Source organism: bacterium (assembly GCA_035691305.1).
In the GTDB taxonomy this organism is placed as follows: domain Bacteria; phylum Sysuimicrobiota; class Sysuimicrobiia; order Sysuimicrobiales; family Segetimicrobiaceae; genus DASSJF01.
Genome location: DASSJF010000054.1, coordinates 1 through 48,893, shown reverse-complemented (window position 1 = coordinate 48,893; position 48,893 = coordinate 1). Strand labels below are relative to the sequence as shown.

Below are 48,893 nucleotides of genomic sequence, written 5' to 3'. Positions count from 1 at the left end.
GGCGGTGATCCTGCTCGGCCTGTTCGCGTTCGTCGTGCGGCGGACGTGGTTCGGCCTCGCCCTGCGCGGCGTCGCGCAGAACCGGCTCGGCGCAATTGCCGCGGGCATCGATCTCGGCCGGATCGACATGCTGGCGTTCGGAATCGGAGTGGGGCTGGCCGGAGCCGCGGGCGCCTTGCTCGCGCCGGTGTTTCTCGTCTTCCCGGAGAGCGGCGCGCTCAGCACCGTCAAGGGCTTTGAGATCATCGTGATCGGCGGGCTCGGCTCGCTGCCCGGCAGCGTCGTCGGCGGTCTGCTGCTCGGTCTGGTCGAGAGCCTCGGCTCCGTCCTGTTGTCGCCGTCGTTCCGGGACGTCTACGGGTTCGGGGCGCTCCTGCTGATTCTCGCGCTGCGGCCGACCGGGCTGTGGGGCGAACGGCTGCGCGAAGCGTGAACGCGACGCGCGGCGCCCTCGGCGCCGCGGGGCTCGTCGCGGCGGCGCTCTTGCCGCTCGTCCTCGGCTCGTACCACGTCCACGTGCTGACGGCGGCGCTCTACTACGTCGTGCTCGCCTCGTCGTGGAACCTGCTTGCCGGCTACACCGGCCTCTTTTCGCTCGCCCACCATGTCTTTGCCGGGATCGGCGCCTACGCCTCCGCGCTGCTCGTCCTGCGTACCGGTCTCCCCATTCCGCTCGGGGTGGCCGCCGGCGCCGCGCTGGCCGGCGCGGTCGGCTTTGCCCTCGGCAGCGTGACGCTGCGCCTGCGGACGCTGTATCTCGCGCTGGCGACGTGGGCCTTCGCAGAATCGACCAGGGTCGCGGTCTCGATGGAATACGGGATCACCCGCGGCGACCTCGGGCTGGCCGTGCCGAAGCTGTTTCCGGGCGCCGGGCCGGCGCCGTACTACGAGGTGTTTCTCGTCTCCGCGGTGGCGGCCGTCTGCGGCGTCGCCTGGCTGCTGCGCACCCCCACCGGCTACCGGCTCCGCGCGATCAGGGACGACGAGGGCGCGGCACGGGCCGCGGGGGTCAACACCGTGCGCTGGAAGCGCTTCGCATTCGCCGTCGCCAGCAGCGCCTCGGGCGCGGCCGGCGCACTCTACGGCCATTACATCGGACTGCTCAGCCCCGTCGCGATGAAGTTCGACGAGATGGCGCTGATCATCATCATGGTGATTCTCGGCGGCCAGCGGACGATCGCGGGGCCGGTCGTCGGGGCGGTGACGGTCGAGGTGGTCTCCGAAGCGCTGCGCGCGTACGGGCAGATCCGCATGGTGATCTTCGCGCTCGTCGTGCTGGCGGTGATGCGGATCTATCCGCCGGGCCTCGTCGGGCTGGTGCGGGCCGGGGCGGGGCGGCTGCCGTTCCGGCGCCGGGCCGCCGACCTTCGGGCGGCCGCCTGACGAGGTGAGGGAGCGGTCGCACCCGCGGAGAATAGCGATAGATCAGCAGGCTGCAGGGAGGGCACTCGATGCACCTTTCCGAGGCAGTGCGCGCCATCACCCCGTCCATGACCATCGCGATGGACGACCGGGCCCGCCGGCTCCGCCGCCAGGGCGTGGACGTTCTCAGCTTCGCCGCGGGCGAGCCGGACTTCGACACGCCGGACTCGGTCAAGCACGCCGCGATCGCGGCGATCCGTGAGGGCTTCACGAAGTACACCGGACCCGCGGGCATTCCCGAACTGCGCAGCGCGGTGGCGGCGCACCTCAAGGAGACCTACGGCGCGACCTACGCGGCCGACGAGGTCGTGATCACGGCCGGCGGCAAGCCCGCGCTCTACTTCGCGCTGCAGGCGATCTGCGAGCCGGGCGACGAGGTGCTGATCCCGATCCCGGCGTGGGTCTCCTACGCGGAGCAGGTGCGGCTGGTGGGGGCCCGGCCGGTGTTCGTGCCGACCGACGCCGCCTCGGGCTGGCAGCCGCTTCCCGACCGCGTCGCGGCGCTCGTCTCGCCCCGCACCCGCGCGATCATCCTGACGTCCCCGCACAATCCGACCGGCGCGATTTACGATCGGGAGACGCTCGAGGGCGTGGTGCGCCTCTCGGAGCGGCACGGCTTCTACCTGTTGAGCGACGAGATCTACGAGAGCATGGTCTACGACGGCGCCCATCACATCTGTGTGCCGGGCGCCTGGCCCGCCGCGCGCGACCGCATCATACTGCTGAACTCGATGTCCAAGACCTACGCGATGACGGGCTGGCGCATCGGGTTCGCGGCCGCGCCCCGGGAGATCGCCGACGGCATCATCGCGCTCCAGGGCCACCTCGCCGGCAACCCCAGCTCGATCTCGCAGAAGGCGGCGCTCCACGCGCTCGTGGCCCACGTCAACCTGGAAGAGATGGTCGCGGAATACGACCGGCGGCGCCGCTATGTCGTCGGACGGCTCAACGAGATCGCGGGCGTCCGCTGCGGCATGCCGCGCGGCGCCTTCTACGCCTTCCCCGACGTCCAGGAGTTGCTCGGCCGGGCGGGCGCTCCGGCGACGTCGCTCGCGCTCTCCGAACGGCTGCTCGACGAGGCGCACGTCGCGGTGGTGCCCGGCGAGGCGTTCGAGGCGCCGGGGTTCCTCCGTCTCTCGTACGCGACCTCGATGGACCGGATCAAGGCGGGTCTGGACCGCATCGCGAAAGCGCTGTCGCCGTACGCCGCGCGCGTCTAGGGGGGTGCCGCGATGCCGATGACCGTCTCGCCGTTTCGAACCGAGCCGCTGACCGATTTCGCCCAGCCGGCCGGGCGCCAGGCGATGGAGCAGGCCATTCGGGGCGTCGGCGCCGAGCTCGGCCGCGAGTTTCCGCTCCTTATCGACGGCCGGGAGGTCCGGTCCGGGGCGACGTTTCGCTCGATCAACCCGTCGCAGGCGGACCAGACCGTCGCCGTCGTGCAGCAGGGGACGGGCGACCACGTCGAGCAGGCGGTTCAGGCGGCGCTGCGCGCGTATGAGTCCTGGCAGCGGGTGCCGGCGGAGGAGCGGTGCGCGCTGCTGCTGCGCGCGGCCGCGATTTTGCGTCACCGGCGGCTCCGCGCCGCGGCGTGGATGTCTTTCGAGGTCGGCAAGAACTGGACCGAGGCCGACGCCGACGTGGCCGAGGCGCTCGACTTCCTCGAGTACTACGCCCGCGAGAGCCTGAGGTACGCGCACGGCCCGGCGCTGCCTCCCCTCGCCGGCGAAATGAGCGAGTACCAGTATATCCCGCTCGGCGTCGTCGCCGTAATTTCGCCGTGGAACTTCCCGCTCGCGATTCCGACCGGCATGACGATCGGTGCGATCGCGTCCGGCAATACGGTCGTGATGAAGCCGGCGAGCGACTCCGTCGCCACCGCATACCAGGTCGTCGACGCGCTGCGCGAAGCCGGGCTGCCGCCGGGCGTCCTCAACGTCATTCCCGGCTCCGGGGGCGTCGTCGGCGAGGCGCTCGCCTCGCACCCGAAGGTCCGGATGATCGCGTTCACCGGCTCGAAGGAAGTCGGGACGCATCTCTTCGAGCGGGCGGCGAAGACGCCGCCCGGCCAGATCTGGCTCAAGCGCATCATCGCCGAGATGGGCGGCAAGAACGCGATCATCGTGGACGACGAGGCGGACCTCGACGCGGCGACCGCCGGCGTCATCGCCTCCGCCTACGGCTATCAGGGCCAGAAGTGCTCGGCCGGCTCGCGGGTCGTCGCGACGCCGCGCGCCTACGGCCGTCTCACGGAGATGATCGTCGAACGCGCGCGGGCGCTGGAGATCGGCCCGGGGCCGGAGAACTTTCCCGCGGGGCCGGTCATCAACGCGGCGGCGGAGCGCAAGATCCTCGAATACGTCGAAGTCGGGCGGCGCGAAGGCCGGCTGGCGACCGGCGGCGGGCGTGCGCGAGACGGCGGCTTCTACGTCGCGCCGACCGTGTTCGTGGACGTCGCGCCGGACGCGCGCATCGCCCAGGAAGAGATCTTCGGCCCCGTCGTCGCCGCGATCCCCGCGCGGGACTTCGACGACGCGTTGCGGATCGCCAACGGGACCGCCTTCGGGCTCACGGGTTCCGTCTACACCCTCAATCCCGAGAAGCTCGCGAAGGCCCGGCGCGAATTCATGTGCGGCAACCTCTACCTGAACCGCAAGTCGACCGGCGCCATGGTCGGCACGCATCCGTTCGGCGGCTTCAACATGTCCGGCACCGACAGCAAGGCCGGCGGCCCCGACTATCTGCTCAACTTCCTGCAGCCTAAGGTCGTCGCGTACCGCTACATCTGAGGGCACGGGAGGGGATCAGAGTGCGGAGAATCTGTGCGCTCCTGGCGGCCGCCGTGCTGCTCGGCGGCCTGCTCACGATCGCGTCTGCGCAGGGCGGCCGGCGCGGCGGCACGCTGCGGGCCGGGCTCGACGCCGATCCGCCGACGATGGACCCGCATCTCTCCGGGTCGGCCGTCGACCGCCAGGTCTACCAGAACCTCTACGACAAGCTGGTCGATACCGACGCCGGCCTCGCGATCGTCCCCATGCTCGCGACCTCCTGGACGATCTCGCCGGACGGCAGGGCCGTCACGTTCAAGCTGCGGCAGGGCGTGAAGTTCCACGACGGTACGCCGTTCAACGCGGAAGCGGTGAAGTACAACTTCGAGCGGATGCTCGACCCGAAGTTCCCCTCGGTGCGCCGCAGCGAGATCCGGCCGGTCACCGGCGTGACCGCGACCGACCCGTACACGGTCGTGATCTCCCTCGAGCGGCCCTACAGCCCGCTGCTCTACGTGCTGACGGACCGCGCCGGCATGATGGTGTCGCCGGCCGCCGCCCGGGCCGCCGGGACGAACTTCGCCCAGCATCCCGTCGGGACCGGCCCGTTTGAGTGGGTGGAGCGGGTGCCGCAAGACCACATCACGCTGCGCCGGAACGCCAACTACTGGGTGAAGGGCGAGCCCTACGTCGACGAGGTCGTCTTCCGGCCGATCACGGACGACAACGCCCGCGTCGCCAACGTCAAGTCCGGCGACGTCGACATCATCAATCTGGTGCCGCTGCCCCAGGTCAAGACGCTGACGCAGGAGGCGGCGGCGCCCGGCGCGCGGTTCAAACTCATCGAGCACGGCGCGATGGCGTGGACGGCGCTCTCGCTCAACGTCACGAAGCCGCCGTTCGACAACAAGCTGCTGCGGCAGGCGTTCGCGGCGACGATCGACCGCAACGCGATCGCCAACGTCGTGCTGCAGGGCGCCGCGTATCCCGCCTACTCGCTGTTCCCGAACGGCACCGCGGCGTACGACCCGGGCTTCAAGCTGCCGCCGCGCAGCATCGCCACGGCGAAGGAGAAGCTTCAGGCGGCCGGCCGTCCGGGCGGCTTCGAGTTCGCGCTCATCATCCTGCCGGGCCAGCAGCGCGTCGCGCTTGCCCAAGCGGTCCAGGCGATGGCGGCCGACGCCGGGATCCGCGTCACGATCAAGACCGAAGAGCAGGGCACCTTCGTGAGCGACGTGACGAACCGGCAGGCGCAGTCGGGCGTCATCGAATGGAGCGGGCGGCCGGACCCGGATTTCGACATCTACCCGTTCGTGACGCAGTCGGGTTTCGGCTCGTTCAACTACGTGGGTTACACCGGCGACAAGATGCAGACGATCCTCGACGCCGCGCGGTACCTCAACGACATGAACCAGCGCCGGCGCGCGTACCGCCAGGCCATGGAGATTCTCGCGGACGACGTCCCCTACGTGCCGCTGTTCTTTCCGAAGGAGTACAAGCTGGAATCCACGCGCGTGCACGGCTTCATTCAAGTGCCGGACGGGATGATGCGGCTCAGGACGGTCTGGCTCTCGCCGTAGCCGGGCGAACGCCGGCGGCCGGCTCGGGCCCCGCGGCGGCAGATCCAACAAACCGCCACTCGAGGTAGAAGAGTGCGCCCACGGCGGCGCCGCCCAGGTGGCCGAGGGATGAGACATTGGAGAAGCCGGCCACCTGCTGTATCGCGCCTATGCCCTGCAGCGCGATCCAGAACGCGAAGAAGCCCCACGTCGGTACGGTGACCCACCGGTAGAGGCCGTAGAGGACCCATCCCACGAGGAACTTCAGCCGGACGCCCGGGAACTGGCAGGCGTAGAACGTCATCACCCCGGCGATCCCGCCGGACGCGCCGATGAGCGGTACGGTGCGGTGGGGATCGAACGTTGCGTGGACCGCACCGCCCGCCGCGGCGGCCAGGAAGATGAGCGGCAGGTAGCGGCCGACGCCGATCGTTTCCTCGACGTTGTCTCCGAACAGCAAGAGGAAGTACATGTTGCTGACCAAGTGCAAGACGCCGGCATGGAGGAAGAAGGACGTGACGAAGGTCAGGCCCCAGTACCGCTGCGCCTGCGCCGGGATGAGCCCGAACATGGCCACCCAATGCGGCAGGTTGAGGAACGACAGGCCGCTGACGCAACAGGTGAACGCCACGAGCCCCCACGTGGCCCACGGGGGCCGGTCCAGCTGCTCCCGGCCGTCCCGCACGGGCATGCCGAAAAACGCGGCGACGTACTTCCACCATGCATCGGGTGGGTCGGCTCCCGCGCCCCGCTCGGCGATGCGTCGAGACTCCTCCGTGGCCAGGATCACGCGAGCTTCTTCGGGCAAGTCCCGCGTCGCGGGGGTGTCCGCCCCGACCTGAGCCGCGGCGGCCGCCCCGGCGCCCGCCGGCAAACTCTCGTAGACCTTGGGGTCACACCAGACGAATTCGCAGAGAAGGCAGATCTCCAGTTTGGGGAGCGCGTCGAGGGTGACGACATGCATCGGCCGCCCGCACATTGGGCACGGCCGCCCGCCCGAGGCGGTTGATTCAGCCGTGAGCCACGCGCGCGTGACGAGGGCGGGATCGCGCAGCTGCTTCAGCAGGCCGACGCCGACCGCGCGGCCGCCGCAGGCCGGACAGTCCCAGAAGACGCCGTGGCCATCCTGCCGGCGCGCCAGCACGTGCCCGCAGGCCGGACAGGTGTACGTCTCCACGGCGCCTGTGATGCCCCGAAGCGGTACTGCCTAGCGCGGGGGGAACTTAGCCGACCTCGACGTCCTCCCAGAACCCGACCCAGTGGTCGACCTTCTTCATCGAGTCGCGCGGGGCTTCGTAAGACCAGGCAGCGCGCGGGCTCGATGCCGCGCCGTTGACCACGTCGTAGAACTGCACGCCGTGCGGGCACTCCAGATCGTGCGGCGTCTTCGGTGAGATCCGCAGCAGGTCCATGCGGACGGCGTCCCGCGGGAAGTACGTGTAGCCGCCGACGTCCAGCGTCTGTTCGCTCTGCGCGATGACGTCTCCGCGCCATGTCGCCTTCATGGTCGGACCTCCAGACGTTGTGAATCCACCCTTCACGTTAGCCCAACGGCGGTCCCACGCTAATCCTTCCCACGGTGGGCCGTGTGACCGGTTCCGGCCGCTTCAACCCCAGCGATCCTTTACACTGTAATAGGCGCCCACGAACGGCAGGAACCAGGCCGTGCCCGAGTAGGTCGGAAAGGGCCGCGCCTGCAGCTTCCGCCATGGATTCGCTTCGGGGTGTCCGTCCATGATCTCGGCCATGCGCGCGCCCATGAGCGACGCCATCTGCACACCGTGGCCCGAATAGCCCATCGAGTAGTACAGGCCGCCCATCTCGCCGGCGTGCGGCATGCGGTCGGCGGGGAAACCGACGTGGCCGCCCCAGACGTATTCGATCCGCGCATCGGCGAGCTGCGGAAAGATCGCCAGCATGTCGCGCCGGAGGATGCGGCCGCTCCTCCGGTCGGAGCCCGGATTGGAGAGCGCGAAGCGCGCCCGGCCGCCGAAGAGCAGCCGATTGTCCGGCGTCAGCCGGTAGTAATGGCCGATATTTTTGGTGTCGACCACCATTCGTGCGCGCGGGATGATCTCCGCCGCGCGCGCCTCGCCGAGCGGCTCCGTTGCGACGATGAAGCTGCCGACGACGACCATGCGCCGCCGGAGGGCGGGAAAGACGCCGCTCGTGTAGGCGTCCGTGGCCACCAGAACCTGTCGCGCGGACACGGGGCCGCGCGCGGTGGCGATCCGGAAGCGCCCGCCGGGTTCGCGTCCGACGCCGGTGACCTTTGTGTTTTCATGGAGCCGGGCCCCCGCTCGCTCCGCGACATCGGTCAGCCCGCGAACGTACTTGCCGGGGTGCAGTCCGGCGCTGAGCGGGTCCAGCAGCGCGCCGTGGTAGGCGTTCGAGCCGATCTCCGACCGCAACTCCGACGGGCCGATGAGGAACATCTCGTGGCCGAACTGCTCGGCCAGGAGCCTCTGGGTCGCCCGCTGGCGGTCGTGGTGCGAGGGCTTGCACGCGACACCGAGCCGGCCCGCGCGCCGGAAGTGGCAGTCGATCCCTTCCGCCCGCACCAGCGACTCGACGAAGTCGACGGCCTCGCGATACACATCGTGGTAGGCGCGGGCGGCTGCGAGGCCGTAGCGCTTCACCGCGGTGGCCGGTCCGACCGACAGCCCCGTTGTGCACATGCCGCCGTTCCGGCCGGCGGCGCCGGAGCCAAACCGCCCCTGCTCGAGCACGACCGTCGCGGCGCCCTTTCGCGCGAGCGCGATCGCGGCATTGAGGCCGGTGAGGCCGCCGCCGACAACGGCGACGTCGGCGCGGTCGGGAAGCGGCCGCCCCGCGCGGTCGGGGAACTCCGGCGCCGTGTCGATCCAGTACGGGATCTCGTTCAAGCCGGCGGACCGGCCGCCGCGGAACTCGCCGGCGCTCATGGAACTGAAGCCGGGGGGAGCCCGAGCAGGGTGGGCAGGCGGGACATGTCGGGGAGTTCTTCGTAGGGCATGAAAGCGCTGCTGCCCCGGCGGCCGCCGCGGTTGATCCAGATCCGCCGCATCCCGAACTCGTGCGTCGGCATGATGTCGTACTCGAACCCTTGGGCGACGTGCACCACCTGCGCGGGCGTCCGGCCGACCCTGCGCAGCGCGTACTCGAACGCCTCGCGCCGCGGCTTGTAGGCGCGCGCCTGCTGCGCCGTGATCACGAAGTCGAAGTCCACGCCGATTCGCTCGACGTTGCCCCGGATCAGGTCGTCGTCGGTGTTCGAAATGATCGCGAGCCGGTACTTCTCTCTGAGCCGCGTCAGCGCGCCCGGGACCTCCGGGAACGGTCCGAACGCGGGAACCGCCGCGACCAGCGCATCGCCGTCCGCGCCGCGGTACGGCATGCCGTGCAGGCGCATCGCCTGCTCCAGCGTGACGCGGAGGAGGGCTTCGTACGGACGGTACGGCTCCAGGACGGCCTGGAAGCGCATCACGCGGAAGTCGTCCAGGAACTCCGCCTCGTGCACGCCGTCGATGCGTAGGCGGTCTCCGAGGATGGCGCGGGTGACGCGGTTCAGGTCGAAGTCGACGAGCGTGCCGTAACAATCGAACGTGATGGTATCCGGCGCGGGCGCCGTTCCGCCGCCGTTCACAGTTCGAGCTCCATGAGGAGCGAGCGCCGGACAAAGCCACGGCGTGCATACAGCGCGAGCGCCCCGGCGTTGTCGAAGTCGGTCCACAGATGCAGTTCGACGACGTCGCGCGCCCGGCAGTACCCGACGGTTTCGTCCAGCAGCGCCTCGCCCAAGCCGCGGCGCCTGAACTCTTCGCCGACGACAAGATTGTTGATCAGGCCGATGTCGCGGCCGTGCCCGATGTCCGGAAAGACGTACAGGTCGATAAACCCGGCGGGGCGGCCGTCGACCTCCGCGATCCAGGCCGCGTAGCCCTGATGGGCGAGCGTCCGGCTCCAGATGGCGTGCCTGAGGTTCGACGGCGCGGGCATCAGCTGCTCCAGCAGCCGGTGCGCCGCCTCAAAATCCTGATCGACCGCACGGCGGATCTGCGCCATCGAACCGCCTCCCGCGATGGCTTAAGGGCAGGCCGCGACCGCTTCGATCTCGAGCAGGTAATCCGGCGTGGCGAGGCTCGCCACGACGAGAAAGGTGTTCGGCGGGAAGTAGTCCTTGAAATACCGCGCGCGTACCTCCGCGATCTTCTGCCGGTAGACGACGTTGGTCGTGAAGGTGGTGAGCTTGACCACCTGATCGAGCGAGGTGCCGGCGGAGGCCAGCACGGTCTTCAGGTTCTCGAAGATCTGCACCGCCTGGGCCTCGATGTCGCCGCGCCCCACGAGGTTGCCCTCGACGTCCTGGGCGATCTGGCCGGCGACGTAGACCAACCCGCCGGCTTTGGCGGCGTGCGAATACCCGGTGGTCTTGTGCATTCCGCGAACCGCAACATCCTCACGTGGCATTGTTCGTCCCTCCTCCTGTTCGGCGCAGGACCTCCGGCCCACTCGGGCCCCCTGCAATCGTCGGGGCTTCTCGCGAGGAGGCTTCGCCCCGCGCCTGCTGAATTGCCTGCGCTGATGTCTCTCGCGGATATTCTCCTCGGACGGCCGCTCGCGACCTACGAGGAACGGGCCGAACGGGTCGGGCCCGCAAACGGCATCGGCATCTTCGGCCTCGACGCCCTCAGTTCGGCCGCGTACGGCCCGGAGGCGGCGCTCACGCTGCTGATCCCGCTCGGCGCGGCGGGCCTCGTCTACATGATGCCGATCAGCATGAGCATCATCGTGCTGCTCGGGATCGTGTACTTTTCGTACCGGCAGACGATCGCCGCCTATCCGACGGGCGGCGGCTCCTACACCGTGGCGCGCGTCAATCTCGGCGCCCGCGCCGGCCTGCTGGCGGCGGCGGCGCTGCTGATCGACTACGTGCTCACGGCGGCCGTCGGCATCTCGGCCGGCGTGGGCGCGCTCGTCTCCGCGGTGCCGTCGCTGCAGCGGCACACCCTGGCCCTGTGCCTCGTGATCCTGATCGGCATCACGATCGTCAACCTGCGGGGGCTGCGGCAGGCGGGGACCGTGTTCATGCTGCCGACCTACGTGTTCATCGCGAGCCTGCTCGGCGCGATCGCGTGGGGGCTGGCGAAGGCCCTTGCCGCGGGCGGCCACCCCGTTCCCGTCGAGACCCCGCCGCCGCTCCATCCGCCGCTCGAGGCGGTGAGCGCGTGGCTGCTGCTCCAGGCGTTCGCCAACGGCTGCACCGCGATGACCGGGGTGGAGGCGGTGAGCAACGGCGTCCGCGCCTTCCGGGAGCCGGTGGTGCAGTCGGCGCAGCGCACGCTGACCGCGATCATCGCGATCCTGATGGTCATGCTCGCCGGCATCGCTTACCTCGTCCGCGCCTATCACATCGGCGCCGCCGCGCCCGGCGAGCCCGGCTACCAGAGTGTTCTGTCAATCTTGATCGCGGCGGTCGGCGGCCGGGGCGCCTTTTACTACGTCGCGATGGCGTCGATCCTCGCCGTCTTGGTGCTGTCGGCGAACACGGCGTTCGCGGACTTCCCGCGCGTCGCCCGCGCCGTGGCGCTGAACCGGTACCTGCCGCAGGCGGCGGTGCTGCGCGGCCGGCGTCTCGTGTACTCCTACGGGATCTATACACTCGCGCTGCTCTGCGGCCTGCTCCTCATCCTCTTCGGCGGCGTGACCGACCGGCTGATCCCGCTCTACGCCGTCGGGGCGTTTCTCGCGTTCACGCTCTCGCAGGCCGGCATGGTGATGCACTGGCGGAAGCAGGGCGGGCCCCGGGCGCGCGCCGGCATGTTCGTGAACGGCCTCGGGGCCGCGGCGACCGGGGTCACCGTGACCGTCGTGATGGTCGCGAAGTTCGCGGAGGGCGCCTGGGTGACGCTGCTCCTGATCCCCGGGCTCGTCGCGCTGATGCTGGCGATCCACCGCCACTACGCGCGGGTCGGCGCGGAGACGGCGACGACGTCGCCGCTCAAGATCGAGGGCCCACGTCCGCCGATCGTGATCGTTCCGATCGCGGGGTGGGACCGGGCGGCCGAGAAGGCGCTCCGGTTTGCGGCCGGCATGTCGCCGGACGTGCACGCGGTGCACGTCGACACCGGCGAAGGGCGCGAGACGCTGCAGCGGCGGTGGCCGCACCTCGTGGAAGAACCGGCACAGCGGGCCGGCGTGCGCCCGCCGAACCTGGTGGTCCTGCCGTCCCCGTACCGGTACGTGACCCTGCCCATCGTCGAGTACGTCGCCCGGGTGGAGGCGGTCCAGTCCGACCGGCAGATCGTCGTCATGATCCCGGAGCTGGTCGAGCCGCACTGGTACCACTATCCGCTGCACAACCAGCGCGCGGAACTGCTGCGGGCGCTCTTGCTGCTGCGGCGGAGCGACCGAGTCAGCGTGATGAGCGTGCCGTGGTACCTCAAGGTGTGAGCGGCGGCGGATGGACGAGCGGGTGCTCGGCGGGACGGGTCTTCGCGTGCCGGTCGTCGGCATGGGGACGTGGCGCACCTTCGACGTGCGCGGCGCCGGCCCCGAGCGGAACGCGCGGCGGGTCGTGGACGCGGCGGCCGGCGCGGGGACGCGCGTTTTCGACTCTTCGCCGATGTACGGCGAGGCCGAACGCGTCCTCGGCGCCGCGCTCGCGCCCCACCGCGCGGACGTTTTTGTGCTTACGAAGGTCTGGACGGACTCCCTCGCGGAGGGCCGGCACCAGATCGAGCGCGCGCTCGGGTACTTCGGCGGCCGCGTCGATCTGTATCAGATCCACAACTTGGTGGCGTGGCGGGAGCACCTGCCCGTGCTCGCGCGCCTGCGGGACGAGGGCAGGGTGGCCGCGATCGGCGCGACGCACTACAGTTCCAGGGCGTTCGGCGAGCTGCGGCGCGTGATGGACACGGGACGCATCGCGGCGATCCAGATTCCGTACAATCCGCTCGAGCGGGACGTGGAGCGGGAGATCCTGCCGCGCGCCGCCGACCTGGGCCTCGGCGTCGTCGTGATGCGGCCGTTTGGGGAGGGCGCGCTGATGCGTCGCCGGCCGAAGCCGACGGAACTGGCGCCGCTGCGGGAGTTCGGCGTGACCACGTGGGCGCAGGCGCTGCTGAAATGGGTCCTGAGCGACCGCCGCTGCCACGTCGCCATCCCGGCGACGTCCGACGAGGCGCACGCGGTCGAGAACGCCGCGGCCGGCTCTCCGCCGTGGCTCGGCGAGCGGGAGCGGGACCTAGTGGCCCGGCTGGCCGAGGGCGGATGAAGCGGAGCCCGCCGCGGGTGTCCTCGGCCTCCGCCGGCCCGCCATGAGCACGTAGAGCACCGGGATGAAGAAGACGCCGACCGCGGTCGCCATCGTCATACCGCCGACCACGCCGGTGCCGAGCGAGTGGCGCGAGTTGGCGCCCGCGCCGCTCGCGAACACGAGCGGCAGCGCGCCGCAGACGAACGCGAGCGAGGTCATGACGATCGGCCGGAATCGCAGCCGCGCCCCGGCGACGGCGGCATCGATGATCGGCAGGCCGTCCTTCTCGTGCCGCGCCTTCGCGAATTCGACGATCAGGATCGCGTTTTTCGCGGCGAGGCCGATCAGCATGACCAGGCCGATCTGCACGTACACGTCGCTCTGCACGTCGCGCAGAAAGAGCCCGCGCAGCAGCACGGCGAGGAGCGAGCCGAACGCGGCGATCGGCACGCCGAGGATCACGCTGAGCGGAATGCTCCAGCTCTCGTACAGCGCCGCGAGGAGCAGAAAGACCAGCACGAGCGCGAGCATGAAGATCAGCGCCTGCGCCCCCGCGGCCTGCTTTTCCTGGAACGCGAGGCCGGTCCACTCGTATCCGTATCCGGCCGGAAGAGTCGCGCCGATGCCTTCCATCGCGGTGATGGCTCGGGCGGAGCTCGCCCCGAACGGCGCCTGACCGTCGACCTCCGCCGCGTAATAGCCGTTGTAGCGCGACACGAGGTTGGGACCGGTGCCCTGCGTCACGGTGACGAGCGTGCTGAGGGGGACCATCGCGCCGGTGTTGTTGCGGACGTAGATCGCGCCGATGCCGTCCGGCGTCATCCGGTACGCGGGCTCGGCCTGGATCATCACCTTGTAGACGCGCCCGAACAGGTTGACGTTGTTGATCTGCAGTCCCCCGAGGAACGCGCTCACACTCTGAAAGACGCTGTCGACCGGCACGCCGAGCGCGCCGGCCTTGTCCCGGTTGACGTCGACGCTGTACTGCGGGACCGATGTGCTGAAGCCGGTCGAGAGCGAGGTAACCTCCGGCCGGCGTCCGGCCGCGCCGAGCACGCCCTGCGTGACCTGGGCGAGACGGTTCAGGCCGCCGTTGCCGTTGTGGTCTTCGACCACGAACTGAAAGCCGTTCGTGTTGCCGACGCCCGGCAGCGGCGGCAGCGGGAAGGCGAAGCCGATCGCCTCAGGAAACTGCGAGAACGCGATGTTCGCGCGGACCAGAATCGGAAAGAGCTGCGTGTCCCGGGTGCGCCGCTCGTCCCACGGCTTCAGCAGCACGAACATCGCGAACGTGTTCGAGTTGATCGACTGCGTTAGTACGTCGTAGCCGCCGACCGTCGCGGCCCCGGCGACGCCGGGAATCGCGAGCACCGCGCGGATCGCCTTGCGTGCCACCTCCTCCGCGCGCGCCTGCGACGCGCCGTCCGGCAGACGGAACGCCGACACAAAGAAGCCCTGGTCTTCGATCGGCACGAAGGTCGACGGTAAGATCCGCAGCAACTGGAACGCGAGGAACCCGATGAGCGCCAGGGCGCCGACCATCAGCCACCGCCGGCGGATCGCCCGCCGCACGCCGCCGATGTAGGCCTCGGTGACGCGGCGGAAGCCCGCGTCGAACCCCCCGAGCAGGCGTCCGAACAGCGTGTGGGGCGCGCCCCGGCCGCGCAGCAGCAGCGCGCACAGCGCCGGCGTCAGGGTGAGCGCCACGAACGCCGAGATGGTCACGGCCGCGGCGAGGGTCAGCGCGAACTGCCGGTAGAGCTGTCCGGTGATGCCGCCGATGAACGCGGTCGGCAGGAACACCGCGTCGAGCACGAGCGCGATCGCGATGACCGGCCCCGACACCTCGCGCATCGCCTGCTCGGCCGCGGCCACCGGCGCGCGGCCCTCTTCGATGTGGCGTCCGACCGCCTCGACGACCACGATCGCGTCGTCGACGACGAGGCCGATCGCCAGGATCAGCGCGAACATCGTCAGGATGTTGATCGTGAAACCGAGCGCGTTGAACGCGGCGAAGGCGCCGATCAGCGACACCGGAACCGTGAGCATCGGGATCAGCGACGCGCGGACGGTGCCGAGGAAGACGAACACGACCAGCAGCACGAGGAGGAACGCCAGCACCAGCGTGCGCTGCACGTCGCCGAGCGCCGCGTTGATGAAGCTCGTCGTGTCGAAGATCACGTCGTAGGTGAGGCCCGGCGGCAGGTTCTCCGCGAGGCCGGCCATCACCGCCCGCGCCCCCTGGGAGGCCTGGAGGGCGTTCGAGCCGGGGCTCTGCAGCAGGAGCACCAGCGCCGCGGGGTGCGTCTTCCAGTAGCCGTAGGTCACGTAGTCCTGGGTGCCGAGCTCCGTGCGGGCGACGTCGCGGAGCCGGACGACGCTTCCGTCCGGCAGCGTCTTCACCACGACCTGCCCGAATTCGGCGGCGTCCGTGAGCTGGCCGTTGGTGTTGACCGTGTACTGGAACTGCGTGTCGGGATTCGGAATCGGCGGCTGTCCGAGCACGCCGCCCGGCGCGACCGTGTTCTGCGCCGTGAGCGCGTTCGTGATGTCGCCGGTCGTGAGCCCGAGCGCCGCGAGCGCGTCCGGCTTGAGCCACGCCCGGATCGCGTAGCTGCGCGCGGGAAACACGAGGCTGTCGCCCACGCCGGGGACCCGTACCAGCGGGTCGACGAGGTGAATGAGGGCGTAGTTCGCGAGGAAGGACGGATCGTAGCTGTCCTGCGGCGAGTAGAGGGCGAAGCCCATCAGGAAGTTCGGCGACGCCTTGCGCACGGTGAGGCCGAAGTTGTTGACGGCGGCCGGGAGGTTGCCCGCCGCCTGGCTCACGCGGTTTTGCACCGCCACGGCGTCCGCATCCGGGTCGGTGCCGAGCCGGAACGTCACGGTGAGCGAGTACTGTCCCGAGGCGGTGCTGCGGGACTGCATGTACAGGGCGTTGCTGACGCCGTTCACGGCTTCTTCGATCGGCACCGCCACGTTCTGCGCCACGACCGCCGCACTCGCGCCGACGTAGGTCGTCTGAACGGTGACGGTCGGCGGGCTGATGTTGGGGTACTGCTCGCGGGGCAGGCCGGCGTACGAGAGCGCGCCCACCAGCACGATCAACAGCGACAGCGACATCGCGAAGATCGGGCGGTGGATGAAGAACTGGCTGATCATGGGCGGCGCGCGGTTCAGGACCCGGCGGGGAGCGGCGGCGCGGGCCGGACGGTGGGAGAGACCCTGGCGCCCGGCCGGATCTTTTGGACGCCTTCGACGATCACGCGCTCGCCCGCCTGGACGCCGCTGAGCACGACGAAGAACGGGCCGTAGGGGCCGCCGTCCGTGATCGTCCGCAGCGCGACCGAATTGTCGGATCCCACGACGTAGACGGTGCGCGTTCCCTGCACGACCTGCACCGCGCTCTGCGGCACCAGCACGGTGCGGGGGCGGTCCTGGGTACGCACGCGCACGCGCGCGTACATTCCGGCGCGGAGCAGGCGTTCGGGGTTTGGGAACGTCGCCTGGACCAGAATGGTGCCCGACTGCGGGTTGGCGGAGTTGTTGACGGCGCGGAAGACGCCGGGGTGGCCGTAGACGGTGCCGTCCGGCAGGACCAGCTGGAACGCGAGGGCGGCAGGCACGGCCTGCCCGAGTTGTCCCGTCGCGGTCCCGGCCTCCCGCGCCAGCTTCAGGAACGTGACCTCGCTGATCGACATCTGCGCGATAATCGGGTCCACAGCCGTGAGCGTCGCGAGCTGCTGGTTCACCGCGACGAGGTTGCCCTGGTCGACGGTGAGGAGGCTGATGATCCCGCCGACGGGCGCCTGGACGGTCGTGTACGCGAGGTTGAGCTGCGCCTGGGTGACCGCGGCGTCGGCCTGCTGTACGGCCGCCCGCGCCTGCTCGATGCCGGTCTGGGTCGAGAGCGCGGTGTTCTTGACCACCGCCTGCTGCGCTTCCACGTTCGCGGCGGCGGCCTTCATCGCCGTCTCGTCGTCGTCGAGCTGCTGTTGGGCGATCGCGTGCTGGGCGACGAGATATTGGTCGCGCTTCACCTGGACCTGCGTGTTGGCGAGCGTCGCCTGGAGCGCCGCGAGCTGCGCCTGGGCCTGTTTCAGCTGGACCTGCTCGCGCGCCTGATTGAGGTTCGCGCGCGCGGTGGCGAGCTGCGCCCTCGCGGACTGCAGTGCCGCCATGTACGGCCGCTGGTCGACCACGAAGACGGTCTGCCCGCGCCTGACCTCGGTGCCTTCTCTGAACAGCACCTGCTCGAGCGTGCCCGCGATCTGCGCGCGCAGCGCCACCGTCTGGACGGCCACGGTTTGCGCGACGACCTCTTCGTAGACGGGGACGGTGGCCTGGATCGCGCCGGTGACGACGACCGCGGGCGGCGGCGACGCCGCGCTCGCCGGGCTCTGCCGCTGCGCGCGCGCGCCGCACCCGGCGAGAACGCCGACCAGCACCAGCAGCCCGGCCCGGCTGATCCACCGGCCCACAGTGCCGGGCACGATCCGAAGGCGCATCTGCGCTGCCTCCCGCCGCGTAATAGCAACAGTCTACCAAGGCATCGGTGCGGGCGTTGAAAATATTTTCGGATCGCGGTCGAGACGCCCGCCCTCGACGACAAACGGGGCTGCTTGAGAGCGACGCGCGCTATCTAGCGGCGGTCGGCCGGGCGCAGTTCGACGGGTTTGCCGTGCGGCGTACGGCGGTAGGCCTCCGCCCAGGCTTCTTTGCGCGTGCGCATCGCCCGCGGATCCGTCAGACCCTTCGACGCGGCGAGCCGCTCGAGCGCCGTGAGCCAGTGGCTGTAATAACGCGAACCGTCGTCCGGTTCGCCGCGGTCGGCGGCAGCCTTCAGCTCGGCCGCCAGCGCCACGGACCACTCCGGCCACGTGAAATACCCCTGCTCGGAGAGCCTGACGGCGAGCGCGAACGCCTGCGCCTGCCATGGCTCCGCGAACACCGGGCCGCCCGCGTCCCGCGGAAGCGACGGCAGCGCGGCCGTGCGATCGGCCGGGGCGGCGATCTTGGGGCCCGGCTCAGGCGGGTTCAAGATAATCGTCCCACATGTCGAGGTAGACGGCGTCGTGCGCGGCCGCCTGGCCGCCCCACAACTCGCGCGCCGCGAAGCGGACGGAGTACAAATGCTGCGGCTTTTCGCCGAGAAAGTGCGCGTTGGTGTCCGGGAAGACGTAGACGCCGCGATCGCGTTCGACGGTGCCGGACCTGCCGCGAACGTAACGCGGCAGGCGCGTGTGTCCCGTCGGGTGGATGTTGCGCGCGCGGACCGGCTGCCCGGCCCGAAACCGCGCGGGTGCCCCTGTATCACGCCGGACATGGGGACGCCTCAGCGACGCCTCCGCGGCGCGCTGCCGCGTGAGCGCGGGTGTGACCTTCGAGGGCCCGGCGGCGGCCCGTCCGGATTCGATTTCCCCCTGCGTGGCCAGGCCGGCCTGGACGATCAGATCGACGAGCCCGGTAAACCATTTTTCGTAATAGGTCATGGCGAGGTACCGCGCCGGCGCAATCCGCTCGATCGCGTGGCGAAAGGCGTCGAGGTTCCAGGTTCGCCATGCCGACATGGCCGTGTACATGGCGCGCACCCGGCCCTCCCACGCGGCGTGAAACACCGGTTCGTGCGCTTCCCGGTCGATCCGCCCCATGCCGTGCGTCCCGCCCATATCGTGCACGCCGTTCACCGTGCCGCCTCCGTGGAGGGCGGCATGACCTTGGCCGTGCCGACCATGGCGTCGCGCGTCACGAGGGCCGCCAGCTCGTCCTCGCCGAGGCGGTCACTGCCGGCCGGCCGTTCCGGCAGAACGATGTAGCGGATCTCGGCGGTGCTGTCCCACACCCGGATCTCCACGTCGTCGGCCAGTTCCAGGCCAAACTCGCGCAGCACGCCCCGCGGGTCGATCACGGCGCGCGACCGGTAGGGGGCCGACTTGTACCATACCGGCGGGAGGCCGAGGAGCGGCCACGGGTAGCAGGAACACAGCGTGCACACGATCAGGTTGTGGACCGTGGGCGTGTTCTCGACGACGACCATGTCTTCGCCCTGCCCCGGACTGAAGCCCATCTCGGCAATAGCGGCGGGGGCGTCCGCGAGGAGCCGCTGCCGGTAGGCCGGGTCCACCCACGCGCGCGCCACCACCCGGGCGCCGTTGCGCGGACCGATCTTGCGCTCGTACGTATCGACGATCTCGTCGAGGGCCGCGGGATCGACCAGGCCTTTCTCGACCAGGAGCGACTCGAGGGCCTTCACCCGCAGCGCGAGGTCCGACGGCACAGCCTGGTGGGCGTGGCCGTGGTCGTGGTGCTCGTGATCGTGGTGATCGTGGTCCATGCGGCCTCCTGTGTGAACGCCGCCGGGCTACTCTTCGTCGGCCGGCGCCGGCCTGAAATTGTCTTCCGCGAGCGAGGGCCTGCGGTCCTCGCGGCCCTCCGAGGCGCCCGCGATCGGCTCCGCCGCGAGCCTCGAGGCCGCGCGCCAGCGCCAGATCGACAATACGGAGAGCATGCCGACGAACCCTCCGATGCCGAAGGCTCCCGAGGCGCCCAGGAACTGCGCAAGCGCGCCTGAGACCAGCGCGCCGGCCGGCGTCATCCCGCCCATGACGATCGCGTACATCGCCATCACGCGACCCCGCAGCTGGTCGGGCGCCGTGACCTGGAGGCTCGTGTTGGCCGTCGCCGTGAACGTGACCATCGCCCCGCCGGCGACGGCGAGGAGCACCGCCGCCGCGGCGAAGTGGCGCGCCTCCGCGGTCGCCATCATGGCGAGGGCGAGCACCGCCGCGCCGCTGAGCATGATCGACGGGCGCGGTCCGAGGTGGCTCACCGACGCGATCCACAGCGCGCCGACGAGCGCGCCGATCCCCTGGGCCGACATCAGAAAGCCGAAGCCGGCCGCCTCCTGATGGAGCACGTCCTTCGCCAGCACCGGCACGAGGATGTTGAAGTTCATCGCAAACACGCTCATCGTGGCGACAAGCGTCACGACCTGCAGGGCGGCGGGCGTTCGCCGAACGTAGGCGATGCCTTCCCGCAGGTGGTCGATCATGCCGCCGCTGGTGATGGGCTCGACCGGCCGGACGACCATCATCAGCAGGGCCACGATCACCGCGATGAAGCTGACTCCGTTGGCGATGAACGCCCAGCCCATCCCGAGGGTGCCGATGGCGATGCCGGCGATCGCGGGCCCGAACAGCCGGGCGCCGTTGAAGATCGTCGAGTTCATGGCCACGGCGTTCATCGTGTCCACGCCCTCGACCATCTCGAAGACGAACGACTGCCGCGTGGGGATGTCGAACGCCGAGGTGAAGCCGAGCGCGCACGCCAGCACCACGACATGCCAGTACTGGATCGTGCCGGTCAGCACCAACCCGCCGAGCACGAACGCCTGGATCATCTGGGCCGACTGCGTGACGACGAGCAGCGAGCGTTTGCTGACCCGGTCGGCGATGACGCCGCCGACGAGCGAGAAGAAGAGCACCGGCAGCCACTGCAGGGCGCCGACGACGCCGAGCAGGAGCGGCGAGTGGGTGAGGTTGAGGACCAGCCACGATTGGGCGATCCGCTGCATCCACGTGCCGATCAGCGAGATGAATTGTCCGACGAAGAACAGGCGGAAATTGCGGTGGCGGAGCGCGGCAAACACGTTGCGCCGTCCGCCGGGCGGCGGCGGATAGGCGTGGTACCGCGATGACATGAACGAACCGCCCCTCATTTCCTCCTATAATAGCACCGAGGGCCCGGATCGTTGCCCGGACCTGCGAGGAGGCGTATGACCGAGCCGTTCGAGATCGGCCTGACCTTCGACGACGTCCTGCTGGTGCCGCGTCGCTCCGCGGTGAGCACGCGCCGGCAGATCGGTACCCGCACGCCGCTCTGTCGCGGCCTCGATCTCGCCATCCCCATCGTGAGCGCCAGCATGGATACGGTGACGGAAGGCGCGATGGCGATCGCGATGGCGCGGGAAGGCGGCATCGGCATTATCCACCGATTCCTGCCGATCGAAGAGCACGTTGCCGAGGTGCGGCGGGTGAAACGCGCCGAGAGCGTCGTGATCGACGCGCCCTACACGCTGCCGCCGGACGGCACCGTGGGCCAAGCCGCGGCCTTCATGGACGAGCACGGCTCCGCCGGGATCCTTGTGATCGACCCGGAGCGGCGGCTGCTCGGTATCGTGACCGCGCGGGACGTTCTCTTCGAGGCGGGAGCCGCGGATCGGCCGATCACCACGGTGATGACACCGCGCGAGCGCCTGATCACCGCACCCGCCGGCACGCCGGTGGAAGAGGCGAAGCAGATCCTGCACCGCCACCGGATCGAGAAGCTGCCGCTCGTCGATCAAGGCGGCCGGCTCGTCGGCCTGATCACGAGCCGCGACATCCAGAGCCGCCAGCGCCACCCGCAGGCGACGAAGGACGCGCGGGGACGCCTCCAGGTCGGGGCGGCGATCGGCGTGCGCGGCGACTACCTCGAGCGCGCCGAGGCGCTCGTGGCCGCGGAAGTGGACGTGCTGGTGATCGACATCGCCCACGGGCACTCGGACCTCTCGTTCGCGACGATCGACGCGGTGCGCGGGCGCTGCGGCAAAGTGCCGCTGATCGCCGGCAACGTCGCCACCGCGGAGGGCACGCGCGACCTGATCGCGCGCGGCGTGGATGGCGTGAAGGTCGGCGTCGGGCCCGGCTCGACCTGCACGACGCGGATCGTCACGGGCTCGGGCGTGCCGCAGCTCACCGCGATCCTCGAGTGCGCGCGGGCCGCGGCCGGCTCCGGCGTGCCCGTGATCGGCGACGGGGGGATCCGCGGATCGGGCGACCTCGTGAAGGCCCTCGCCGGCGGCGCCGCGACCGTCATGCTCGGCAACCTGCTCGCCGGCACCGAGGAGAGCCCGGGCGCGAGCGTCAGCCGCAACGGCCGGCAGTTCAAGCTGTACCGGGGCATGGCGAGTCTGTGGGCGTCCGCGGAGCGGCGGGATATGCCGCAGGAGGACGACCTGCTCTCCGAGATCGTGCCGGAGGGCGTGGAGGCGCTCGTCCCGTACCGCGGCAGGGTGGCCGGCGTGCTGGCGCAGCTCGTCGGCGGCCTGCGGTCAGGGATGAGCTACTGCGGCGCCACGACGCTTGCGGAGCTGCGCGCCAACGCCAAGTTCATCCGCATGACCGACGCCGGCGTGCGCGAGAGCATGCCGCACGACGTCGACACCTTGTCCTGACGCCGCGGCCCCGGGACGTTCCCGGAGATCGGCTCCGCGCGTAACCCGCGGGGGCCCGCGTGGAATTCGCCGCCGCGCTAGCCTGTCCGGCCCGCGGCTTCTTCGAACGCCTCGGCCGCGGTTTCCAGCGCGTGCGTTACCTTGTTCCGGTCGCGGACGAGCCGGGTCTCGAGGGCGTGGCGTTCCATGCCGTCCTGCGGCAATTGTCCCAGCCGGGCCGCGGGCTGCAGCGACGGAATCGGCGCGACCGGGAGCGCCCGGTCGTGGTCGAACGGGCCGGTTGTCGTGTAGCCCACCGGGATCAACGCCCGCCCGGCGCGCATCAGGGCGGCGTTGATTGCGTCGGCCGCGTCGCGCTGCCTGCGGGCGCCGCGAGCGTGTCCGAGCGCGTCTGCGAGCGGCGCCGCCCTGGTGTGCAGCGCTTCCGCGGCGGCCGCGAACCGGTCGGCCGCCGCGAGGGCCGGTCCGAGATCGAAGGCGCCGCCGGCGGCGCGCTGGATATCCCGCAGCGTCTCCCTGAACTCCGCGGCCGTCGCGCGGTAGTCGAGCGGCAGGACCGGCGCCGTGCACCACCGCCACAGGATCCTCGCGTAGATCCGCGCGTCGCGCGCAAGGTTGTCCCGGTCGATCTTGTCCATCGTGTCTTCCGTCGTGTGCCACCACCAGCCGAGTCCGCCTGAGACGTGTCCGCCGCTCAGCGCCGCGATCGCGGCGCCCGCGGCGGAGTCGCCGGCGGGCTGCTCGGAGACGCCGACGAAGAGCGACGGCAGGCCGATCCCCCAGAACGACTGGTCGCCCATCCTCGTGACGCGGCGCCGCTCGAGCTCTTGGTCGGCGACCAGGCGCACGCAGTCGGCCGCGAGCGACCAGGTCTCCGCCATCGTCAGCCCTTCGTTCAGGACGGTCGCGCCCTTCGCGCCGGGGGAGTCGATGTTGAGGTGAAGGACCGCGCGGCGGTGGAGCTCGTTCCAGTGCGTGTCGGCGTACCAGGTCGAGCCGGAGTAGCGACCGTGCGAGTGACCGGACCAAAACGCGAACCGGATCCCGCGCCGGAGGCGCCGGCGGCGCTTGCTGAGGAGGCGCGCCATCTCGATCATCACCGCGTTGGCGCTGCCGTTGTCCATCGCGCCGTAGTGCCACGAGTCGATGTGCCCGCTGAACAGGACGAAGCGGTCCTCGCGGCCCGGCAGGTCCGCGGTCAGCAGCGGCGTCTTGCGCCACCGCGTGTCCACCTCCGCGCGGATGCGGACGCGGAGCCCGCCCTCGCGCGCGCGGGCGCGCAGGACCGCGCCGTCGGACTCCTTGACGGAGACGGCGACGAGCTTCGGCAGGGCGCCGAGGGTCTCGGGCGTGGGGGCGCCCCAGACGCTCGAGATGATCATCTCGTGCAGGTGCGCGGGGTTGATGAAGATGGCCGCGACGGTCCCGGCGTCCTCGGCGGCGCGCGCCTTCACCGGCATGGCGAGGCCGTCGATGAGCGCGATCTTCCCGCGGGCGGACGGGGTGGCTCCCGGGCCCGCGTCGACGATCTCGCCCTCGAGACCCTCGGGCGGCGTCGAGGCCGCGAAGGAGTGCGTGATGCACTCGACCCGCCCGGCCGCCGCCCCGTCCGGGCCGAGAATCTCGAGCGACGCGGGTCCCGGCCAGGAGACGAGCGCGTCGTGGGCGTGCCGCTGCACCTCGAGGCCGAAGCCCCTCAGCGTCTCCTGGACATAATCGAAGGCCTTGGCCTCGTCCTCGCTGCCGGAGAGCCGCACCCATTTCGCCACGCCGCGTGTGAACTGCATCAGTTTGGACGCGGAAACGGCGTTGCCGAGCGCCTGTTCCTGGTCGGTGGACATCCTGGTCGCCACGTTAGCGCCTCCCTTCGGTCCAACCCATCCTGTCTTATCCCGGGCCGCCCTGCGGCGACAACCCGGGTTCCGCGGCCGGCGCACGATCGGCGCGGGGGCCGCGGACGATCAGCGGTTCGAGCGTGCCGACGATGCCGCGGCGGAAGATCAGAATCACCGCGATGAAGATGACGCCCGTCACGACGCCCCACGCGTCGGTCCAGGTCGAGAGGAAGTCGCGCAGGTACAGCACGAGCGCCGCGCCCGCGAGCGGACCCAAGCGCGTCCCGATGCCGCCGAGCAGCACCATCGTGAGGACGAGGCCCGACGTGCTCCAGTGTACCGCGTCGAGCGCGACGAAGCCGTGGTTGATCACCCACAGCCCGCCGGCGAACCCCGAGATGGCGCACGAGAGCACCGCGGCGAGCAGCTTGTACCGCGTCACCGGGTAGCCCAGCATCTCCGTGCGCACCTCGTTCTCGCGGATCGCGAGCAACACACGGCCGAACGGCGAGCGCACGATGCGCCAGCACAGGAGCAGGCCGAGCACGGCGATGGGAAGCGCCGTGTAGTAATAGACGATCGGCGACGCAAGGGAGAGGCCCCCCGGCGCGACGCGGGGGATGCCCTGGACGCCGTTCTCGCCGCCGGTCAGGCTGCGCCATTCGTTGATGACGTAGAAGACCATCTCGGCGAACGCGAGCGTGATCATCGCAAAGTAGATCCCGCGCCGGCGGATCGCGAGGCCCATCAGCGGCACGGCCATCGCCCCGGCGATGATGCCCGCGGCGAAGGCGTTCAGCGGAAACGGCACGCCGGCCCGCTGTGCGAGCAGCCCCGCCGCGTAGGCGCCGCCGCCGAAATACGCGGCCTGGCCGAACGAGAGCAGACCGGTGTAGCCGAGCAGGATGTCGAAGGCCGCCGCGAAGAGGCCCCACGTCACGATGTCCGTCGCGAGCACCGGGTACATGATCCACGGCAGCGCCACGGCGACGGCGGCGAGCGCGGCCCAGCCGAGCGCGGCGCGCATCAGGCGGATTCCGCCGACCCGAACAGTCCGGCCGGCCGCAGCAGCAGGACGACGGCCATGACCACGAAGACCAGCAGGTTCGCCGCGGCGGGATAGTAGACCGACGCGAGGGCGGAGAGTGCGCCGACCCCGAAGGCCGTGACCACCGATCCCAGGATCGATCCCATGCCCCCGATGACAACGATGGCGAAGGTCGTGATGATGAGGTCGCCGCCCATCAGCGGCGACACGGCGTACATCGGCGCCGCGAGCACGCCGGCGAGCCCCGCCAGCGCGACCCCGAAGGCGAAGACGAGCGGGATCCATCGGTCCACGTCCACGCCGAGGGCCCGAGTCAGCATCGCGTTTTCCGTCGAGGCGCGGATGATCATGCCGGCGCGCGTGTGTTCAAGGAGCCACCAGACGCCGAGACACACCGCCACGGAGAAGACGAGCACGAAGAAGCGGTACGTCGGGAAGAGCATGAAGCCGACGGCAACGACGCCGTGCAGTTCGGGCGGGGAGGGGTACGGCACGCCCTGGATGCCGAACCGGAGGCGCATCGCGTCCTGGATGAAGAGCGTCAGGCCGAACGTGAGGAGCAGATTGTAGAGGACGTCGAGGTCGTACAGCCGGCGGAGGAGCGTGCGCTCGAGCGCATAGCCGACGATCGCGACCGCGATCGGGGAGATGAGCAGCGCCCACCAAAAGGAAACCCCGAAGATCGTGCCGAGCAGAAACGCGCCGAAGGCCCCCAACATGTACAAGGCCCCGTGCATGAAATTGACGACCCGCAGCATGCCGAAGATGACCGCGAGCCCCAGGCTCAACAAGGCGTAGAACGCCCCGTTGATCAGGCCGTTGAAGACCACCAGGATCGTTTCCATCGCGGGGCCGGGCGGGCGCCGGCGAGCCGGCGCCCGCCCGCGAGGGAATCGGCCGCGAACTTACGGCGCCATGTTGCAGTGGACCTGGCTGAGCGGCTGGAACGCCTGCGCCGCCGGAATCGTCGTGTCGATCTTCACGTAGTCCCACGGCTCCTTGACGTCGTTCGGCGCTTTGACCTCCGCCAGGTACGCGTCGTGGAGGAGCACGTGGTCCTGCTTGCGGATCTGCGCGTGCCGCGCGAAGAAATCCTGGAACTTGTAGCCCTCGAGCTGCGCCACGACCTTGTCGGGGTCGTCCGTGCCGGCCCGCCGCACCGCCTCAAGGTACTGCCAGGCGCCGGAGTAGTCGCCGGCGTCGGGGAACGTCGGCCGCACTTTCGTGCGCGCGTAGAAGCGGTCGGCCCACGCCCGCGCTTCCTTGTCCATGTTCCAGTACCACGCGGTGGTGAACACGGTGCCCTGGATCGCGGCCGGGGTGAGCGAGTTGATGTCGCTCAGGAACAGAAGGCCGATCGCGAGCTTTACGCCCTGCTGGCGCAGCCCGAACTCGTTGTACTGCTTGACGAGGTTCACGAGGTCCTGGCCGGCCTGCATCGCGCCGAGGATCTGGAGGCGCGGCCGCAGCGTGCGCGCCTTGATCAGGAAGGTCGAGAAGTCCTCGGTCGGGTTGGGGAAGGGCGTGGGATCACTGAGCAGCACCTTGCCGCCCGCGTGCGCCACCGCGGCGGAGAACTTCGCGTTCATGTCCTGGCCGAACGCGTAGTTGGGATAGACGATGTACCACTGGGTGCTGCCCTGCTTCACGACCGCGATCGCGGTGCCGTTGGCGAGCATGTACGTATCGTAGGCATAGTGGAACGTGTACTTGTTGCAGTCCTCGTTCGAGAGCGCCGTCGTCGCCGCGCCGACCGCGAAGAAGAGGCGGTGCTTCTGCGCCGCGACGTGCGCGATCGCGATGCCGACCGACGAGGTCGGCACGTCGATCACCATATCGGCGTTGTCCCGATCGTAGAACTCCGCGGCCTTGGACGCGCCGACGTCCGGTTTGTTCTGGTGATCGGCGGAGAGGACGTCGACCGAGTTCAGGACACCGGGGTATCTCTTCTGGAAGTCGTCGACGGCCATCCGGACCGCCTCGACGCCGTTCTTGCCGCTGATGTCGGCGTAGACGCCCGACTGGTCGTTGATGACCGCGAGTACGATCTTTCCGTGCGCCAGGCGCACGGCGCTCTGCCCGGCGGCCGGGTATCCCCATACCCCCAGCACGAGCAGGGCCGCGCACGACAGTGCCGCCCACTTGCTCATCCCGCACCCCCTTCGTTGTCGCCCGGCCGCGGGACCCCGCCGCGCACCGGGCCTTTCCCGTTTAAACGCCGAGATACGCCAGCAGTTCCGCTTCCTGACGGGCCGCTTCCTGGTTGGTGAACGTGTTGACCGTGCGTCCGTTCACGACGAGGTAGTGCCGGTCCGCGACCATCGTCGCAAAGCGCAGGTTCTGCTCGACCAGCAGCACCGTGAGACCGTGCCCCTTGATGTCGCCGAGGATCTCGCCGACGCGGCGCACGATGATCGGCGCGAGCCCCTCCGTCGGCTCGTCCATCAACAGCAGGCGCGCCCCCATCCGCAGCACGCGGGCGACGGCGAGGATCTGCTGCTCACCGCCGGAGAGCTTGCTTCCCGGGGTGCCGCCCCGCTCTTTCAGGATCGGGAACGCCTCGAAGATCCGGCCGAGGCTCCACGCCTGGTCGCTCACGACCGGGGGAAGGCGAAGGTGCTCCAGGACGGTGAGGCGGCTGTAGATGCCGCGGTCGTCCTGCACCCAGCCCACGCCGAGCCGCGCGATCTGCTGCGGCGGGAAGCGGGTGATGTCGCGGCCGTCGAGCGTGATCCGGCCCTGCTTGGCGCGGTGCAGCCCCATGATGCAGCGCAGCGCGGTCGTCTTGCCCATGCCGTTGCGGCCGACGAGCGTGACGATCTCACCGTCCGGCACTTCGAAGGTCACGCCGTGCAGCACGTGGCTCTCGCCGTACCAGGCGTGCAGGCCTTCGACGCGCAGCATCTAGGCGGCGCCTCCGAGATACGCTTCGATCACCGCGGGATTGGCGCGCAGCGCTTCGTATGTCCCCTCGGCCAGCACGCGGCCGCGCGCGAGGACCGTAATCCGCTGGGAGAGCTCCGCGACGACGCCCATGTTGTGCTCGACGAGAACGATCGTCCGGTCCCGCGCCACGCGGCGCACGACGCCGACGATCCGCGCCGCGTCGTCGACGCTCAACCCCGCCGTCGGCTCGTCGAGGAGCAGGAGGGTCGGCTCGAGCGCGATCGCGAGCCCGATCTCGAGCACCCGCTTGTGCCCGTAGGGAAGCGTCGCGACCTCGCGTCGCGCCATGTCCGCCAGGCCGATCGCGGTGAGGATCTCCTCCGCGCGGCCGTCGAAGCGGCGCAGCACCCGTGCGGAACGCCACCACGTGTAGCCGAGCGGCGTGCGCGCCTGCAGCGCGAGCTCCACGTTGGCGACGACGGACAGGTGCGGGAAGACGCTCGTGATCTGGAACGACCGCGCGATGCCGCGCCGGGCGACCTCGTGCGGGGGCAGCCCCGTGATCTCGCGGCCCTCGAACTCGATCCGGCCGGCCGTCGGCCGGAGCAGGCCGCTCAGGAGATTGAAGAGCGTGGTCTTGCCGGCGCCGTTCGGTCCGATGATCGCGTGCAGCTCGCCCGATTCGACACGCAGATCGACGCCGTCCAGGGCACGGAAGCCGCGGAACTCCATCGTGAGACCGTGTGTCTCGAGAATCGCCATCGCAAACCCCGAGGCGCTAGGCGGAGCATCGAAGAATTGGCAGGGCCGCGCGGTAAACCCTGCCTCGCCCGGCGCCCGGATCTTTAGGCGTCTTCGCGGCCGATCTCGACGTCGTGGTTGGCCTGGATGGCCGCGGCGATCTCCGCGACGATCACCTGAAGCGCGGCGGCCAGCGGCAGGGCGATGAGCCCGCCGATAATCCCGAGCAGCTTGATGCCCGCGAGCAGCGCGACGATCGTCAGCAGGGGAGACAACCCGACCGCGCGTGACATGATGCGGGGCGTGAGGTAGTGCGGCTCGATGTTCATGATCACGACAAAGAACGCAACCGTCGCGATGAGGCGCCAGGTCGGCTGCGACAGTCCGACCAGTATCGCCACCGACGCGCCGATCCACAGGCCCACCATCGGCACGAGCTCGCCGAGGCCCGCGATGATTCCGAGCAGGAACGGATACGGCATGCCGATCAGCAGCAGCGCGACCGAGACCACGACCGCGATCGTGAACGACAGCAGGGATTGGCCGCGGAACCAGCCTCCGAACTTCGTCCCGATCCGCTCGAGGACGAGCCCGCCGCGCGGCCGCTCTGCGGGCGGCAGCAGCGAGAGAAAGGCGGCCCTCATGCTCGCGTGCTCGAGCAGCATGTAGTAGACGAAGACGAGGACGGTTATCGTCGACGTGATGCCGCCGAGGAACGAAAACGCCACGGACGCCGCGCTCGCGCCGTACTTGCCCAGCCCCAGCATCTGCTGCGGCAGGCGGGTGATCTGTGTCGCGAAATCCGGCAGCCAGGTGTAGCGCGTTTGGAGCTCGCCGAGCCAGGCTTGAAACGCGGCCGTCTCTTCGGGAAGATGCTGGACGAACACCCGCCCCTCCGCGGCGGCCGGGATGAGGATCCCGGACAGGATCGCGCCGAGGGCCGCGAACAGGGCCAGATACAGAACGAAGATGGCGGTCCCGCGCGTCAGCCGGACACCCCGCGGGAAGCGGCGGGATTCGAGCCACTCGACGGCCGGCGAGAGGCCGGATGCCAGGATCGCCGAGACGAGCAACAGGATGATGATTTCGGTTGTCTGCCGGACGACCCAGAGCATCGCCCAGGCGAGGGCTACGAGCGCGATGACTGTGGCGACCCTGCCGACGAACTGGCGCTGCGTCACGGGCCGGGGCGTCAGAGCCGGCGGCCGAGCAGGGCCTGTGCGGCGAGGCCGGCGAGTCCGAACGCCAGGATGATCGCGGTGAGCACGGCGAGCCGGCGCGTGTCTTTGGGGTTGAGACCGGCGAACTTCGCCGTCGGCACGTGGAACACGAGGCTCGCCATGGAGGCCAGCACCACGCCGTAGCCGGCCAGCGCCGGAGCGAGCAATCCGCCGGCGGCGAGGGTGCCGGCCGCGGCGGACGTGGACGCGCTGCTCACGAGGCCGCCGATCACCGCGACGAGCAGGAATCCCGGCTGTCCCAGCCACCGGTACGCGAGCTGGCTCGCGAGGGCGATGGCCACGAAGACGATTCCGAACGTCAGCGCGTGGCGCAGCGAGATCGGCGAGCGCATCTCCAGCGGCGCGGTTTCGGTGTCCGCGACGTTCATCCGCGCCGCGAGCAGCAGGCTCGCGGCAAGCATCACGCCGACGCCGATCCATCCGTAGGAGAGCGCCGGCAGGGCGAAGACCCCCAGGATGAAGCCGTTGCGCAGCAGCATCGCCGTGTCCGCGGTCAGCATCCCGGTCAGGCAGAACATCGACAGGCGGCCGTCGTTGCGCGCGCGGCTTGCCAGCTCCGCGACCGTGGCCGTGCTGTTGACGAGCCCGCCGAGGAGTCCGGTCCAGCGGATGCCGCGGGTGCCGTAGAGCCGGAGCAGGACGTAGTTCACGAAGGCGATCGCGGAGATGACGAGCACCACGGTCCAGGCGGCGCGGAGGTCGATGAGCCGCAGCGGATCGACCGGTCCCACGGGCAGAATCGGGTACACGACGATCGCGATCACGCCGAGCAGCAGCGCGCCGCGGATCTCATCGATCGTGACCTCGCCGGCGAAGCGGACCATTTCCGCCTTCCAGGCGAGCAGCATCGTCACGACGACGCCGCACGCGGCGGCGAGCAGGAGCAGCCCCTGCCCGGCGAGGATGCCGAGGAGCGCGGTGGCGAGCACGGCGACCGACGTGGTCATTTCGAGTGAGCGGTCCCGAGCGAAGGACCGCCAGTTCACAAGCGTGACGAGCGGAATCAGCGCGGCCATCAGGATGTAGGCGGCCGTCGGCGAGATCATCCAGGCGAGCGCGAAGGAGAGCGTGATGAGCGCGAAGGTGCGCACGCCGATGTCTTTGTGCGCCCACTCCCGTTCCATCCCGACCATGCCGCCGATCGCGAGCGCGACCGCGGCGCGTTCAATCTGCGGCAGGTACTCGAGGCCTTGCCCGGGCACCGGCGGCTGCATTCCGCTAGGCGCGCGCAGCGACGTGCCGGCCCGCGGCCGCGCCGGAGAGCGCCGCCGTCAGGACGAGGACCGCGGCCGCCGAGCCGTAGGGCAGCGCGATGCCGAGGTGGTAGATCCAGCCGCCCCAGGCGGGGCCGAGGATGCGGCCGAGACTGTCGAACGAGTCCATGATGCCGATGGAGAAGCCCTGACCGGCCGTCGTGCGCTTCGAGATCAGCGATGCGATGCTCGGACGCATGAGCGAATGTCCGGCCCCGGCGATCGCCGCGTAGACGGCCAGCTCCGCGATCGTGTGCGTCTGCGTGATCAGCACGTAGCCGGCGGCGGCCAGAATCAGCCCTCCGACCGTCAGCCGCCCTTCTCCGAACCGGTTGATCAGCCGTCCGACGAGCCCGCCGAGAATCGCCGCCTGCACGAGGCCCACGACGACGAACACCACGCCGATCGCCCCGGCGCCGCCCGTGCTGGTGAGGTGCAGCCGGTCTTGGGCGAACAGCGCGTAGGTGGCCTCGAGCGAGGCCAGCGCGAACGCCCCGGCGAGCGTGACGAGGAAGAAGTAGGCCAGCGGGCCGCCGAGCGCGAGGCGGAACGCGTCGATGCGCGACGGGCGCTCGGCGGAAGAGTCGTGGTGCCGGGCCGGTTCAGGCAGCGCACCCCAACTGAGGAGCAGCGTGACGAGCGCGAGCGCCGCCCCGACGAAGAACGGCAGGGCGAGGTTCGCGCGGCCGAGCAGCCCGCCGATCCCGGGCCCGATCGTGAACCCGAGGCCCATGGCCGCGCCCATCATCCCCATCCCGCCGCCGCGTCGCTCTTCGGAGGTCGTGTCGCCGATGTAGGCCATGGCGGTGGGGAGCGTCGCGGCGCTCAGCACGCCGCCGAGGATCCGTGCGAAGAAGAGCTGCCAGATCTGGTGGGCGAGGCCGAAAAGCACGAACGAGACGGCGTAGCCGACGAGGCCGACCGAGAACACCGGCTTCCGCCCGATCCGGTCGCTGGCCGCGCCCCACAGCGGCGCGAACAGGAACTGCATCGCCGCGTAGCTCGTGGCGAGCAGGCCGATCTGGAGCGGGGTCGCGCCGACGGTGCGCGCGTAGAACTGCAGCACCGGCAGGACGATGCCGAACCCCATCATGACGATGAAGATGGCGAGGAACAAGACGAGCAGGCCGCGGCGGCCGATTCCGTCACGCACGCGCCCATTATACTCAATTGAAATAATCGGTTCACGTTCCCGGATGAGGGTCATGGGGAGGACTCCAGGTGGCGGGGTGGACTTGGTGAGGCGCGCCCGGCCGGGTATTATTGACACGCGCGGGGGTCGTTCCTACAATCACATAGTCGGCGCTCCTCGGTAGCTCAATGGTAGAGCATCCGGCTGTTAACCGGAGGGTTGCAGGTTCGAGTCCTGCCCGAGGAGCCAAGTAAACCCGTGGTTTTCAATCGTCCGGCGTGACGCTCATTTGACCGCGATGCCCTGGAACGGAACTCGCTGCGACGCCGCATCGTATAGCGGTCCTTTCTTAAACACCTGGTCCCACACTGTGGCGAAGGAAGAGTTCACCCAGAGCGGCGCCGTGGTGGCATCGGCGGCGAAGTACAGCACTTGCACGTCGACGGGGGCCCTCGTGTAGACGACGGCGACCGATGACATGTCGAATAGGAAGAACGGGTGCTGTTCGGCGAGCGCGGCCCCGTATCGACGGCGCTCGCCTTGACCGGCCGTCGTAAACCATTCCTTCAAGCGCCTCCCGCCTTCGGATGTCATGTGGGTCATCGCGGCGTCAATGTCCCCGCTGACGAGGGTAGACTGCAGGCTTGCGAGCGCGGCCCGGGTACGCTTGACGAGGTCGCCGAGTGCACCAGGCCGGTCGAACGAGGCGCCGCGCAAGAGCAAGAGGCTCGGATGCCACGCCGGCCTCGCGGCGCCCGAGGATACTCCGAGTGCGATCCTGTGGGTCGCCCGTGCGACGTCGTCGCCGGTGCAGTAGGCCGGGGTGTCGGCGGCGGCCGGTCCCCATCTCGAACCGAACCAATCCGCGACGAGCCGGTACGTCAACGCGTCCGTCCGATAAGGAAGAAAGCCGGACGATCCGTCATCTTCGACCGCGAAGACCATGGGTGCAAACACGGTCCGACCCCCAAGCCGAATCTTCGCGAAGAACACCGTGAACCCATCAAATTCGTAGCCGCGTGGAATCGACAGGAGCTCCGCGACCGCGAATTGTTGAAAATAGGCTCCGGCCTGTTCGTCAAAACGCTTGGGATCGCGGCCGAGCGTCGGGTGGGACAAATGAGAGAGTGTCGCGCGGTCTTTGCTCCGCATCGCCGCGATGACGGCTTTGAGCGCCTGTTCAGCCGGGGTGGCGCTGCCCGCCGCATCCGCCCACCACCGAGACGCCGGGTAGACGTATTCGCTCACGCGCAGGCACGCAGTGGTTTGAATGCCCCGGCGCTCGGCGCTGAATGGCAGTGGTAGGTACACCGACCGACCGCCCTGCGCCGCTGCCGCCCCGCACCCCAGACTCAGGATACTGATGACCGCCAGGAGCCTCTGCGCGACGCGAAGCGTCAACCCAATTGTCGTCATGATGTCACCTGTCTTACCGGAGGGTCGCAGGTTCGAGTCCTGCCCCGAGGAGCCAGTCATTTCCCCCCGAGTTTTCGCAGCTCCGTCGCATCGAACAGCGTTTCGTACGCGCAGATCTTCGCGCCCCGCACCTGGAAGAACGGCGCGATCGGGCCGGGCTGTTCGGGACGAAGGCACGGTCCCCTGTCGGCAATGTCCGGTTGTTGCATGGACGTTACATAGGGCTGACAGATGTGTGATCCGCCGGGCGCATCCTTTCGTGTGTGGGCAACTCTTTTGGAGGTGATGAGGATGGCGGAACGGATGAGGGCGATGCTCGCGGGAGCAGCTGGCGCAGTGCTGCTCGCGGCCGCGCTCGGGGTGGCGGCGTTCGGGGCCGGGTACACAGTGGATACCGCGGCGATCACGGTCAAGGGGATGTCGGCGACTGTGCTCACCGATGAGAAGGGGATGACCCTGTACTATGTCAGCTCCGATACACCGAGCACCAGCAGCTGCACCGGCGGGTGCGCGCAGATCTGGCCGCCGATGCTCAGCACGTCGACGCCGACGTCGGGAAACAAGCTTCCAGGCAAGCTGAGCGTCGTCAAGACCGCAAACGGCGAGCAGGTCGCCTACAACGGGCACCTGCTCTACCGGTACAGCGGTGATACCGCCCCGCACCAGGCCAACGGCCAGGGCATCGCCGGCAAGTGGTGGGTCGCAAAGGTGGATCTGAAGATGGGCGCCGCCGGCCCCGCACCGTCCAAGCCCACCAGCAGCGGTTACGGCAACGGAGGCTGGTAGCTCAGACGAGACGGCGCGCCGGCGCCGCGGTTTGACCGCCTCGCGCGGCCGGGCGTCTTCCGATCGGGAATCCCGTCGACGCCTTCTTGCGGGCCGTTGTGTGTCAGGTAAGATCCAGTAGACACGTTCGCGCCGCTTCGGCCCGGACTCGAGCCGCTTGCGGCGCGTTCGTTTCTATTCGTTTCTAGCTGATACCGGGAGCGGCCCGACGAACGTTGGGGGGCTCCCGTCTACATCGTCGTGAGCAGCGCCGGCCTCCGCGTCGTCCGCTCCGAGGCGAACTGGGCCGCCGCATCGCCGCCCGGCTGCACAAATCCCGCCTCGCGTTGCCACCTCAGGTACGCGGCCGCGGCGCTATCGCCGACCGCGCCGGCGGTGAGCAGCCACCGGACTTTGATGTTTGCGTCTGCGGCGTCGCAGGCGGTGAGGAGTGTGCTCACCATGTCCCACGTTCGGCCCGACGGCCACGGAGAGCCCTGCGCGTTTGGGTCGGCCGGTTCGCAGTGAAGAAAACTCGGCTGCGAACGGACAAACGCGGCCACCTTTGCCCGCGTCGCGGGAAGACCGCGCTGCCAGCCTTCGGGGAGTGCCGGCAGGACGAAACGCCAGCCGGACAGGTATCCTTCGGCCCAACTGTCGGCGTCGGGCGCCCAGGTGACGTGCACCATCCGGTTCGCAAGCGGCGCCGTGAGCACCCGCATGCTCGCCGCGGTATCGGTGGGGTTGAGGGCCGCGGCGCAACGGATGCCCAGCGGCAACTGAAAATCCCCGACGCGGCGCTGTTGTACGATTTGGAGCAGCGCATTCTGCACGGCCGGCGGCGCGTAGGCGATGTCGTCGAAAAAGAGGAGGCCGTCGCCGCCCTGCTTCACCGCCTGCGCGGCGAGGGCGACGGCCCACTGCAGGGATGCGCGCATCGTGCGGGTGTCCAGGGAGCCGCTCGACGACAGATACGCCAGTCCGGCAAAATCCGTCGCATCGTGGATCGTCGCCGTCATCGTGTGGATGGGCCACCTGAACGTATCGGCGATGGACTGAAGCAGCGAGGTTTTCCCGGTTCCCGGGGCGCCGCGCAGCGAAAGCGGGACGTTGGCCAGGAAGGCCAGCCCGATCGCAGTGACCGTGTCTTCCGTCGAGACGGCGGGGATCGATTCGCCGTTCGCGCGTGAATCGCAGACGGCAGGAATGGGATTCATGATGCGTCTCCTCTCACCGCTAAGTGCGCCCATGGTACACTCGTCGCGGTTCGCCTGCGAGAGGAGTGACACCTCACGACATTGAGGTGCTAGGCCTCTGTTGCGTGCAAGTCTAATCGAACTCTCGGGCAGGTATCTGACCGGCCACCGACCGGCCCGCGAGAGAGTCCGCCCGCCGGGCCGGCTCGAAGGTGCCCGGACGGCAGGGCGTCGCGACGGCCCGCGCGCGCGCCAGCCTGGTCAAATGAGGCGTTTGCTGCGCGGCGTCCTTCCGATCGGGAACCCGGCCGCCGTGCAGGCCCCCCGCACGACGGCGAACTGGCGCTCGTCCAGCAACTGCTTCGTCTCTTCCGCGGCGAGCGCGTAGAGTTCCAGCGCCGCGCCGCAGGTTTGCTCGAGAGTCTCCGCCTGCACGCCGAGCGTCCGGCGGTGGGCGCGCCGCCACGGTTCGCCCATGCCGGCGACGATCGCCTCGTGAAGCTGCGCATCCCCGTCGTACAACGTCCGGCGGTGCACCGCCATCACCCGGGGCAGCTTCATCGCCAGCGCGGACCGCTGAACGGCGGCGGCGCTGTAGCGGGCGGCGCGGAGGCTGCCGACGAGTTTGAAGACTTCCTCCGCGTAATCGGTGACCTGTTCGGCCACCCACGCGTCGGCCCGCGCGCCGAGCGCATCCCAAGCCCACGCGAGCGCCTCGCGCTTCAGACCGGCGGCGATCTTCTTGGGATCATACACGATCACGGCGCGCCGCCAGCCGGGAATCGGGCTGAGATCCGCGAGATCGGCGAAGCCTTCGCGGAGCTGCGCCGGCGTCCGCCACTGTACCGAGACGACGAAGGGCTCGTGCACTTCCAGCCGGCGGGCCGGTCCGCGCCCCACGGCGATGAGGTCCACGTCGGAGTGGTCGTGGACGTCCCCGCGCACGCGGCTGCCGACGAGCACGACCGCCTCCGCCCGCTCTTGGGCCAGGCGATCCGCGATCTCGCGCGCCGCCCGTATGACCTCCGGGGCGACGCCCTCTGCGCCGCGGGCGGCGGGTCGCGGGGCGCTGCCCCGGCGCGCGCCCGAGTGCTGGGTACCGGCCATTGCCGGGGAGATTCGCCGCGGCGAAACGAAGCCCCCACCGCGGCGGAAATGACCGCGGGCCGGACGGCTGCGCCGTCCGGCCCGCCACGGCCGCGACCCCGGCTAGATCTTCTCGCCCAAGAGGGCTTTGATCTGCCGCTCCGTCACGTCGTAATCGCCCTCGCCGATGTGCGTGTAGCGAATCCGGCCCTGTTTGTCGATCAGGTAGAGCGCCGGCCAGTACGCGTTGTGGTAGGCGTTCCAGATGCGGTAGTCGTTGTCCATGACGACGGGGTACGCGACCCCGAGCCGGGCGATCGCCGCGCGCACGTACGCCACCTGGCCTTCGTGGGCGAACTCGGGCGTGTGCACGCCGACCAGGACGAATCCGCTGTCGCGATACTTCGCGTACCACTCCTTCATGTAAGGCAGGACGTTGAGGCAGTTCTCGCAGCCCGCCGTCCACATTTCCACGCCGACCACTTTGCCGCGTAGCGACGCGAGCGTCACCGGCCGGCCGTCGGTGTTGAACCACGGTCCGCCGCCGGTGAGTTCGGGCGCCGCGGTCGCCGCGAGGCCCGGCACCGCGTGAAGGGTCAGCATTCCCGCCGCCAGGGCGACGGCGCACGTGGTGATCGCTACAAGGGTTCGCATCGGTGTCCTCCGGGATCGTCACTCCGTCAACCGGAACCGTATCCAGCGGGTGTAAACTTTTGATAAAGCCCGCGGCGGCCGCCGGCCACCCTGTGATCTCAGCCGCCCGGGGCGCCACCGGATCCGAGCGTAGTCGGCCTTCACGAGCGCGTACATGTGCCGGTCTTCCAGGTTTCCGTCGGGGCCCGGGGTCACCGCGCGCGCGGTGCCCTCGTAGACGAACCCGAGTCGCTTGACCACCGCTTCGCTGCGGACGTTGCGCGGGTGCATGAAGATCTCCACGCGCTCCGCGCCGAGACGGTCGAACGCGAGGCAGGTCAGCAGGCGAACCGCTTCAGAGACGTAGCCCCGGCCCTCCGCGCTCGTGCGGATCCAGTAGCCGATTTCGAAGCACCGCCGCTCCCAGTTGATCTTGTGGAAGGCGCTGCCGCCGAGGTACCGGCCGCTGGTGCGGTCGAAGATCCCGACGACGAAGCTCTCACGACGCCGCCACAGCCCGTGCATCCGCGCGATGTCGCGGCGCTCGTCTCGCAGCGACCGGCACTTGGGCACCCACTCCAGCCAGCGCTCGAGGCGTGTCCGCGACTCTTCGATCGCGTCCCATACCGCCGGCGCGTCCGAAAGCCGGAGCCGCCGCAGACGCACGCGCGGACCGATGATCTCGCGAGGGACCGTACGGAGAACTCTCTTCGCGGGAGCCGTCATGCGCTGTCCGCCGCCTCGAACGCGCAGCTCAGATCAGCCGGTCGATCACCATTGCCGTGAAGAGCAGGCCGAGATAGAGGATCGAGTATCCAAAGAGCGCCATCTCCAGCCCGGGCCGCCGGAGCGCCAGCACCGCCCACGCCAGGCCGACGAAGACCGCGTCCAGCGCGACCGCGGAGACCGCGTACACCAGGCCGAGCGCGTGGAGCGGGACCCAGAGCGCGAGCGTCGCCGCGCTGAGGACGAGCGAGTAGATGAAGATCTGCCGGCGCGTCTCCGCGTCGCCCCGAACGACCGGCAGCATCGGAATCCCGGCCGCGCGGTAGTCGTCGGCTTTGCCGAGCGCGAGCGCCCAGAAGTGCGGCGGCGTCCACAGGAACACGATCGCGAAGAGCGCGACCGCGGGCGCGTCGATGCGCCCGGTGGCCGCGGCCCAGCCGACGAGCGGCGGCACGGCGCCGGCGGCGCCGCCGATGACGATGTTCTGCGGCGTGGACCGCTTCAGCCACAGCGTGTAGACGCCCACGTAGAACAGGATGCCTGCGGTCGACAGCGCCGCGGCGAGGAGGTTCACGCCGAGCGCCATCACCGCCATCGACAGACAGCCGGTCACGACGCCGAACACGACGGCCTGCGAGGGGCGCACGCGGCCCGCCGGGACCGGACGCAGGCAGGTCCGCCGCATGATGGCGTCGATATCGCGGTCGACATACATGTTGAAGGCGTTGGCGGAGCCCGCCGCCAGCGTGCCGCCGAGCACCGTCAGAAAGAGGGCCGCAAGCGGCAGGTGATGCGGCGAGGCGACCATCATCGTCGTGATCGTCGTGATGAGCAGCAGGAGGATGATGCGCGGTTTCATCAGCGCGAGGTAGTCGCGCGCCGTTGCGGCCGCGCGCCCGAGCGGCGTCTTCGGCTCGTCCGCGGTCCAGGCCAGCGCGTCCGCCGCCACCTTCGCGTCCGCGAAATCGTCTACCGAGCCGCCCGCAATTGTGGGCATCGGTCGCGGCGCGCGTACCGGCGGGACGGCGCGGTCCGCCCCGGCCGGCGACCGCTCGGGCGCCGGCCGGGTCAGCGCGGTCAGGACCACGAGCGTCGCGAACAGCGCCGCGGCGAGGCCGAGGTGCACACCCTGCACCGCCGGGGCCAGGCGCGTCGCGACGTTGAGCACGCCCGCCGCGATCTGCAGGGCGACGCAGAGCAGCGCGAGGTTGGCGGCGACGGCGAGGCGGCGGATGCGCAGCCGCGCCGCCGCCGCCGCGGTCCAGATCACCAGCGCGGCCACGACCAGCGCCCAGAACCGGTGCAGCATGTGAATCTGCGACGGCGCGTCGGGCGGCACCACCACGGGACCCCGGCAGAACGGCAGGTCGGGACAGGCAAGCGCGGCGCCGCTCGAGCCGACGTAGCCGCCGATCAGGATCATCACGAACGTCGCCGCCGCCGCGCCGAGCGAGAGCCGCCGGAACCCGTCGGGCGCCGCCGGGCCCGCGGGCCGCAGCGCGTTCGCCGCCTGCACGAGCAGCCCGCCGAAGAACAGCATCGCGACGCCGAGGTGCGTGGCGACGAGGCCCGGGGTGAGCTGCAGTTTGACGGTGAGGCCGCCGAGCACGATCTGCACCGCGACGAGGACCAGCACCGCAAGCGCGAGCGGACCGCTGCCCGAGACCGACCGCCGTACCCGGAACGCGAGCGCCGCGGTGAGGAGGACGAGGACGCTCACCGACGCGGCCAACAGCCGGTGGCCGTATTCGATCAGGACGAGGCCGTCGAGGGGCGGCACGAGCCGGCCGTGGCAGAGCGGCCAATCCGGGCAGGCCAGGCCCGCGCCCGTGATTCGGACGAGCCCGCCGAGCAGCACGAGCAGATACGCCGCCACGGCCGTCGTCACAGAAAACGCGCGGAATACTCGGATGGAAGCGGGAATCGGCTCGGTCACGTCGCTCGCCGAATCATATCATCAGGCGCAGGCGCCCGGTACTCCTTCCAGGATCGCGGCCGCCGAGCGCGCGTGTCAGGCGGTCAGATGCTTTTCGTACCAGTCGAGCGCTATCTTCCAGGCGTCTTTGGCGGCTTCCGGCGTGTATCCGCGCCGCGTGTCGTCGAAGAAGCCGCGACCGGCCTTGGCCTCGATCTTGTACGTCCAAGGCGTGCCCGCCTTTTTCATCGCGGCGTCGAGTTCTTTGAGGTCGGCTTCGTCGTGGCCGTCGCCGTCGCCGAAGACCGCGAGCACCGACGTCGAGATATGGGGTACCAGATTCAAATTCGGCACGCCGCCGTAGTAGATCGCCGCCGCTTTGACGTCCGAGTTGTCGGCCAGCAGGAACCACGAGAACACCCCGCCGAGCCCGAACGACAACATACCCACGCGCGTCTTGGAGACGAGCGGGTGCGCTTCCAGGTAGCGCATCGCGCTGTTCATATCCTGGACGAACTTGGGGATGGGAATTCGCGTCATCGCGTCCGCGACTTTGGCGTCGCCGCCCAACTTGGCGGTGCCTCCGGATCGGGACAGCAGATCGGGCACGAGCGCGACGTAGCCCAGTTTGGCGAGGCGGCGCGCGATGTCGCGGTAGTGCTCCGAGAGGCCGCTCGCGTCGTGCAGTATCAGGATCGCGGGATACGTCTCTCCCCCCGTCGGGGTGGCGAGGTACCCCTGCAGCGTGGTGAGAAACGCCGGAAACTCGATCGGCGCGGCCGAGATCGACGGGTCGTCGGGCTTGACGGTGATGCCGGTCGTCCCGGCCTTGTCGGGCGGCCAGCCGGGTGGCGACGGAGGCGCCTTCGGCGCCGCGGCCCAGGCGCGCCGCGCCTGCGGGGCGGTAAGCGTGCCGGCGCACAGCGACCCGGCCGCTCCGGCCAGCAGGTAGCGCAGGAATCGCCGGCGTCGCAGCCCTCCACCTGACAAATTGTCGTCGTGATGCATCACGAGCCTCCCGCGGCGCCGGCGTGCGCGCCACGTACGGAACTACGAGTCGTTTCGACATTCGGGTTCCATGCCCCCGGTGGGTCGGGGGGCAGCAGCAGCGCGATCGCGAGCGCCGCGAACGGCAGCAGCGCGGTCACGTCGAGCGCCCGCAGCACGCCCCACCGGTCCGCGATCGCCCCGAGAATCGTCGTCCCGATGCCGCCGGTGCCGACGGCGAAGCCGATGATGAGGCCGGAGATGAGCCCGATCCGTCCCGGAATGACCGACTGCGCCATCACCATGACGACGGCGAACGTGCTGACGGCGGCCATCCCGGCGATCAGCGCCGCGGCCAGGCCGATCGGGCCGACCGCGCGGGGCATGAGCCACAGCAGCGGCGGCAGGATCGCCATCGAGACGAGGAGCATGCGCCGGCGACCCCACCGATCCGCGGCGATGCCGCCGAGCAGCGTACCGACCGATCCGGCGCCGAGGAAGAGGCTGACCAGCAGGCCCGCGTACGTCGGTGTGAGATGGCGCACACCGGCGAAATACAGCGGAATGAAGCTCGACTCGCCCGTCGACGTCCAGGAACGCAGGACGACGAACGTGACGAGGAGGCCCAGGACCGTCTGCGCGGTCATGCGGCCGACCCGCGGGGCGGCCGGCACGCCGGACCTCCGTCCGTCCATCTCCTCGCCGGCGGCCGCACGGGCGGTCTCGTGCCACTCCGCTTCGAGTTCGCTGCGCCGGCGCGGCGAAGCGACGAACCACAGGATCACGGCGGCGGGAATGCTGAACACCGGCATATAGAAAAGGCCCCTCAGGCCGGCGAGATGTAGCGCCACGCTGGCGGCCGCCGGGCCGAATCCGTAGCCCACGTTTCCGCCGGCGGAGAAGTACGACATGCCCGTGGCGCGCCGTTCGCCGCTCGCGAGGCCGGCCCACTTGTACCCTTCGGGGTGGAACGCGGCCACGCCGAGCCCGCAGAGGAAGATCATGGCCATCATGAGTGCGAAGTGGTGGGCCGCCACCGCCAGAATCATGCCGGTCCCCGAGATCAGCGCCCCGGCCGGCATGAGCCAGCGCATCCGGGCCCGGTCGCTCAGCACGCCGAACGCGGGCTGCACGATAGAGGAGCTGATACTAGCTATGAGCACCACCAGGCCGACGTCCGTGTAGGATAGATGGTACTGCGTCTTAAACAGGGGGAGCAGCGCCGGCAGCGCGCCCTGCGAGAGATCGGTCGCGAAGTGGCCGTAACTCAACTGGAGCAACACGCGGCGGTTCACAGACGGTGCTCGTTCGACGAACGAATGATGCCGGCCTCCCCGGAGGGCGGCGCGACGCGAGGTGGGAACGTGAAGGGAAGCCGGAGGATCGTACGCGCGGCCGCGATCATCGCGATCGCAACGGCCGCGCCCGCGGCCATTGTCGCGGCGCCCGCGGGAGGGGGCGTCGCGCCGCAGGGGGCGGTGGTCCGGGTGTCGGGCCAGCGCGCGTACCAGCACGTCCTCGCACTTTCGCAGAAGATCGGACCGCATCCCGCCGGCTCTCCCGAAGACAAAACGTCGGGGAATTACATCGCGTCGCAGTTGACCCGCGACGGCTGCACCATAGAATGGCAGTCCTTCACGTTCCCGTACTTCCACGTGAAGCACGTGGCGCTGACGGTTCCGGAGGTCAGCCCGGCGCTGCACCCGCGCGCGATGGAATACTCCCCCTCCACGCCCGGGGCGGGCCTCACCGCGGAAGTGGTAGACGCGGGACTGGGGCGGCCGGGTGACTTCGGCGGCCAGGCCGCGGCGGGTGCGCCGGTGCGCGGCAAGATCGTGCTCGTGCGGCGCGGCGAGATGACGTTCCGCGCGAAGGCCGAGAACGCAGCCGATGCCGGGGCCGCGGCGGTCGTCGTGTACAATTCGCAACCGAACGACTTTTCGGGCACCCTAGGCCAGGCGACCCGCATCCCCGTCGTGTCGCTGTCGGGCACCGAAGGACAGCGGCTGCTCGACCGCGTACGGACCGGCCGCACCGTCGCGCGCCTGGACGTGCAGACGGTCAACGAGCAGCGGACGACGTGGAACATCGTGGGCACGAAGGCCGCGCCGGGGACCGCGGCCGGCGGCGATGCCGGGCGGGTCTTGATCGTCGGCGCGCACCGCGATACCGTCGCCGAGGCGCCGGGCGCGAACGACAACACCTCCGGGGTTGCGGCGGTGCTCGAGACCGCCGAGGTGCTGAAGGACGTACCGCTCCCGGTGACCGTTCGGTATGTGCTGTTCGGCGCGGAAGAGGATGGGCTCTACGGTTCGGCGGAGTACGTCAAGCATCTCGAGCGCGGCCGGATCATCGGCATGATCAACCTCGACATGGAGGGCGTCGGCGACCGGCTCATCCTGGCCGGCAAGGGCGACGACACGATGGTTCGTACGGCGGCGCGCCTCGCGGGTGATCTCGGTATCCGCGTCGAGGTCCACGCGGCCGAAGGCGGTAGCGACCACGCGAACTTCGAGAGGGCGGGCATTCCCGTCGTGTTCCTGTTCCGGCCCGACGATCCGTACTACGATACGCCGCGCGACACCGTGGACCGGGTGTCGCCCGCGTTGCTCGAGGCGTCCACGAAGCTCGCGGTCGCGACCGCGCTCGTGGCTGCGCAGACGAAGTAGTGCAGCTCGGTCCTGCACGACGGCGGGCGCCCGTCGGGCACCCGCGGGGAGCCATGGACCGGCGTCTAGGGAAGAGGAATGATCCGGTGTAACAGCAGCGTCGCCAACAGGCCGTACGCCATCGCGAAGAACGACCCCGCGACCAGGCGTTCCTTCTCCGGGACGCGCAGGAGATGCAACGTCAGCGCGATCGTCGGCAGTCCCAGTCCGAGCATCAGCGCGGTGCGCAATCCGATCGAGACGAGCGGTGCGGCGAACACCGGAACCCTCCGTCCGTCAGAGTCCCGGTGCGTTGGTGGCGGAAACATCATTTCCCTTCCGCCCGGGCCGGCGTCGTCGCCGTGCGGCCGTGCCACCTGGGTCGGCCGTGGTGACTGCGGCGGAATCTCCGGCCCGGGTGCGGCGCCGACTGGTGCGTGCGCGCCTTACGTGCCGATTCCGTTCTCGACAGCGTGAACAGGATCCAGCCGCTAAACACCGGCGCGACGATTCCGCCGATCAGAGACGCCCAATGGTCGCCGGCACGGGATAGGGGAACGGCACCTCAAAACGCCTACGAAACATCTCGCGCTATAGTCAGCCATCAGTACATTCGAATGGTTGGACGGCCAGAACTCCCGGTGCGGAGAAGCGGTGTCGCGCGCAGTTGTCCCCGATCGTTCGAAGAATTGAGTCCGAAGGTTCAGCCTTTCGAGGCGACGAACCCGACCTCACCAGGAACAGCGGCATCATGGAGGCTGACGAATGGCTCGTCGGCCGAAGACGCGGATCCCCAGGCCGAAACAGACAAAGCCACAAGCTTCTCGGCCCAAGATTCCGCCGCCTGTCCCGCGTCGCCACAACCTACGTACTCAACTTACAAGTTTCATCGGGCGAGAGCGCGAGATCGACGAGATCAAGCGCCTCCTCGGCACGACGCGCCTCCTCACGCTCACTGGCACAGGCGGCTGCGGCAAGACGCGGTTAGCGTTGCGGGTAGCGGACGATCTTCTCAACGAGGCTCCCGATGGAGTTTGGGTAGTGGATCTGGCGCCGGTCTCAAATCGCGCTGTTGTGCCCCAAACGGTCGCTGCGGTGCTAGGAATTCCCGAACAACCGAGACGACAGCTGCAACAAACGTTAGCCGCTTCACTCAGATCCAGATCACTTCTTCTGCTGCTGGACAATTGTGAGCACCTGCTTGGTTCCTGCGCTGATCTCGTAAATGCGCTCCTACAAGGCTGTCCCGACCTGCGAATTCTGGCGACAAGTCGGGAACCGCTCGGCGTTGCTGGCGAGGTCCGATGGACGGTGCCTCCGCTTTCTCCCCCGAATCTCCAGCACCAAGTAAGCATGGACGCCGTATTGCGCAACGATGCTGTCCGATTGTTCGTCGACCGTGCAAGAGCCGTACGATCGGAGTTTGCGATCACCGAAAATAACGCTCATACAGTTGCCGACCTCTGCCGACGGTTGGATGGTATTCCGCTAGCAATCGAGATGGCGGCAGCGTGGGTGCGAGTCTTAGCCGTTGGCGAGATTCTTGGCCGGCTCACTGATCGGTTTCGGTTGCTCACGAGTGGAAGTCGTGCGACTTTGCCCCGGCATCAAACTCTGAAGACCGCGATGGACTGGAGCTACGATTTGCTGCCGGCGAATGAGCGTATTCTCTTGTCCCGCCTATCCGTGTTCGCTGGCGGGTGGTCGTTGGAAGCCGCTGAGACAATTTGCTCGGAAGGAGAAGTCCAAAGGGCCACCATCTTCGATTTGTTGACTCACCTAGTGGATAAGTCGCTTGTGATCGCGGAGACAAGCGGTGCCGGCGCGCGTTATCGACTATTGGAGACGGTTCGTCAGTATGGCGAGGAACGGCTTCTGGAGTCCGGAAAGGCTGCTGACGCACACAGGCGACATCGAGACTGGTACCTGAGTTTCGCGGAAAAGGCCAACGTAGCGCTACGTGAATCCCAGCAGGCCACGTGGCTGCAACGGCTCGAGACCGAACATGATAATCTACGGGCGGCGATAGAGTGGAGCAAGAAGGAACGTAGCGGGGCTGGCGCTTGGTTGCGGTTCTCAGCTGCGCTCCACGAATTTTGGTTTATTTGCGGCCATTATACTGAGGGGCGTGAGTCGCTCGAAGGAGCGCTCACTGCCAGCATCGACTCATCGGCGGCGGTGCGCGCATTGGCGCTCTCTGGCGCCGGCCTACTTGCGTGGCGACAAGGCGACGCGAGCGGAAGCGTCTATCTTCACGAAAGCCTTGCTCTATTTCAGAAATTGAACGATCAGCGGGGCGCTGCCTATGCACTCCACCATCTGGCGCACTTTGCGGAAGGCGAAGCTGATTTCCACCAGGCGGTAGACATGTTTGAACAGAGCGTGTCTCTCTACAAGCAAGCACAGGATACGTGGGGCGTTGGCTGGTCTTTATACTGCTTGGGAACAGCGATGCTGCTGCAAGGTGATCATGAGAAAGCAACCCCGTTACTTGTAGATAGCTTAGCCCTTTGCCGCGCCGCAGGGAACAGATTTACGACTGCTTATGCTCTCGGTGGTCTAGCCGCGGTGGAAGCGCTTCGAGGCAATTACGACCGAGCCACCGTACTTATCGAAGAGGGCTTGACGCTCGGACAACAGATTGGGTCGAAGAACTACATCGCCTGGGCGAAGGTTGGGCTGGCGAATGTTGCGCTGGCTCAGGGCCACTACGATCGAGCGGCGATGCTGTTTCGGGAAAGCCTCGCCATGCTTCAAGAGCTCGGAAACAAAAGAGGTCTTTCGGAGAGTCTCGAAGGCCTCGCGGTCGCGACTTCGGGTCAAGGCGATTACTTGGAAGCAGCGCGGTTGTTCGGAGCATCCGACGCCTCGCGAACTAGAACCGGTCCGAATTTCTGGCCCGGCACTCGGACTGACCGTGATCAGCGAATCGCTACCGTACGAAGTGCGCTAGGCTCGCCGGCATTTGCCACTGCGTGTGCAGAAGGCCGAGCGATGACGCTTGAGCATGCCGTTGAACATGCGCTAACACCATCCGCTCGGAATCAAGTGAGGCCTCACGGGCGCGCGAAGTCTCCAGCAGTGAAACGAACCGGTCTATTGGCCCCCCGTGAGAGAGAGGTGGCGACCCTTGTCGCTGAGGGAATGACAAATCGAGAGATTGCCGATCGTATGTCCATCAGAGAAGGTACCGTAGAGGCTCATGTCCAGCACATCCTTAATAAACTTGGTATGAATACCCGTGCGCAAATCGCCGCTTGGATAGTTGCGCACCAAAGAGAGTCCGCTCCGCCGTTAGACTAGAATCTCCGCGTCTGGGCCTCCCTCCCCGCAAGGAACCTATCCCTATATAGGATTTCCCGGATGGAGTCCGCACCCGTTTCCCTTACCCTTTTGGCAGGGGCCAGAGGGGGGCTATGCCGTGCAGGTTCTTGCCGGGCTTGTCGTTGCGGCGATAATTATCGGACCAATCCCCGATGCGACAGCGTGGAGTCCCCGCGCGGTTGTTATTTTTCCAGGTCATGCTCTTGGGCCTGTTACGCTCGGAATGTCTGCGAGAGAAGCTGACGCGGCGGCGGCACGGTTTGCGCGCACAACCGGCCGCGTCATCGATGTGCTCTTTCGAAACGGGGTGGTGGCAGCCGTCGGAAGTGCCCTGACCGCGCACATCGATGTTCAGTTGCCCGACGATAACAAGTCGTTCCTTCCACGAGATGCAATCGGAGGGCAAAGTACCCTCGATATCAACGGGTCTCCGGACCAACTCGTCAACGTATTCGGCGCCCCGAGGGTTGTCCGTGAGAGTCGCGACAATCTGGCGCTGATGTTCGCCGCTGGACTCATAGCGTACATTCAGCGAACGCAGGCGCGAGGTGCCACAGTGAGCTATCTCGCCGTCCAGGAAACCGGCAGCATGGTGGTGCCGTCGATCGGCAATCTTGCCCGATGGAGTCCGGGGCCGACGAGAGGCATCGTCGTCACTTATCTCCCAATCCAATCTATGGATCTCGTTCCCGTGTCGAGCATCGGTCAACTCGCTCCCTGGAGTGGTGAGTCATCCGAAGCGGCTATCGTTCCAGGGCGCTCCATTGGCCCGGTAACGCTTGGTATGCCAATTTACAAAGCACGCGAGACCGCCGCTCTATTTGAGTACCAGACTGGATGCAATATTGATCTGCTTGCCGCACGTGGCGTGGTGATCGCGGCGGGTAGTCCCTGGGGCGGGTGCTTGACTCTTCAAGTGCCACGCCAGACTACGCCACCCGTAGACGGTATCGGCGATCCTCCGGCATTGCTTGCGGAAGTGTTCGGCCGGCCCCAGACTATGCATCTGGGCGGGGATCGCGTAGCGCTCGTCTTTGCCGATGGGCTCGTGGCCCACGTTGGTGTTCTCCACGTACATGGTGGTTTCGTGACCTACCTGGCGGTCCAGCCCCGTGGTTGGAGATCGGTGCCTGGGATCGGTCATTTCATAGCTTGGCCGGAGGAGCACAGCCGTCACACGATGCCACAATCATCAACCGCCTATTCGATCCCGCCAAGCGAGCGCGCTTTTCTACTCTACAGCGATGGAGGGAGTGGTAATGGGTTGCTACCTCCACCACCGAGTCCCTAGAGCGCGGGGTCAGTGTACAGCGATGCGCGGATTCGTGAGCGTTGTTTTTCTGCTGATGGTGTCGACCTCTGCAAGCGCCGCGCCCCAATCGGAACAGTATCCAAGGCTTGCGGCGTCCGCCGATGGCACCGAGCGACCAGCGTTCGTCGATCAGATCCCACAGATCATCCCTGGAGTGCAAGTCGGGCCAGTCAAGCTCGGGATGGCTGCATATGATGCTGCGGGCGTCGCACTCGCATTTGAACGAGCAACTGGCTGCCAGATCGACCTGCTTATCGTAGCCGGTCGTGTTGTCGCAGCTGGCACACGGTTTGGCGGCTGTCTCCATTTATCGCTCTCCCGTGTGCCCCCCAGCGTAGCGAGCACTTTAGAGTTGCCTCCGCTGCATTGGGATCCCGTGATGGACGGGCCCGCTTCAGATTTTGTTGCCGCGTTCGGTGCTCCGATCGAGGTGGGCTTGAACATGAATCGTTTGGCACTAATCTGGTCGCAGGGTCTCGTGGCTCACGTCGGCGGCATTCGGAACGGTGACGGCAATGTCACCTATCTCGCCGTAGTGATGCCCGGAAC

The 48,893-nt window shown here is 68.8% G+C and carries 42 protein-coding genes and 1 tRNA gene; 13 read left to right on the top strand and 30 right to left on the bottom strand.

Features of this window, described 5'->3' with window-relative positions:
• The 5 genes from VFL28_09770 to VFL28_09750 form a co-directional block, all read left to right on the top strand.
• On the top strand, positions 1–433 hold a 433-nt coding region (locus VFL28_09770), incomplete at its 5' end, for a branched-chain amino acid ABC transporter permease (protein HET7264948.1).
• Positions 430–1,383, top strand: coding sequence for a branched-chain amino acid ABC transporter permease (locus tag VFL28_09765; protein ID HET7264947.1), 954 nt, complete (start codon positions 430–432; stop codon positions 1,381–1,383). The genes VFL28_09770 and VFL28_09765, both read left to right, overlap by 4 nt.
• A gap of 68 nt (positions 1,384–1,451) precedes the next feature.
• Positions 1,452–2,642 carry a pyridoxal phosphate-dependent aminotransferase gene (locus VFL28_09760; protein ID HET7264946.1) on the top strand — a complete coding sequence of 397 codons (1,191 nt, stop codon included), beginning with the start codon at positions 1,452–1,454 and terminating at the stop codon, positions 2,640–2,642.
• A gap of 12 nt (positions 2,643–2,654) precedes the next feature.
• On the top strand, positions 2,655–4,211 hold the full coding sequence (pruA, locus tag VFL28_09755) for an L-glutamate gamma-semialdehyde dehydrogenase (GenBank protein ID HET7264945.1): 1,557 nt from the start codon (positions 2,655–2,657) through the stop codon (positions 4,209–4,211).
• A 20-nt stretch (positions 4,212–4,231) separates the two neighbouring features.
• Positions 4,232–5,770, top strand: coding sequence for an ABC transporter substrate-binding protein (locus tag VFL28_09750; GenBank protein ID HET7264944.1), 1,539 nt, complete (start codon positions 4,232–4,234; stop codon positions 5,768–5,770).
• On the opposite strand, the gene VFL28_09745 is transcribed toward VFL28_09750, so the two are convergent.
• The 6 genes from VFL28_09745 to VFL28_09720 all read right to left on the bottom strand — a co-directional run bounded on the left by VFL28_09745 (position 5,745) and on the right by VFL28_09720 (position 10,198).
• Positions 5,745–6,926 (bottom strand): rhomboid family intramembrane serine protease, encoded by a 1,182-nt coding sequence (locus tag VFL28_09745; GenBank protein HET7264943.1) that lies wholly within the window; start codon positions 6,924–6,926, stop codon positions 5,745–5,747. The genes VFL28_09750 and VFL28_09745 overlap by 26 nt on opposite strands.
• Before the next feature lie 46 nt (positions 6,927–6,972).
• Positions 6,973–7,254 carry a DUF427 domain-containing protein gene (locus VFL28_09740; GenBank protein HET7264942.1) on the bottom strand — a complete coding sequence of 94 codons (282 nt, stop codon included), beginning with the start codon at positions 7,252–7,254 and terminating at the stop codon, positions 6,973–6,975.
• A gap of 102 nt (positions 7,255–7,356) precedes the next feature.
• A complete protein-coding gene (locus tag VFL28_09735; GenBank protein HET7264941.1) occupies positions 7,357–8,634 on the bottom strand; it encodes an FAD-binding oxidoreductase in 1,278 nt (425 codons plus the stop codon).
• 35 nt (positions 8,635–8,669) lie between these two features.
• Complete coding sequence (locus tag VFL28_09730; GenBank protein ID HET7264940.1) at positions 8,670–9,374, bottom strand: haloacid dehalogenase type II; 705 nt, start codon at positions 9,372–9,374, stop codon at positions 8,670–8,672.
• Entirely contained in the window at positions 9,371–9,793 is a 423-nt protein-coding gene (locus VFL28_09725; protein ID HET7264939.1) for a GNAT family N-acetyltransferase, read from the bottom strand. The genes VFL28_09730 and VFL28_09725 overlap by 4 nt, the downstream gene beginning before the upstream one ends.
• 21 nt (positions 9,794–9,814) lie before the next feature.
• The gene (locus VFL28_09720) at positions 9,815–10,198 is read right to left on the bottom strand and encodes a RidA family protein (protein ID HET7264938.1); all 384 of its coding nucleotides are present in this window, start codon (positions 10,196–10,198) and stop codon (positions 9,815–9,817) included.
• A gap of 114 nt (positions 10,199–10,312) precedes the next feature.
• Between VFL28_09720 and VFL28_09715 the strand changes: the two genes are divergently transcribed.
• Together VFL28_09715 and VFL28_09710 are read left to right on the top strand one after the other, a co-directional pair.
• Positions 10,313–12,181, top strand: a complete 1,869-nt coding sequence (locus tag VFL28_09715) for an amino acid permease (GenBank protein HET7264937.1) — start codon at positions 10,313–10,315, stop codon at positions 12,179–12,181.
• 10 nt (positions 12,182–12,191) lie between these two features.
• Positions 12,192–13,004 (top strand): aldo/keto reductase, encoded by an 813-nt coding sequence (locus VFL28_09710; GenBank protein ID HET7264936.1) that lies wholly within the window; start codon positions 12,192–12,194, stop codon positions 13,002–13,004.
• On the opposite strand, the gene VFL28_09705 is transcribed toward VFL28_09710, so the two are convergent.
• From VFL28_09705 to VFL28_09680, 6 genes are all read right to left on the bottom strand, one after another.
• The gene (locus VFL28_09705; protein HET7264935.1) at positions 12,975–16,148 is read right to left on the bottom strand and encodes an efflux RND transporter permease subunit; all 3,174 of its coding nucleotides are present in this window, start codon (positions 16,146–16,148) and stop codon (positions 12,975–12,977) included. The two genes, VFL28_09710 and VFL28_09705, sit on opposite strands and share 30 nt — an antisense overlap.
• A gap of 14 nt (positions 16,149–16,162) precedes the next feature.
• Positions 16,163–17,494, bottom strand: coding sequence for an efflux RND transporter periplasmic adaptor subunit (locus tag VFL28_09700; protein HET7264934.1), 1,332 nt, complete (start codon positions 17,492–17,494; stop codon positions 16,163–16,165).
• Between the two features lie 134 nt (positions 17,495–17,628).
• Positions 17,629–18,027, bottom strand: coding sequence for a nitrile hydratase accessory protein (locus VFL28_09695; protein ID HET7264933.1), 399 nt, complete (start codon positions 18,025–18,027; stop codon positions 17,629–17,631).
• Positions 18,014–18,673, bottom strand: coding sequence for a nitrile hydratase subunit beta (nthB, locus tag VFL28_09690; GenBank protein HET7264932.1), 660 nt, complete (start codon positions 18,671–18,673; stop codon positions 18,014–18,016). Before nthB ends, VFL28_09695 begins: the two co-directional genes overlap by 14 nt.
• Positions 18,670–19,320: a nitrile hydratase subunit alpha gene (nthA, locus tag VFL28_09685; GenBank protein ID HET7264931.1), complete on the bottom strand. Its 651-nt coding sequence runs from the start codon at positions 19,318–19,320 to the stop codon at positions 18,670–18,672. Before nthA ends, nthB begins: the two co-directional genes overlap by 4 nt.
• 27 nt (positions 19,321–19,347) lie before the next feature.
• Positions 19,348–20,685 (bottom strand): MFS transporter, encoded by a 1,338-nt coding sequence (locus tag VFL28_09680; GenBank protein ID HET7264930.1) that lies wholly within the window; start codon positions 20,683–20,685, stop codon positions 19,348–19,350.
• A gap of 75 nt (positions 20,686–20,760) precedes the next feature.
• On the opposite strand from VFL28_09680, the gene guaB reads away from it, so the two are divergent.
• Complete coding sequence (gene guaB / locus VFL28_09675; protein ID HET7264929.1) at positions 20,761–22,200, top strand: IMP dehydrogenase; 1,440 nt, start codon at positions 20,761–20,763, stop codon at positions 22,198–22,200.
• 77 nt (positions 22,201–22,277) lie between these two features.
• Here guaB and VFL28_09670 read toward each other — a convergent pair whose 3' ends face one another.
• The 9 genes from VFL28_09670 to VFL28_09630 form a co-directional block, all read right to left on the bottom strand.
• Positions 22,278–24,053: a M28 family peptidase gene (locus VFL28_09670; protein HET7264928.1), complete on the bottom strand. Its 1,776-nt coding sequence runs from the start codon at positions 24,051–24,053 to the stop codon at positions 22,278–22,280.
• 34 nt (positions 24,054–24,087) lie between these two features.
• On the bottom strand, positions 24,088–25,062 hold the full coding sequence (locus tag VFL28_09665; protein HET7264927.1) for a branched-chain amino acid ABC transporter permease: 975 nt from the start codon (positions 25,060–25,062) through the stop codon (positions 24,088–24,090).
• On the bottom strand, positions 25,062–25,928 hold the full coding sequence (locus VFL28_09660) for a branched-chain amino acid ABC transporter permease (protein HET7264926.1): 867 nt from the start codon (positions 25,926–25,928) through the stop codon (positions 25,062–25,064). The genes VFL28_09665 and VFL28_09660 overlap by 1 nt, the downstream gene beginning before the upstream one ends.
• 60 nt (positions 25,929–25,988) lie before the next feature.
• Complete coding sequence (locus tag VFL28_09655; GenBank protein ID HET7264925.1) at positions 25,989–27,233, bottom strand: ABC transporter substrate-binding protein; 1,245 nt, start codon at positions 27,231–27,233, stop codon at positions 25,989–25,991.
• Between the two features lie 61 nt (positions 27,234–27,294).
• Positions 27,295–27,987, bottom strand: a complete 693-nt coding sequence (locus VFL28_09650; protein ID HET7264924.1) for an ABC transporter ATP-binding protein — start codon at positions 27,985–27,987, stop codon at positions 27,295–27,297.
• On the bottom strand, positions 27,988–28,731 hold the full coding sequence (locus VFL28_09645; protein ID HET7264923.1) for an ABC transporter ATP-binding protein: 744 nt from the start codon (positions 28,729–28,731) through the stop codon (positions 27,988–27,990).
• An 83-nt stretch (positions 28,732–28,814) separates the two neighbouring features.
• The gene (locus VFL28_09640; GenBank protein HET7264922.1) at positions 28,815–29,891 is read right to left on the bottom strand and encodes an AI-2E family transporter; all 1,077 of its coding nucleotides are present in this window, start codon (positions 29,889–29,891) and stop codon (positions 28,815–28,817) included.
• An 11-nt stretch (positions 29,892–29,902) separates the two neighbouring features.
• Positions 29,903–31,153 (bottom strand): MgtC/SapB family protein, encoded by a 1,251-nt coding sequence (locus VFL28_09635; GenBank protein ID HET7264921.1) that lies wholly within the window; start codon positions 31,151–31,153, stop codon positions 29,903–29,905.
• Between the two features lie 16 nt (positions 31,154–31,169).
• Positions 31,170–32,357 (bottom strand): MFS transporter, encoded by a 1,188-nt coding sequence (locus tag VFL28_09630; protein HET7264920.1) that lies wholly within the window; start codon positions 32,355–32,357, stop codon positions 31,170–31,172.
• 153 nt (positions 32,358–32,510) lie between these two features.
• Between VFL28_09630 and VFL28_09625 the strand changes: the two genes are divergently transcribed.
• Positions 32,511–32,585: transfer RNA gene (locus tag VFL28_09625), tRNA-Asn, on the top strand.
• A 36-nt stretch (positions 32,586–32,621) separates the two neighbouring features.
• On the opposite strand, the gene VFL28_09620 is transcribed toward VFL28_09625, so the two are convergent.
• Positions 32,622–33,647, bottom strand: coding sequence for a hypothetical protein (locus tag VFL28_09620; protein HET7264919.1), 1,026 nt, complete (start codon positions 33,645–33,647; stop codon positions 32,622–32,624).
• Positions 33,648–34,043: 396 nt separating this feature from the next.
• Here VFL28_09620 and VFL28_09615 point away from each other — a divergent pair, with 396 nt between their 5' ends.
• Positions 34,044–34,538 carry a hypothetical protein gene (locus tag VFL28_09615; protein ID HET7264918.1) on the top strand — a complete coding sequence of 165 codons (495 nt, stop codon included), beginning with the start codon at positions 34,044–34,046 and terminating at the stop codon, positions 34,536–34,538.
• Positions 34,539–34,768: 230 nt separating this feature from the next.
• On the opposite strand, the gene VFL28_09610 is transcribed toward VFL28_09615, so the two are convergent.
• The 7 genes from VFL28_09610 to VFL28_09580 all read right to left on the bottom strand — a co-directional run bounded on the left by VFL28_09610 (position 34,769) and on the right by VFL28_09580 (position 42,355).
• Positions 34,769–35,734: an AAA family ATPase gene (locus VFL28_09610; protein ID HET7264917.1), complete on the bottom strand. Its 966-nt coding sequence runs from the start codon at positions 35,732–35,734 to the stop codon at positions 34,769–34,771.
• 240 nt (positions 35,735–35,974) lie between these two features.
• Complete coding sequence (locus tag VFL28_09605; protein ID HET7264916.1) at positions 35,975–36,820, bottom strand: nucleotidyltransferase domain-containing protein; 846 nt, start codon at positions 36,818–36,820, stop codon at positions 35,975–35,977.
• A gap of 102 nt (positions 36,821–36,922) precedes the next feature.
• A complete protein-coding gene (locus VFL28_09600; protein HET7264915.1) occupies positions 36,923–37,453 on the bottom strand; it encodes a redoxin family protein in 531 nt (176 codons plus the stop codon).
• 18 nt (positions 37,454–37,471) lie between these two features.
• Positions 37,472–38,158 carry a GNAT family N-acetyltransferase gene (locus VFL28_09595; protein HET7264914.1) on the bottom strand — a complete coding sequence of 229 codons (687 nt, stop codon included), beginning with the start codon at positions 38,156–38,158 and terminating at the stop codon, positions 37,472–37,474.
• Between the two features lie 28 nt (positions 38,159–38,186).
• Positions 38,187–40,094, bottom strand: a complete 1,908-nt coding sequence (locus VFL28_09590; protein HET7264913.1) for a heme o synthase — start codon at positions 40,092–40,094, stop codon at positions 38,187–38,189.
• Between the two features lie 75 nt (positions 40,095–40,169).
• On the bottom strand, positions 40,170–41,081 hold the full coding sequence (locus tag VFL28_09585) for a dienelactone hydrolase family protein (GenBank protein HET7264912.1): 912 nt from the start codon (positions 41,079–41,081) through the stop codon (positions 40,170–40,172).
• Positions 41,081–42,355, bottom strand: coding sequence for an MFS transporter (locus tag VFL28_09580; GenBank protein ID HET7264911.1), 1,275 nt, complete (start codon positions 42,353–42,355; stop codon positions 41,081–41,083). Before VFL28_09580 ends, VFL28_09585 begins: the two co-directional genes overlap by 1 nt.
• A 69-nt stretch (positions 42,356–42,424) precedes the next feature.
• Between VFL28_09580 and VFL28_09575 the strand changes: the two genes are divergently transcribed.
• The gene (locus tag VFL28_09575; protein HET7264910.1) at positions 42,425–43,729 is read left to right on the top strand and encodes a M28 family metallopeptidase; all 1,305 of its coding nucleotides are present in this window, start codon (positions 42,425–42,427) and stop codon (positions 43,727–43,729) included.
• Positions 43,730–43,794: 65 nt separating this feature from the next.
• On the opposite strand, the gene VFL28_09570 is transcribed toward VFL28_09575, so the two are convergent.
• A complete protein-coding gene (locus VFL28_09570) occupies positions 43,795–43,989 on the bottom strand; it encodes a hypothetical protein (protein ID HET7264909.1) in 195 nt (64 codons plus the stop codon).
• A 484-nt stretch (positions 43,990–44,473) separates the two neighbouring features.
• Here VFL28_09570 and VFL28_09565 point away from each other — a divergent pair, with 484 nt between their 5' ends.
• Together VFL28_09565 and VFL28_09560 are read left to right on the top strand one after the other, a co-directional pair.
• A complete protein-coding gene (locus VFL28_09565) occupies positions 44,474–47,011 on the top strand; it encodes a tetratricopeptide repeat protein (GenBank protein HET7264908.1) in 2,538 nt (845 codons plus the stop codon).
• A gap of 1,346 nt (positions 47,012–48,357) precedes the next feature.
• Positions 48,358–48,893 (top strand): hypothetical protein (locus tag VFL28_09560; GenBank protein ID HET7264907.1); only part of this gene is annotated, 536 nt, incomplete at its 3' end.

Coding starts and splice junctions, on each gene's coding strand:
- VFL28_09760 (HET7264946.1), top strand. CDS start 1,452: ATGCACCTTTCCGAGGCAGTGCGCGCCATCACCCCGTCCATGACCATC.
- pruA (HET7264945.1), top strand. CDS start 2,655: ATGCCGATGACCGTCTCGCCGTTTCGAACCGAGCCGCTGACCGATTTC.
- VFL28_09740 (HET7264942.1), bottom strand. CDS start 7,254: ATGAAGGCGACATGGCGCGGAGACGTCATCGCGCAGAGCGAACAGACG.
- VFL28_09725 (HET7264939.1), bottom strand. CDS start 9,793: ATGGCGCAGATCCGCCGTGCGGTCGATCAGGATTTTGAGGCGGCGCAC.
- VFL28_09720 (HET7264938.1), bottom strand. CDS start 10,198: ATGCCACGTGAGGATGTTGCGGTTCGCGGAATGCACAAGACCACCGGG.
- VFL28_09715 (HET7264937.1), top strand. CDS start 10,313: ATGTCTCTCGCGGATATTCTCCTCGGACGGCCGCTCGCGACCTACGAG.
- VFL28_09710 (HET7264936.1), top strand. CDS start 12,192: ATGGACGAGCGGGTGCTCGGCGGGACGGGTCTTCGCGTGCCGGTCGTC.
- VFL28_09705 (HET7264935.1), bottom strand. CDS start 16,148: ATGATCAGCCAGTTCTTCATCCACCGCCCGATCTTCGCGATGTCGCTG.
- VFL28_09700 (HET7264934.1), bottom strand. CDS start 17,494: ATGCGCCTTCGGATCGTGCCCGGCACTGTGGGCCGGTGGATCAGCCGG.
- nthA (HET7264931.1), bottom strand. CDS start 19,320: ATGGACCACGATCACCACGATCACGAGCACCACGACCACGGCCACGCC.
- VFL28_09680 (HET7264930.1), bottom strand. CDS start 20,685: ATGTCATCGCGGTACCACGCCTATCCGCCGCCGCCCGGCGGACGGCGC.
- guaB (HET7264929.1), top strand. CDS start 20,761: ATGACCGAGCCGTTCGAGATCGGCCTGACCTTCGACGACGTCCTGCTG.
- VFL28_09665 (HET7264927.1), bottom strand. CDS start 25,062: ATGCGCGCCGCGCTCGGCTGGGCCGCGCTCGCCGCCGTCGCCGTGGCG.
- VFL28_09660 (HET7264926.1), bottom strand. CDS start 25,928: ATGGAAACGATCCTGGTGGTCTTCAACGGCCTGATCAACGGGGCGTTC.
- VFL28_09655 (HET7264925.1), bottom strand. CDS start 27,233: ATGAGCAAGTGGGCGGCACTGTCGTGCGCGGCCCTGCTCGTGCTGGGG.
- VFL28_09650 (HET7264924.1), bottom strand. CDS start 27,987: ATGCTGCGCGTCGAAGGCCTGCACGCCTGGTACGGCGAGAGCCACGTG.
- VFL28_09645 (HET7264923.1), bottom strand. CDS start 28,731: ATGGCGATTCTCGAGACACACGGTCTCACGATGGAGTTCCGCGGCTTC.
- VFL28_09615 (HET7264918.1), top strand. CDS start 34,044: ATGGCGGAACGGATGAGGGCGATGCTCGCGGGAGCAGCTGGCGCAGTG.
- VFL28_09610 (HET7264917.1), bottom strand. CDS start 35,734: ATGAATCCCATTCCTGCCGTCTGCGATTCACGCGCGAACGGCGAATCG.
- VFL28_09605 (HET7264916.1), bottom strand. CDS start 36,820: ATGGCCGGTACCCAGCACTCGGGCGCGCGCCGGGGCAGCGCCCCGCGA.
- VFL28_09600 (HET7264915.1), bottom strand. CDS start 37,453: ATGCGAACCCTTGTAGCGATCACCACGTGCGCCGTCGCCCTGGCGGCG.
- VFL28_09595 (HET7264914.1), bottom strand. CDS start 38,158: ATGACGGCTCCCGCGAAGAGAGTTCTCCGTACGGTCCCTCGCGAGATC.
- VFL28_09585 (HET7264912.1), bottom strand. CDS start 41,081: ATGCATCACGACGACAATTTGTCAGGTGGAGGGCTGCGACGCCGGCGA.
- VFL28_09565 (HET7264908.1), top strand. CDS start 44,474: ATGGCTCGTCGGCCGAAGACGCGGATCCCCAGGCCGAAACAGACAAAG.